Source organism: Lysinibacillus sp. AR18-8, assembly GCF_001705465.1.
Taxonomy (GTDB): Bacteria; Bacillota; Bacilli; order Bacillales_A; family Planococcaceae; genus Lysinibacillus; species Lysinibacillus capsici.
Window position 1 is genome coordinate 230,687 of sequence record NZ_MDGU01000004.1, and the last position, 57,671, is coordinate 288,357.

Below are 57,671 nucleotides of genomic sequence, written 5' to 3' on the forward strand. Positions count from 1 at the left end.
TAAACCGATAATAAAATTGTTTAATATTATTATAAAAATATAAGAGCCTTGCTACACTCTAGCGTGTAGTAAGGCTCTTTAAAGTTGTTTAATTCTTATTGAACTAAAGCACCCTGTTAGTTGAAGAACTAATTTTACGAAATAATTCCTTTATAATTGTTGTATAGTACTATATTATTCCGCATGTTCTTTCATTATTTTATCAAGTGCTTTAAGATAAGCATCTTTATTTTCCTTACTTAACTCATAAAGTGCATTATCCCAATTTTCCCCATCTACACCCGATAAATGTGGAGTACTTTTTAGTACAGCTTCTTGCATATTCGGTTTATCCTCTTTACTAGCGTCTTTAATAAGCTTTGTTGCTTTTCTTGCATCTGTAACCCCTACTTGTATGTCTTTGTGAATGTCTTTGTATTTAACAGGAACATTTATATATTCCATATTGTCTAAAATCTTATCCATCTTGATTGCTGTTTTTAAAATATCTTTTTCTTTTTCTTTGTCTTCCATAGCTTTCATCGAGTTTACTATGAATATCTTAAAAATATCACTCAAGCATTTGCCAACTACTCTAAGCAATCATGGAATATTGGCAAAATGGCTCAGATGAATAATCGTTTTTTAATTAGCCTGAGAAATAAGTTATTAAAATTAACACCCCAAGTAATGATTCAAAAACAAGCACAGCATGTCTATAATTTTGAAACCACAAAATAAACAAACTATAACGAAATTCTTAAAATCTGCACTTTCTTTGTGCAGATTTTTTCTTTTAACTAGTCAAATAGATAAAAAGTAATAGCTCTTAAAGTTTTTCTTATAATAATATCATCATCCTTTTTCATTTTAAGATATTTCTTTAAAAATCAAGCTACAGTAACATAGTTAGAATTTGTCAATAAAACTTAGATTTTTCAGAAATGTCTATAAATATTTTTTCAGTAAAATATAATCACCATCTCTGCTAAAATATGCTATTATACCTTTAGTATAATGTCCTATTTTTATCAAAGTAAAAATAGAGGAAATATGAACTACAAAAGGATGATGAATATGCAAAATATCCAACAATTATTCCAGAGCGAAGATGGAAATATCCAACAAAGAGAGAATTTTTTGTCCCTATTAGAGAAAATTGTTTCCTCATTAGATGAATTAAAGAACCCAAATAAGACAACTCTTGGTCCAATGAAAGAGCGATCTGCTAATTTTTATCAAGAGCTTATGCAAGAGCATCAAGTGCCAACAACTGGGATCGGACTAGATCAAGTTGTAAAAGAATTGACACATTTAATGCAAGGACACCCTTATCATACACGTAACTTTGTAACAAATGTTTTACCGATGGCAAGTATTCCTGGAGTGTTAGGACAGTTTACAAATGCGCTATTGAATGGCAATAATTTATGGGATGTTTATGGTCCTGCTGCTGCTGAGTGTGAGGTTAAAGTAGTAGCAATGATGTCTAAATTAGTAGGCTATGATTATACGAAAAGTTTTGGCTATACTACATGGGGTGGACAAGGTGCTGTTTTTAGTGGACTTCGTCTTGCCATTGCAAAACAATTCCCTCAAGCAAAAGAAGATGGTGTTCCTACTAATTTATATTGCTTTGCTTCAGAGAATGCCCATTACAGTCTTTTAAAATCAGTAGAAGCCGTGGGTATCGGCAGTAAACATTTAGTGCGTGTAAAAGCAGGTAAAGATCATTCGATGGATGTAGAAGACTTACGTGCACGTATGACAGACGTCATCGAAAATGGTGGTATTCCTGTCTATGTAGTAGCGACAACAGGTGCTACTGATCAATTTGGTATTGATGATGTCCAAGCTATCAAAGAAGTCACAACAACCCTTGAGAAGAAATACAACTTACAACCAGTACATATTCATGCTGATTCGGCTTTAGGTGGTTTTTATGCCTTCTTCAATGATTATGATTTTGATAAAAACCCACTCCAATTCGAGTCAGAGGTTTTACAAGGATTAGCACAAATCCATGAACGTATGCAACATCTAGCCATTGCGGATAGCCTATGCTTTGATTTCCAAAAGCTTGGCCAAACACCTTATTTAACTAGTCTATTCTTGATTAAGGAAGGTAAAAGTTTACAGCTACTAGATATTGAGGACTTTGATACGCCATATGTAGGCAATCGTGGTTATGGCTCTTATCATACTGGCTATACATTAGAATGCTCTCGTATGGGTAGCTCCATTGCAATTTTTGCTGCATTGCAGGCATTCGGTAAAGAAGGTTATCAACAATTATTAGCTAATTATGTACGTGTGAATTTAGCATTCCGTGCTCAATTAGCTGCGAAAACGCCAATGCTACAGGTGGTTAATGAATCCAATATTGGGCCAGTCACAGCGTTTCGTTTATATCCAGACGGCATGAATTGGCAAGCTGAACAAGCTGGTCACTATACACAAGACCAAATAGAACACATAAACGGTATCAATGCTTCATTCTTTGAAATTATTGGAGAAGGTCGAGACGAAGTATTCTTTGGTGACACAACGCGTGTTTGCACGGTTAGTACTAGTGATACAACACAACAAGTACCAGTTGCAGCGGCAAAATTTTTCTCTATCTCACCTTATACGGAGACAGAACATATCTCTAATATGATTCATTTCTTACAGCAAAAGCTTAAAGTACTGGAGGCGTCCCACATTGCGTATCGTCACTAAATTTAAGAGTTCTTTACTCTACAAATATATTGCCAGTTTCACCATTCCAATAGCGATTATTTCCTTGCTCTTTAGTATTGTGTTATTTGCCGTTTCTTACCGCATTATTGACAACTTTGTTATTAAACAATTTGAATCTACTTTAGAGATTACATCGACAACAATTTTTGAAGATATTGAGAAAAATGATGTAAAGGCAGCGGATAATGGTAGCCCTGACAAATACAAAAAGCTTTTAGATCAATTGAATGCAACGGTTAAAAAATATGATGTTGAAAACGCCTATATCCTTTCTAAAGCAAATGGTAAGGAACATATCGTCGCACTAAGTAATACCGACAATCATCAGCAAGATTATGTATTTAGTGAAGAAATGCATGAAGCCGTAGCTAGTGGTAACACACAAACAAGTGATATTTATAAGGATGAATATGGTATCCATAAATCCATTTTTATCCCATTTAAAGATACAGATATTATTTTCGGTTTAGATATGGATGCTTCCTTCATTTCTAAGCTTCAAACGGAAACACTTTGGATTTGTATTATTTTAACGATTGTATTTGTAATTTTTGGTATAATCGTTGCTTACTTTATTAGTGTAGGCATTACGAAGCCAATTAAAAAAATGACGCGTTATGTTGGTCAAGTTGCACGGGGAGATTTGGCTGTTGAACCTCTTCACATAAAAGGTGCCAATGAAATTGCCCAGCTTTCATCAGGTATTGAAAACATGACGGAAGATTTACGTTCGTTAATTAAACAAATCGCTCAAAATGCTGAACAAGTGGCCGCAATGTCGGAGGAATTAACAGCAAGCTCTGAACAGACAAGTGCATCCATTCAGCAAATAACCTCTTCTATGCAAGAGGTTGCAGCGGGTTCAGAAAAGCAAACTTCTTCGATTGAAGAAGTGGATAGTCATATTACAACCATCTCTAACAAAATGTCAGAGGTAGTGACAAGTGTAACCGATGTAACAGATAAGGCATTCCAAGCATCTGCTATATCAGAAAAAGGCAACACAACAATCCAAGATGCTACTGAAAAAATGGCCGTAACATCTCAGGCTATTCAAGAGTCAGCAGCTGTAGTAGAACGTTTAAGCACATACACAAATGAAATTGGGGATATTGTGACATTGATTACCCAAATTACAGATCAAACGAATTTACTTGCATTAAATGCTTCGATTGAGGCAGCGCGTGCAGGCGAACACGGTAAAGGCTTTGCAGTTGTAGCGGAGGAAGTCCGTAAATTAGCCGATCAATCTTTAGAGGCAACTAACAGTATTCGTACACGCATTGAAACGATTAAAGAAGAATCTGCACAAGCCGTCAAATCAATGGCTATCAGTAGCAGTAATCTTGCCGAAAGCTCAACAACATTCAATGCATCCGGAGAGGCATTTGCAGAAATTTATACCCAAGTCACTGCACTGACGAGAGAAATGGACCATGTCAATAACGTGATGTCCAATATCAATGAAGGTGTTAGCAGTATTGCTAGTTCTGTTGAACAAGTGGGGGTCGTAGCTGTTCAAGCTTCAGGCAATATTCAAAACGTAGCTGCTGCCTCTGAGGAGCAATCTGCAAGTATCGAAGAAATAACAGCTTCCTCAAATAACTTAGCTGAAATGGCTCAACAGCTCCGCAATATCATTCAAAAATTCCAGTTATAAAAATAACAAATCCGCTATGCACATTTTCGGCATAGCGGATTCTTCTTTCCATAAAAACTCTCCTACCAAAATGGTAAAAGTTTAGGCAATAATATTTTTCACAACTTTTGAAATAACGGCACCTTCAGCCTGACCTGTCAGCAATGGTTTTGCAATTTTCATGGCTTCTCCCATGTTCATTCCTTTTCCAACACCCGCTGCCACTAATTTCTCTGCAATTTCTTCTTCTGATAATTGCTTTGGTAAAAAGGATCTCAAAAGTGTCAATTTGGCTTCCTCTTTTTCAATCAGGTCTGCTCGCCCAGCCGTTTGTGCACCTTCTAAAGCCTGATTTGTTTGTTTGACCTCTCGATTAATAATAGCTATTTCTTCGTCAGCTGTTAAAGCCTCTCCCTTTTCTTTTTCAGCTGAATCTAATGCTGACTTTAAAAGAGATAATACACCCTTCGCTAACGTATCTTTTTCTCTCATTGCCGTTTTTAATTGTTCAAATACTTCTGTTTTTAACAATGATCTCACTCCTTCTAACCGTCTATATCAAAAAAATTATATCATAAAAATCATGAAGGATTATAGTTCGTTGCATCTGCTAACTTTACTTTATAGTGTAATATTCCCTTTAACTCACCTTCATAAGAAAAAATGCCTTGCTGAATTAATTGACGCAGACGATAGTCAATCCATTCAGCCTCTCTAAATTCTTCCATATTCCCCAGTACCTCTCCAATTAACCTAGCTGCAACTTCGTAATGAATTTCCTCTTGTTCTTCCTGTAAACGTTTAGCACAGGTAATGATCAAGTCATCCTCTCTATCCTCATTATTATTTCCCCAAAGTTCATGATATTTCCATGTATGTATGCAATCGTAATCATCCATTAACAGATTTAGCCCTTCTTTGCATAGGGAGTGCCTCAATGCTTCTTTTAATGGCCATCTTTGGAAATGTTCAAAAAAGTAAAGTAAATCCTCTGTGCTGACCTCTCCAGTCGATCTTGGATAATGATCCTCTGCTAACTGTGGTAAAGTATATAACTCATGAAATAACTGAAAAGTATCTAATACATAGATATCATTTGTTTTCTGTTCGAGCATCGCCAAGACGAGTCGAAGCCCTATTTGCTCATGAGCATTTTGACAAGTCCAAATCAGTATATCCTGATGAGGGGGGATATTTTTAATTTTCTCTATTGCTTCCTTCATCTCCCGCTCACATATGATCAATCCATCATCTTCTATTAGATAGCGCTGTTCCAACCATTGAAAACGAGCTTCAATTCCGTCCCTTGTATGTACATCTTTTAAAGGACCAACAGAAAAATTACCTGGCACAACAATAATCTCCTCGGACTTAGCATAGTCAGGATTACGAAAGGCTGCTTTCAAGCTCCCCCCAGGTGAATGACCGAATACAATATGCACTGTTTGTACCGTTGAAGCATCCCGCTCCTCAGCTTGCTGTAATAAAAACTGTAACATGCTATCTCTTGACTGTTCATTTATTAAAGTTAAAAGAAGCATCGACTTCGCATCAGCTTCACTCAATCGTTGTATTGACTGTTTTAGTTGGTTGATCTTCTCCATCATCTGTACTCCTTTATTTAAAAACACCTAACCTTATCATACCTCTTTATTACCTCAAATTACTAATTTAGTTAGTTTTAAAGATATGTTACTACTATTGCTAGTGAATTCTTTAATCTGGGCGGAGGCTCACTTCTTTTGAGCGACTTGCTCACTTTTTGGAGCAGGACAATGTATGAACTATATTCTCCAGAGCTAAAAACACTCATGTCCCTATAAAAAAACATACTACACGTAGTAGCTCAACTACGACGGTAGTATGTTATTTAATCAACATTCGTTAAAAATACTTTTCCTTTTTTAGTTCCCTCAACAGCATCGATTGCCTTATGGATATCCAATAATGGAAAACGAGCATGTACATTCATCATTTTTAAGGAGCCATCCTGTACAAGGTGTATAAGTTGTTGCATCGTTTGTTGCCATTTTTCAATTGACGTCTGACGTTGCCAATGGCGTAAATGAAACATCCTCGCTTGTACCTTTGCTTCCTTCACAATGTTTGTCCAATTTACCTGAATACCCGATAAAAGACCAATAGCTAAAAAAATACCCTCGGGCTTTACGCAGAAGGCAAGCTGATTGCCAGCCTCTCCACCAATCGAATCAATTGCTGCATCTGCTCCCCTACCATTTGTTAATGCCATAACGGTTTCGTAAAGTGGCATATGAGAGGTATCAATGACAAAAGCTGCACCAAGTTGCAGTAATTCTTCAGTATGCTGATTACTTCGTGTCACAGCAATAAGTTGATAGCCTAGCAATTTCGCAAGTTGAGCATAGAGATGTCCAATGGCAGAGCCACAAGCATTTACTAATAAGACATCGTTTGATTGTAAATTAAGTACCTCTGAGCATGTTACGAAGGCTGTAATTGGATTAATATACATTTGTGCTGCTGTAAAATCATCCATCGTGTCAGGAATAGTCACTGCAAAATCTGCTTGCGTTTTCACTACTTCCTGCCAAGTTCCCTCTCCCCGTAACGGTAATACGCGCTGACCAATAATCTTTGGTGAAACAAGCAGTCCAACAGCTTCTATTATTCCTACTCCCTCATAGCCAGGGATAGTTGGTAAAGTGATTCTATGAGCATATTTCCCCCATATTGGTATTAAATCTGAGGGATTAATCGGTCTGGCTAGCATGCGAACAAGAATTTCTTGACCTTGAGGAGGCTCGATTGTTTTATTCTCTAGCCTTACAACCTCTTGCGGATTTCCAAATTCATAAATTTTTAGGCATTTTGCTTTCAACGATCCTAGCTCCTTTATTCATTCTGTATAGAACAACATCATACCAGGAGCATCTATTTCACGTTCCTTAAATCCAAGCTTCTGATAGAAAGGTTGTTTACCTTTGGCACAAAATAATTGAACCCATTTTATATTTTCTTTCTGACATTGCTCTAAAAGAGCATCCATCACCATTGTGCCAACTCCTTTTCGTTGATAATCAGGATGCACCATCACATCACAGATAAATGTTTGATAGATACCATCAGAGATAATACGTCCATAGCCAATTAGATTGCCTTCATCATATATAGATGTACTGAACCAGCTATTACAAATAGCCTTGTATAATTGTTCATACGTATACTGCCCTTTTGCATTCCAGCCAGTTGTTTGGTGCAATGCTTTATACGAGTCTATCGTCGGATTTGTTTCTTTGATTATATACATATAACACCCTTCTTATTTTGAATAAATATACAAAATAACATATATTTAATCAACAATAAATTTATGATGTTAGAGTTGCAGAAGCTTTAATTGCCCTTCTTCATCCATATTTAATTGTAAAGCTTCGTCTATTTCAATACTAATCGGGCTGATAACTGCTTTCTTATCGGAAAAATACCACAGACGTCCACTCGGTCCTAATAGGATATTGGCTCCGTCTTCATAGTTTCCTAGAAAATTAAGGCCATCCAGTTGAATTTCCTTGTTTGCTATAGGGTTTATAGCATACTTCTTTAATTTTTCAGCAATTGTTTGAATGTCATCTGACGTTAAATTGATTTCTCCAATATGTAACACTTGCTCTACAGAAAAATTAACTTCAGCATGTTTCGGATTTATTTCCTGTCTTGCAATAAGCTCTACTATATTGCCTTCTGGATCGTAGAAATAGCATGCATATGCTTTTAAAAACTCAAAATAGACTTCATCCTGCCCCTCTGAATCCAGCAAGCCTACATGCTCTTCTGCCCAAATCTTTGCCTGTTGAAATAAGTTACTAGGAATATTTAATGCAAAATGATACTGCTTTGGCATTTTAGAAGGCATCTTTTCAAATGTCATCCTGCTTTCTCCCACGGCTATTGTAAAATAGTCAGCTGTTCTTTCTAACAAAGTAAAACCTAACAAATCAACATAAAATTGCTCCATTTTTTGCATATCATGAACATATAATTTTACCTTCGTAATCTTCATCTTTAAGCACCCCTTTACACTCCCTACTATACAAGTAGCTGATTAGAATGGCTTCATGCAAAAGAATGAAGTTTACTTTCGTATAGTTAGAGAAGCTCTCGATCTCCCCTGCTATTTGGCTGCGATATTACGAGGAATTCTACATCTTCTTGTGAATCGTTTCGCATTTGATGTGGTAAATTTGGAGGTACTTCAATTCCCTCATGTTGCTTTAACTCAATTCTTTGGTCATTCAGTTCTATTGTAGCTGTGCCTGAAAGAACAAAGAAAAACTGCTGTGCATGATGGTGATAATGATTTACCTCAGCTGTTTGAGCAGGCATCCGCTCATGTATCACACTAAGCTCCCTATTTTGTACAAGATGCCAGCCATCACACTGTGCTCCCCATTGATAATGTTGTGCTAATGCTTTGTTAATTTTCATCCTTACACTTCCTTCCCTGCTTTAGAGGAGGGATATCCATCATTCTTGTTAACTTCCCTCATCCAATAAATTCAGCTAAGCTAATTTTCCTTTTTTGAAAATCTGCACGGATAGCCTGTAACTCAGCTTCTAACTTTAAGGCACCTGCTTCAACTCCCCTATAAATTACTAGCGGGGGCTGTTCTAAAGCCTTTCTCGCTTGTGAATAATCATAAGATAATAATTTTTTTAGCAACAATAATGTCTTTAGTTTATCTTTTCCTTCCCCAGTAATAGTTAGTTCATAGTACGCTACAGAACTTTCTTCAGGCAACATTTCTTCTAAACTAGGTGGAATCAGTACACTTTCAAGGAACAAAATTAAATTGTCATAAGCCATTGAAAAATGCCAATTGCCTGTCCCATGGGGAGCGGTAAAAACAGCCGTATCACCTCTTGATAGATCCAGACAATAGGGATCGCCTTCATCTGTGGCAATGACTAAATAATCATGTGGCCAATCCTCAATCATCTCATCTGTCACTGGATTATAATTATAGCCCTCCTGCCCACGTATTAAATCTCTTGCGCCATAGATATTTAGATTAATATAATCACCTGTAGCCCATGTAACCCTTTCAACAACATAATGTCTCAAAAAATAAACATACTCTGCTGGCAATGACCACCCACCATCCACAAATTGGCTAATATCCTCTTCTGATTGATGATAAAAAACCATGGGATAGGCTGACTCCCGCTCCTGAAGCTCATCAATACAATCACGCATTTGCTGTAATATTGCATCGAGTTTCTTTTCTAAATCTTTCAATGGAATTCTCTCCTTTTGATGACCAAGTGTCTTTCTTGCATTTTAACATACCCCATCATTAACCAAATAAGGGGAACATGTTATAATCATTAAAATAGACTGGTAGTATGCATAACGTGAACAAAAATAACGGATGGGAGCGATCTGTCATGCAACATACGAATGAACAGATAATACAGCAAGCCAACACGGAATTTTTGAAAGCACTTCGCTATTTAGATTATGGCAAGGTAAAACAAGGGGAAGCATGTCTCAAACAAGCCACCCATTTGGCAAATCTGCTGAATGACCATATCACATTTATTCGTGCTGCCATTTGTTATGGAGAGTTGCTATGGCACGCTGAAAAATATGATGCCTCCGATCATTGGTTACAGCTGGCACTTGATCGATTGACCGCAGTACAGCAAGATATAAATGACTTACTAGATGTGGATGTGCAACGAGTTCGATCCCTACTAAACCACCAACGACATCCATTATAAGGAGCAAGCAATCATGCAATTACTTATTAGACGTCCAGAACAGTCGGACATCCAGGCGTTACACGAATTCTTTGATCTTGTCATTCGGGATACTTATAAAAAAGAAGGAATTGCCGAGCTAGTGGACGATCAACAGGATGAATGGGAAACGAAAAAACAGTATGTAGCAATGGACTTAGAAAGCCAGGGCAAAAAAAGATTTTTCTGGTTAGCTTTAAATGAAGAAACCAATGACATAATAGGCACTATCGAATGCGGTGCAGCCAACGAAATCATTCAACAAACAATCAAAGAGGAACTATTCAATTGTCTAGAAATCGGTACCGTTTTTGTTCATCCTAACTATCAAAATCGTGGGATCGGCACCATGCTACTACAGAAAATGCTCCTAACGTTAGAAAATCGAAGGGTTCCTAGTTTTTGTTTAGATAGTGGATATAAACAAGCGCAAATGATCTGGCAGAAGAAATTTGGACAGCCTGATTTTGTCCTTGAAAACTATTGGGGAGCAAATAGTCACCATATGATATGGAAACGAACACTACCTTTTCGAATATAGAAGTAAAAAATGCTCTATCAGATTACACAAGAACCTCTATGTAAAAAACAAATCTTTAGTCAATAACATGCTTTATGCATACAATATAAAACACTTTCCCAAATGATTTACAGGGTGTTATTAGGAATTACACATAAGGTTCGTGGTTTAGGGTATGACAAATTACAATGAATACTCAGTATGATTTCCACTTAGCTTTCAAGTGTTACCATCTGATGAAAATATCCTAATAAAAATTTACGGGACTCTCGATATGTGGGATAAGACTCTAAAAAAGACTTTGGATCAGTATGATGATTGGTAAGCAATAAAGAGATTATAAATGCTAATACTTATTATGTTTGGAGGGGAATGAAATGTTAAAATTCATTGATGATTTAGCGGGTGCGGTTTTCGATGTTTTTATGTTGTTTTGTTATTTCTTTGCAGGCGTAATAATTGTAGGAGTCCCCATTTTTTTATTAGCTAAGTTTTTCCTATTGTTTCACTAAATTTCAAACAGGTTGGTCGCACTATAAAAGGAATCACTATAAATAGTGATTCCTTTTATGACGAATACACTCAATATTAGGCTAAATATTTTGTTGCTAGTTCTCAGGTACTTATGGGCGAGACAATGCTATTATTTAATAAATTTATCATAGAACCGTTTGAGCATCGTTGCCATTTGTTGTCTTGTGAGTGTATCTGTAGGATTCATACACTTGCCATCGCCTCGTATAACTCCCTCTTCAATGGCCCACTCCCAATCTTCTTTATGTGCTGGTGATACCATAGCATTTGATTTTATCCCAACTAATAACTCTTTCATTTCAGTAAGTTCCTGTTTTAGTTGTTTGTTTTCTTTCTGTAATTCTTCATACTGAGACAATGATATTTCCTTCTTCTTATCAGTATCTGTGAACCAGGATAAAGACTTAGATCCATTTAATTGGTTTAAATCTACAGTTCCTTTAATACCTGCTACAATCCCTTTGTCTGTGTACTGCCATAAGTCACAAGCAAAGTTTGGCTTTAGTCCAGGTGAGCTAGAGCCACTATAGCGAGGAATCCATAGGAAATCATAATTTTTAACGGTATCCATCAGATAAGGTTTGTAAAAATGATGGCCTGTATATAGCCCGACTTTTACAGCCTTACTTTTTAAATAATCAATAAACACCTGTGTGCCTTGTACGATTTTTTGGACACTAGCACCAAAGCTTTCTTCGATATCTACAACATAAAATAGCGGATTATAGTTTTTTGCTCTGTTATAGAAGTCTTTTGCTTGTTCCAATGCCTCAGTACCATTTTTAAAGGTAACATAAATATAAACACCAAAAGGTACCTTGTACTTAATACATGCTTCTATATTTTGAACGTATTTACGGTCAATTGTGCTTGTACCATATTGTGTGCGGATGATAGCCAAATCAACATCTTTAACCGCTTCAGACCAATCAATATCTCCTTGATGATGTGAAATGTCTATGATATAACTCATACAATTTTCTCCTCCCTAAAAATAGTAAATAAATTATGAATAGCGACAAACCCATTGCTTCAAGCATTATTTAGAATCATTCATTAAATAAAGTTATGTAGATTATTTTAGTCCTTATAGATTCTTCATTTACCGATTTTTAGTGGTCAGATAATTAAAAAGACAGAGCACATTTCACATAGTCGAATTAACTCTAAAAAAATAGCGGCTTTATATCAAATATTTACTTTGTAATTAAGTGCTAATTCATCCCCAGGTAACCCTCTTATTCCCCAATTATGTTTAGGCGTTTCAAAAATTGTAATTTCAACATCTTGAGGTGAAATATTTAATTTGTTATTTATGCGTTCAAATAGTAGCTTTACTAATTGTTTTTTAGCTTGAATCGTTCTACCTTCAAACATACTAATTTCTATTATTGTATATGATTCAGTTCTTTCACTTGCAAAATAAAAATCCTCTTTGTCCATAGGAAAAAAGCGATGAAATTTCTTATCTAATGGATATTCAAGTGCGTCCACCATACAAGAATGGATAATATTCGATAATGTTTCCTTAATGGGATTTAACCTTCTCTTAACACCATAAATTTTAATTTGTCCCAACGACCTCTCACCTTTCTTGACTTACTAATCTAAACTCAACTACCAAATACTGTTCTATAACGATATTATAAAATTCTTCAACATGACCATCAAGCTAATTCTATGCTTGGTTTCATTTAAACAATCACCCAATTTATTCATGAAACAAATGTGAACTATTTAAACCAACAATTCCAAAATAATAACTCTACTTAACTGTGACCATAATTAACTGCAATACGCTGCAAGCTCAGGTAGAAACAGTTATCCAAATAGTACACATTCTGTTGTTCCAATCTGATAAAGAAATAGATATAAAATATATTATTGTTGATGACAAACTAACGTTTGAAGTTGTGGGTGCCTATATACCTTAAAGCTCCAGGAAATGAAAGAGAGAGTGAGAGAAGCTCAGGACATACTGTTGCTTCGTTAGTTTCTACACCACTACATTTAAATAAATGAAAAGGAAGAACCTTAAATTACTAAAAATTAACTACTCAATTTTAAATGAGCACCTCATCTTTACTATTCAATTTCAAAAATGACCCAAACTTTATATCTACCTTCAATACTATTTTCTGTATAAACTCTACACTCTTTTATAGAAGCTAATCTAAAAGCAAGCGAATAGGCTATTTTGTAATCTGGTGTATCATATCCGTTATAAATTCTTCCATATATTTCATTTGCAATTGAATCTGCCCAGGTGTCAGCTTCATATAGAGTATCGAAAAGTATTTCTTCTCTGTTCCATTTAATAGTCATTTCATAAACTCCTACGTAGTAATAGAAATAATCTAGATGAATGTATTGTTAGGAATTTGAATTCCATATTTCAAAGCAAGTAGCTACGGATCGTTTCGTAAAATCTTTAAATTGCACTTTGCAAATAATTTGATTTTTCCGAAAATTAAAGAGATTGCAATTACAAAGGGATATTAATATAAAATTATATGAAAGTACTATAAAATTATTTCTAATATTGAGAAAGGTGGAAGTAATATGATTTCAATATACAAATCATTCATATTAGCGGTGGTAATAGGGTTATACGTATATATAGCCAGTAAAAGTGAAAATAGCGTGCTTCTAAATTTTGTCATACTTTATATGATAATTTCAATAGTTTATTTATTATTTAGAAAGATTGAAAAAGAAAAAAGTAAGGAAAAATAACTTAATTAAAAGTAGGAGATTCGAGACCTTTGAAAAGATTCACTGTAAACTATCTGAAAAAAAAGCAGAGGATAGTAGCCAAAACAAAAAATGCCCAAGTATTCAATTAAAAACAAGTAACTGGGCATTATTATGACTAATTACTATGTTGTGTATGTATTATACCATTTTGAAGAGTTAAATAATGGTTTTTTTGGAATCAAAGGAAGCACCAAATTTTATTCCGAAGTTCCTCTTTTTTATATGCATTTATCATATTACCGATTACCTTTTCCAACACAATTTTCAATAAGCTCGCAGAAATGCTCATTATATTTTTCTATAGGTCATGTTTCTTCTCTCAACACGGTGACATGAAGGTGGAAGAAAACATTGAAGTCCCCCACAACAGAGTGGTCTTAATTGGCAGGTTTCTAAACATCATTTCCATGAATAATTCAAGATTTTTATCAAATTCTTTTATTAATTTATGACCTCTTTAAAGCCTATTCGATGTATGATAAGACGATAGCCAGAGTATCCTTCTTCGTCTAGAAACTCCTCAAATTCTCCATAGACAATTATAGGTGTATTGTTTTTATAAGCGTTCTGCATGTTTCTGATAATTTTTTCTTTCACGTCAGGGTTAGCGCTCTGAAAGTGACAATTTATAAGCTCAGAGTATTTACTTAGATAAAAAGATAGAGTGCCATCACTATGTTTTTCGAGTCCATCTGGAGGATTACCGGCTGTCCACAATAAAGTTTTACGCATTGCATAATAAGCTTTCTCCATTCCTAATTCTGTAAGCATGACATTAATATATGTATCTTGCTCCTCAAAAGTAGAGTCCAGCTCTAACGTATCAAGACGTATTTCTCCTACGTTGTCATAATTTTCAAAACTAGAATCTTCTCCGTCTAAAATGTCCGACTCTTTAAGTTCTACTACAGTTGATTGATTTTCTCCGATAGCAGTATGCTCAGGTGGTGGAATCATATAAACTGAGCCGCCCCGTTCCTCTATTCTTTCTTTCGCTGCCTCCAGGCTGTCCTCACTGAACATAGACTCTACTAGTTCTTGCGTATGAATTTCCTTTTCAACTTCGCCCATAGACTCTTCTTCTGTCTCTGAACTACACCCTGCAATAATTACAAATAAAAGTGCGACAATTGTTATAATAACGCTTTGTATTTTCATATTACATACTCCTCCCTCTAGTTCAATTTTGTTCGAACTCTTTTAATAATACCTCAAATAAAGTTTATTTGGATAACTATTTCCATTTATTATAAAAGCCAATTCTCCAAATTAGGTCTATTTATATTTTTTGGAAGACTATCACTTATATTTAATCAATTATAAAAAGGTACTGAACGTTTTTTATATGGGGTTTCTTTTATATGAAATGCATGATTAGACTTCATATTAGACCGCTCCCCAGCCTTGCTATAGGTTTGATGGGGAAAAATTTAAGACCACCCATTTTGGAGTGGTCTTTTATGGTGTATTTAATTAAAGCATTCCGTTAGTTGAATAAGTAAATCTGTTTTACGTAGGAATCCCAATCTTTATTATCAGTATTTATTTCAATTGTAGGTATGATTGAATTTTCAGCTTGACTCCTATACTCTTGTTGTTGGTCTAATAATAATTCACACGCTAATTTCATTTCTTGCATGGTTTTCCCTTCCCATTCATTGGGATTTCTACTACTTATTCTTTCCTCTAAATTCTCTGGTGATACAGTTAACAAAGTACATCTTGCTCCCATTCCAAGTAACTGGGCTTCTAATTCCTTAATGTCATCTGATATTGAATGAGAAAATGCTACTCGATGATTTAAATGAAACCTTTCCAAAATAAAGAATAAGCCTTTTGAACGTTGAGTTTGTCCAATTTCTCTTGACCAATTATTTAACATTTTCAACATCGTGACTCTTTCTCTTAAGACTTGTAAGTGTTCCTCTCGACTTAACGACTTTAATTCACCATTTACTTTGTGTAATACTTGCGAATAATGCTCACTGAGAACTATGACACTACGTTCGGCATCATCACTTGCGTGAAGTTGTTTCAACGCTTTTAAGACTGATGTTTTTCCAGCATTCGAATAGCCTTCTAAGATTATCCCTCTAAAATCACTCATTTTCTCCCCCTAATTAATGTAATCTCTATCTAAATAAGGACTGTAGAATTATTTACGGTTGTTAAACTAACCTGCTCCGTTTGCCATCCATGTAACACAAAATCAATACAACACCATAGAAAATGTAAGATTTTCACGTTCTTTCATTGGAGTTTAACAACACTTCTTTCTTTATGTATGACTCTCTGAAAAACAAAAATAACGGTAATGCCAGCGATAAACCAACTGTAAACAAAGTTAATAGACATATCCACTTTTCTTTAATGTTATACTTTCTTGACTCATTAAACATAAAGATTATAAAAACAAAGCATGAAATAAAAAAGTCAACAGCGAAGAAGGTCGATATCGAGTTTGCAAATAATAAATCTACTAATAACCCTAAATCAAATCCGTTTTTGTTCAAGAATTGCACCAAAAAATAATACGGGAATACTGTGCCGATAATCGCAAATAACAAGTACACTTTTCTCATTTAAATTAAACTTCCCCTCTTTATATGATTTTCACAAATAATATACTTCTTAATTAAACTCTTTCAGTTTAATCATACCTCATAAAAAATAATTTAAATATAAATATAAATATTTCCATTTACCATTCCAACCAATTGTCTTTTAACTATTCCTAAATGGTTAAATGATGCTGCTGAAAATGAAAATATAAATTTCTCTCAATTACTTCAGTTCGTCATAAAAGAACGCTTAGGAATCATTAGAAAAGAACAATAAACAAAAAAAGACCAGGTACTCACTTTCAAATGAGCGCCTGGTCTTTATTTTGGTAACTGATTAAAAATTATTCAACTTTTATATTAAAGGCTTTATTATGTTCTATTTGTTAAATATCCTACTACATTGATTTTTATTATAAACTCAAAAGCTATTTGCCTCTGATATTAGGGTCTCTACAAATTCGTTAATTTGCTCCATTTTCACTTTTAAACATAGTGCAGGCCCAGTTTCTGATGCACTATGATTATTTCTCTCCCCAGCATCTAACACAAAAATTAGTCTATAATAAGGTTCCCATTCGTCTCTTTCATGTTCAGGTACTTGAAGAAAACCATGTCCAGGGTAATAATAAGAACCAAATAGTGGGATATGATAAATACATAAACCAGGATCATGGGCCTCTAACATACTTAGATGTTTAGTATCAATTTGTCTTAGATCTTCTAATAATTTAAAAAAGTCTCTACTCATACAAACTATTTCAGAACTTATTTCAGGAAAACTATGACCTGATCGAAATAGAATATTAAATTTCACACTAGATTCATTAACTAAAACTAAATTTATTTCAACTTCACAATTAGGTTGATCACTATAATCTTTTAATAAAGCCATAATTTAAACCCCTTTACACTATTAGCAATAGTTATATTAACTAAATTACAACAATCCACAGTGACTATACCATGAATTGTTGTAATGTTATATATGAATTACCTTTATACTGGATCTCCCGTAGTGCTTTTTTTACTTAATATCTCCTTTGTACTGCCAATTGCTTTTTAACCGTTTCAATTTCTTTTCTTTTTGATTATATACTGTATCGATAACATCAGTATTTTTATTAAGTAGGACTGCATAATTTGATTCTATGTTTGTAAAAAAAAACCATTACCAATTAAGGTAACCGGCCCCTACTGTTAAGCGCTACTTTGTGCAATGATAATTTCTAATCCTTTTAAATCTCCATTTACACTGCGGGTTGCGTGTAGGAGGAGTTTGTGGACTTGAATGGAAACACATAAATTTTGAAGAAATGACATTGGAGGTTGAACAACAATTAGTTGGTATTAAAGTTGAAAATGGGAAAGCACAATGGCAACCTAGACCTCCAAAATCAAAGGCTGGTTATCGAACAATTCCATTTGGTAATATGCTCGCAGAAATGCTAAAACGTATTAAAAAAGCACAAATAGAAAATCGTTTAAAATATAGTAAGTTTTATCAAAAGGATTCTGAACATGATTATGTATGTAAAAAAAATGGCGAACATTGTACGCCAAGTATAATTAAATATAATACTAGAAAAATAAGCGAAAAGTTAAATATTAGTTTTAACTATCATTCCTTACGCCACACACATGCTACAACTTTAATCGAAAATGGTACATCTGTTAAAACAGTACAAAAAAGATTAGGACATAGTCGAGCTACTGTAACAGAAGATCGCTATGTCCACCTCACTGAGAAAATGGCTAGAGATGCTGCGAACATCTTTGACTCATTTGCTCAAGATATATAAGAAAAGAATTTCTAACTTATTTTTTTATGGTGGGGAATTGGTGGGAAACCCCACCAAATTGATATAAAATCAATTATTAAAAACCCCTATAAACCCTGTTATATCAATATTACTTCGAATCATCCATCTTCAGCACAGCCATGAATGCCTCTTGAGGGACTTCGACTGAGCCTACTTGTTTCATACGTTTTTTACCTTCTTTTTGTTTATCAAGAAGTTTTCGTTTACGGGAAATATCTCCACCATAACATTTCGCTAATACGTTTTTACGGATGGCTTTAATTGTTGAACGCGCCACGATTTTTTGTCCAACTGCTGCTTGAATTGGTACTTCAAATTGTTGGCGTGGGATTAATTCTTTTAATTTTTCTACGATGATTTTACCTCGATCGTAGGCAAAGTCACGGTGTACGATAAAGCTTAGGGCATCGACTTGCTCACCATTTAATAAAATATCCATTTTCACTAATTTCGATGGCTGGTAACCAATAAGTTCATAGTCGAATGATGCATAGCCCTTTGTATTTGATTTTAAATAGTCAAAGAAATCATAGACAATTTCTGATAATGGCATTTCATAAATAATACTTACACGCGATGTATCAATATAATCCATCGTCATGAAATTACCACGCTTCATTTGACAAAGTTCCATAACCGCTCCCACATAATCATTTGGTACCATGATTGTTGCTTTCACATATGGTTCCTCAACACGATCGATTTTTTGAGGGTCTGGCATAAAGGATGGATTATCGACTTTCAGCTCAGTACCATCTGTCATATGAACATTGTAAATTACGGAAGGTGCTGTTGTAATTAAGTCGATATTAAATTCACGCTCAATACGCTCCTGAATAATTTCCATATGTAGTAATCCTAAGAATCCACAGCGGAAACCAAAACCAAGTGCTTGCGATGTCTCTGGCTCATATTGTAGAGCAGAATCATTTAACTCTAGCTTTTCTAACGCTTCACGTAAATCGTTGTATTTGGCTGTATCAATTGGATACAAACCACAGTAGACCATTGGGTTCAAACGGCGATAACCAGCTAATGGCTCAGCTGCAGGACGATTTGCATAGGTTACAGTATCCCCTACACGTGTGTCCCCTACATTTTTGATAGATGCGGTTAAATAACCTACATCACCCACTGTTAACTCAGCCTGTGGCACAACTTTTGGTGTATGTACCCCAACTTCAATAACTTCGAATTCCGCACCTGTTGCCATCATACGAATTTTATCGCCAGGCTTGACAGTACCATTGATGACACGAATCGAAATGATAACACCTTTATAGGCATCATAAACAGAGTCAAAAATTAAAGCTTGTAGTGGTGCATCTGGATCACCAGTTGGCGCTGGTACCTTCTCTACGATTTGCTCTAGAATATCCTCGATACCAATACCTGCTTTCGCAGAAGCTAATACTGCTTCAGAGGCATCTAATCCAATAACATCTTCTACTTCTTGACGTACACGTTCAGGGTCAGCTGCAGGTAAATCAATTTTATTGATTACAGGTAAAATTTCTAAATCATTGTCTAGTGCTAAGTAAACATTTGCTAGTGTTTGTGCTTCAATACCTTGTGCTGCGTCCACAACTAATATGGCACCCTCACAAGCAGCTAAACTACGTGATACTTCATATGTGAAATCGACGTGTCCTGGTGTGTCGATTAAATGAAATGTATACACTTCGCCGTCTTTTGCTTCGTACTTTAATTGAACTGCATTTAACTTAATTGTAATGCCTCGCTCACGCTCTAAATCCATTGAGTCGAGGAGCTGTGCCTTCATCTCACGGGAAGTTAAAGATTTTGTTTGCTCTAAAATACGGTCAGCAAGCGTTGATTTCCCATGGTCAATATGTGCAATAATAGAGAAATTTCGTATATTCTCTTGTCGTTTTAAACGTGCTTCTCGGTTCATCTTTTCCACTCCTAATTAAACTATAATGAATTATACTATGAACATAACGCAAAGTACAACAGCAACTAGACTTGAAAGCCTATAATATCAATACTTTCAGTGTTTCATGTCGTTTTTAAATTTTACAGTATTAAGTATATAAATGCAGACAAATCAGCTATAGTAGTACTCGATGTGTAGCAGTGGAAATGAAAATGCGTCTACTCGACATGAGGAGAGATTCGATGGATGAATCTTCGCCTGATCAACCAAGAAAAGCACGCTATCTCCAAAAGATATCATCATCCATATTGCTAAAAAGCGTAAACACAATCCCATTTTTATAAACCTAAACTATGATTAGTAAAAGAAAGAATGGACATCGCACCATCTTCCACATAATGGAACAGATCAAATATCAAGCTTACCATACAGGAACAACTAATAGAATAAATATAGGTAGAGCAAATAGCTCCCTTTCTAAGATATAGAAAAAGTCAGCTACGCAGATAAAACTGTGTATACTGACCTTTTTTATTTTATTTATTTAAGGATTGTTGAATGAGCTTTGTTAAAACTTCTATCCCTTTTTTCTCTAAATGTACACCGTCAGGGGCAAAGTATTCAGGGTGATTGATTGCTGCTACATGCCAGTCAATTAGTGTTATTCGCTCATGTTCCTGTGCTTTTTGCAGTAAAGCTTCATTCACCTTTGCTTCCCAAGATCGCGGCACACGTGTATTCACTAAATAAATATCGGCATTTGAAAAAGCTTCAAGGAGTGCATCCATTTGGTCAGTCGTAAAATAACCATTTGTCCCCAATTGAAGAATGACTGCATGATTAGGTTGATTAAAACTTGCATAATTTGGTGCAAGTTTTACAGCTTGCGAAACTTGACGGCCTATTTTTCCATCGATTGTAATAGTCGGATACATATTATGTAAGCTCGGTGCAATATCAATCATTAGGGAGTCACCAATGGCTAGTATGCCACGATAAAACTCATCCTTTTCAGGCTCTATAATGGTGTTATTTTCTTCTTGCTTAGGTGTTTCTATCTTTTGAACATCCTCTACTCCCTCATCCTTACTTTGAGAAGGCTTGTCGGTAGAGGCTTCAGCTTGTTTGTCCTGCTTGTTCAGATTGGCTGTAGGCTCTTCGCCATTAATTTTTATCGTTGTTGGCAGCGTTTTAGATGAGTTTTGCTGACTTTCACCCACTACACCTGTCATGCCTGTGAAAAATACAAGCAGAAAAAGAGGAACCATAACCGTTGATATTTTTCGTGGAAAAGTAAGGCTTCCCCACTTGTTTTTATTACAAATCAGATATTTTTGACAATAAACTCGGAACCCTTCTTTCCGGATGGGCATCTCAATGAAGCGATAGGATAGCTCTGCAATCATCAGGATTAGTAAAAGCTGCAGGAATATTCGCCAATAGGAAGGATTACCAATTTCATGAATGGGTGTCCCTAAAACCATGACAGGATAATGCCATAGATAAATGCCGTAGGAACGAGAGCCTATCCAACATAATGGCTTCCATGCTAATATTTTTCCTAGTATGCTGACCGGATGAGAAATACATGCAATCAAAACGGCAGCATTCAAGCAAAATAAAAACATGCCTCCTCTATAAAGAAAGGATTGATATTCATCCACATACACTATGCTTACTAAAAAAATAGTAAGTGCAATGAAACTCATAATATTTAGTTTCTTCACATGGTTCGCTGATAATTTTTGAGAAGATAGTCGTTTCATTGGCCAAACAAGTGCTAGCCAACAGCCTATTAATAATTCAAAACAACGTGTGTCCGTTCCATAATAAACACGACTAGGATCAGCGCCTGGCTGATAGAGTAACGCCATTACGAATGCTGAACAAAGGGCACCACAAAAGATGATATTTGCTAGTTTATTTTGTTTTTTAACAACAAAAAGTCCAATCATTAAGAGCAATGGCCATATCAAGTAAAATTGTTCTTCAATAGCTAATGACCATAGGTTTTTTAAAGGTGATGGAGAACCGAAACTATCAAAATAAGAGAGTTTATGAAAAATGAACCACCAATTACTTGAATAAAAAATGGAGGACAATGCATCCCCGCGCAAAGTATGGAGAAGCTCTTTATGAAAGAGCATTGCCCAAACAAATGATGTAACAATCATAACGTAGGCAGCTGGTAGTAGCCTTCTAAATCGTCCCACCCAAAATTTCTTTAGGCTGACTGTTAATTGATTGCCCTTTAAAGGTAAGATGGTAGAGGTGATTAAATAGCCCGATAATACAAAGAAGATATCTACTCCTAAAAAGCCACCTCTAGCCCAACTGAAGTTAAAATGATAAGCAATAACTGCTAATACAGCCAATGCTCGAATCCCGTCTAGTCCAGGAATATAACGATGATTTAATGACTTGCCTGACATACTATTCCTTCCTTCAATAATCTCTCAATTTCGTTTCGGTATAATGTGTTGGTTTTTTCTAGCTGTACAAAGTAGAAGTCAATCTAAAAGCGCTGTCACAATCTGTAATAACCGCACACGGCTTTGGTTAAATGATGTTAGTTACATCCAAATGCTACAAGGAGTATCGCTTTTTGAAGGTATTCCCTTCTGCATCAAGATAAAACCTGTTGTCACGTAATAGAACCTTTTGGATTGATAACCATCCCCTCTCTATTATTTTTGCTTATTCACTTATATGTTTGACGATTGAAATACGATAAAAGTTTGAGAGAAAAATGAAACGTTATCATTTTTAGTCTTCTAAAAATTCATATGTATATTTGCTATAGAGGCATTCCCAAAAATGGTATATACTCCAAAAGTAAGTTTGCTTTATTTGCATATGCCTTCATTTAACGTTTTATCATGAAATTCGAGAGCCAACTTGAAAATTATAAGACAAGAATGGAGCAATGGAAAGACAATTAATGAGAATTATTTCTGGAAATTTTATTATCATACAATATTAAAAAAGTGAGCCCACAAGAGTCCCACTTTTTAATATGATTGGTCTATTTTGTTGAATCATTGACAAACGCTTTTGATATTGCCTTACCAATTACAGCAATCGTACGATTAACCTCTTCCTCAGTATTACCAATTCCACCAATCTCAATAATCATCATTTGCTTTGCTAAATCCTGATTATATCGCCCATCAACCCCATCACCACTTTTAGAAATAACCCCTTTAGAAATTTTTGGAACGATGGCATTTAGTGTGGATGATAAACTTTCAGCATAGGCTGTATTCCAGCGGTAATTAGCATGTTCTGCCCCAACAACAATAGCGATTTTCGCATAATTTTCCCCATTATATGAGATCGTTGTAAGATCATGTTTTAATGAGTCACGATGTAAATCAACTATTAAATCATAATTATTTGTTTCTAAATGCTTACTTAAATATGGCCTCATCACATTATAAGATTCATGATAGCCTTTACCTTCTTCTTGTAATTTCTTCATAATATCTACATCAAGAACATCCGTCTTTAAACCATTTACATTAAAATGATTCACAATCTTATCCTTCAGGCTCATAATATTGACCGTTTCATGAGAAGTCGCTACCTTACCACTCACTGCTTTCACCATAGGTTCATATGCTTCATGCGTATGGGTAAATAACACTAACACTTTAAATGGGTCCGGGTCTAGGGCTTGATCTGGTTCAGGTTCTTTCGTTTGTTCCAGTACACTTTGTTCAGCTAAATTGGTAGCAGCAAACACGACTTGCTTATCTTCTGATTGTTTGATCGGAGTCGATGCTTGCTTGTTGAACGGAAGTTGCCCAGCAATGACAGGTAATACGAAAAAGAACAATAATATACCAAATGACCATTGTAGTTTTTTTAGCAAAGTCACACCCTCCTCCCCATATCGTATGGAGGGGGGATGTTAATTAGAACGAAAATAAATTTCTTGTTTTACGCATAAATAAGCGTGTTTTAGAAGGACTACTCTAAGCGTTGTTTCTTCATTATTTTATAAATCACTTGCCCAATTCATTAGCATAGAAGCCACTAATTTTGCATAGCGATCAATCCAATAGTCTGCTTCTTTTGGTGTAACCATCAGTTGTGTGTGGGAGCCAGCGAAGGTTTCCTCAAACAGCTGCTGCCGCTCCTCCTTCGTCCATGTCGCCCATTCTCCAAATATAGGTTGTACTAATGTCATATCCAGTTCCTTGTTGATATCTGGTTGCCATGAGGATAATGAAAGCTTCGATGACGGTTTACTGCGTTCAGCCACACGAGCAGCTATCGAACGGAGCATAGTTTCTACCGCATCCGCAATTAATACAGGTGCATCTACTACAGTAGGGATCCCTATTGCTGTTACGGGAATGCCAAGCATCTCATAGGAAATCTCTTGCCGTTGATTGCCTACTCCTGAACCTGGATGTATGCCTGTATCTGTTAATTGAATCGTTTTACAGAGTCGATTACTCGCTCTTGTAGCAAGTGCATCTACTACAATGATTAATTTTGGTTGCAGACGTTCAGCAATAGCAGCCACAAACTCACCTGTTTCGTAGCCTGTTTGTCCTGTTACACCAGGAGCATACATGACAAATTTTTCATCAATGACATCTAAACTATGCAAATGGTCAATTAAATAGGGACCAATTGCATCGGGTGTAATAGTGCGATTTCCTAAACCGACTATTAAAATTTTATCGTCTTCTTGCCAAGAAAGTGCGTCATGCATTTTTTTGAAATTTACAAGCAATTCTTGTTCAAGTTGTGCAAAGCCTTCTTGATCTTCTAATGTTAGTGTCGGGACAGAGAGGGTAATATACTGCCCTTCTTTTTTACCAATTTGCTTTTCCCCTTCAGCATCTACAAGAACATCTGTAATTTTTACTCTACCAGCATTCCGATCTTCAATTTGAATGCCACTTGATTGTTCAAGCTTTTCTTTTTGCTCTTTGGTCTGATGGACAACTACCTCTTCTGATTCATCGATTAAATCTGTTCGTTGCCAATTAAAATTTTGCATACAGTTCACCTCAAGCTGTAGTTTGTTCAAACTGTCAAGTAAATATTCTTTGCATTTATCTATTGCAATTTGGCCAAGCGTTTGTTAAAATGATTTTTGTTGTATTGACACAAGAAATCAATGAGAAGATATCATCTCGTACCTAATTTAGGAGGTGAAATATATGCCAAACATTAAATCTGCGATTAAACGCGTAAAAGTTAACGAAAAAGCTAACATTGCTAATTCTCAAGCTAAATCTGCAATGCGTACTACAGTGAAAAAAGCTGAAAACGCTGTTGCTGCTAACGCTGAAAACAAACAAGAACTTTTACAAGCAGCTTTCAAATCTTTAGATAAAGCAGCTTCAAAAGGACTTATCCACAAAAACGCGGCGGCTCGTAAAAAGTCTCGCCTTGCTAAAAAAGCGTAATTGTTTAAAGGATCAGATACTCTATTAGGAGTAGCTGATCTTTTTAATTTTATAGAGAACATAAAAAGCTGTCCTTATTGGACAGCTTTCTTTGCCTATAGTTGGCGCAATAAAAATAGCTCTAGATAGCGCTCTCGATTTCCACCAGACGATTTTAGCTGTAAATCAACCTCTGCTAATTGATATAATGCCCGTAGCAAATTTTCTTCTGAAGGCCGATGCCGTTGCTCAATCATAAGTTTGACGCGATACGGATGAATTTTTAAATTTTTAGCGATTTGTTGAGGGTGATAACCTTTTTTCAATAAATAAAAAACATTTGACATGGTACGAACATTGGATGCTAGCAAGCCCACTAACATAATAGGTTCTTGTTTTTGTCGCAATAAATCATGATAGATAGACAAGGCTCCGACAGAGTCATTTGCCAAATATGCGTTAAGCATTTTAAAGGCATCTTGCTCTAATGTTTTTGCCACCAAATCCTCCACTAAAGAAGTTGTAATTTCGCCACCATCACCTAAATAAAGGGTTAGCTTGTCAATTTCCATCTGTAATTGTAGCATGTTGGCTCCGACCATCGTAACAAGCAATTCAATAGCATCTTGTGTAATGCTATTACCTTGTGTTTTGACAATGCCTTGAATCCATAAGGCTAAATCCTGCTCTTTTGGTGTTTCTGCTTGTACAAATAATGCATGCTCTTTCATCATTTTAGTCACTTTTTTGCGCTCATCCAATTTTTCATAAGGAGCAATAAAAACCGTTACGGAAAAATCAGAAGGATTCGACAACCATGTTTCCAATCGTTTCACATCATGATCGATTTTTTCCTTCCCTTTCTCGGTTGCTTTTAAAAACGAAGCATTTTTAGCAATAATAAGCTTACGTTCTGAGAAAAAAGGAATGGTATCTGCTTCATCCATGACTGCATCTACTGGTACTTCTTCTAAATCAAATGTGGACATCTCCAGATCTTCTTCTGGACCCAATGCCTCTTTTAAACGTTTAATGGTTTCATCTATAAAATAGCTTTCTTCACCAACAAGCAAATATACTGGTGCAAGCTCACCTTTTTTTATTGTATTCCAAACCGTTGAAATCATAATTTCCCCTCCATCTAGCAATACTATTAGTATACATGATTTCATAGTCCTTTGTGTCTTTGACCGAATTGTGTCGATTCCTTGCCAGACGGGGAAATCACCTTTTCGATATAGCTTTTATGACCATGTTGTCTTATAATAAATAACAGAATTGGAGGGATAACAATGAATCCATTTGAAGGAAAAAACATACAATGTCGACGTAACGATGCCATCGATTCTGGTGTTGGCTTCGGTGTATCATTTGGCGTTTTCACGCTTATGTTTATTATTGCAACTATAGTAGAATTTGTATCACAGTAATTGGACTTATGCAGGAGAAGGGCCTTGGTCATTGGACAAGGCCCTTTTCATTTACGCTAACGGACCAGCGATTATCACGAATACGTATTTCGATTGATCCATTCACCCCTGTTGTCCATGTCACTAAATCTCTACTGACAAAACGTTGTACTACTTCTTCATGTGGATGACCATAACGATTATGGAGACCTGCACTAAAAACCGTTAATTGGGGCTGTAGCAGCTCGACAAAAGCTTCTGTGCTTGATGTCTTACTCCCATGATGCCCTGCCTTCAGCAATGTGAGATTGGCCAATAAAGGTCCATAACGCTTGATCAGCTGTTGTTCGCCATATTGCTCCAAATCCCCTGTAAATAACGCTGTAAACGCCTTTTGCTGCATGTACAGGACAAGAGAATCATCATTTCCCTCATACAAGGCGTCATCAGGCCATAAGTAATAAAAATCTGTATCCCCTACATGCCACGAAGTCCCCTTCATTTTTTCTTTAATAGGAATATGTCGCTTATTTGCTTCTCGCAATAAATCATCCATTAAAGGCTCATTCAATGAACCAGGTGTAACGTGTATTTCCTTCATGTTAATCTCTTGTAAGACTTCCTCTGCTCCTTCAATATGATCTGCGTCTCCATGCGAAGCAATAAAAATATCGATAGTTCGTATTCCCTTGCCTTTTAAAAATGGGACGACAACTTGCTTCCCTACCTCATATGGACTATCTGCTTTCTTCCACGATTCCTGCTCAAAGCGCAATACTCCACCTGTATCTATAACATAGACAGCTCGTCTAAAAGGCAATTCAATGACAATACTATCTCCTTGCCCTACATTTAAGAAGGTAATCTTTGTTTCGTTATACAACATGGGTGCCAAATGAATCCAAATAACAGGGATGACAAGGATCAAAATAGCTTTCCTGAATCTTTTTATTTCCAAATAATAGAAGCTCACTAAAACACTTAACATCGCCACGCAGCTCAGCCAAATAGATGGTTTGCCTGGTGACCATAATTGCCAAGGAAGCTCTTGCATATAAAAGATTACTTCGGTCAGCCAATTACGCAGCGGTTCATAGCCAGCAAATAGGACATTAGCAAGTGGTAAAGAAAGATAAGATAGCACAAAGGCAATCATGTTAAAGGGTAATATAATAAAGGAAAACAGTGGAACAAAAACAATATTGACAAAAAACGAGGATAAAGATAATTCATAAAAATGATGGAGTAATAGTGGGTAAACGAGCAGTTGGCACACGAATGTGATAAAAAAAGAACGACCTAGCCAAGTTCTTGTCTGCTTAAAAATAATACCAGAATAAAGAAGACTAGCGGTTGCTAAATAGGATAGCTGGAAACCAATTTGGAAAATAACACCTGGCTCAAGCAAAACAAAGCCTATAAAGCTAATAGCTAATGCATCATCGATCGAAAGAACCCACTTAAAAAAGCGCAGTAACATCATCAATTCTACTACAGAAACAGCACGCCATACGGAAGGTGCTCCCCCTGCAATAACTCCATAAACCGGTAAGAGGATCAATAGCACGATAGTAGCCATTTCCTTGCGAACTCTTATTCTAAGTAATCCTTCAAAAAAGAGCCAAGACATCAGCGCGACATGTAGCCCAGAAATCGCAAATAAATGGGTAATACCAAGCTTTTGATAGGCACGCTGCAGTTCATCCTCCATCTGATCTTGCACCCCTATTAAAAGTGCTTGAGCCTCTGCTACAAGTGATTTTGGAAAAGTCCTCTCTATATGCTTTTTCATTTTGTGTCTTACTTCGGCAAGAATAGTGAAGATGGAGGTTCGTTTTCCTACATAATGCCAATTCGTGATTTCAACAACGCCTGTTGCTCCTTTGCTCGTTAAATAGTTTGACATGGAAAAGGCATAAGCATGTGCAGATGGAGAGGGAGTCACGAGTTCACCTTTTGCAGAATACGTCATTCCAGTTAATGAGTTATTTTCATAAAAATTTTTCTCTTGTTCCGAGGAAAAAGTATAAACTACGTAAAGTTTTTGGCCATTTGTTGTTGTAGCAAACCCACGGAGTTTTTGCCCGTTTATTTTATAGTCACTTGACCAAGTTATAGGGAAGGTTGACGGTAAAGGGGAAGGTTCCGTCAGATGATTGATAGAAAGGAAAAAATAAGTTAGTAGACCACTAGTTAGCACAAAAATTCCAAGAAAACGTGACTCACCTTTTATGGTGAGCCACAGGACTAGTAGCAGTAAAAAAATGAGTAGCCATACTGATTTGTATACTGCAATAGCAGCTATCAATACAGCAAGAGCTACCATAATCCATCTATGCTTTAAAGCTTGATGCCAAATAATGCACTCACCTTCTGTTCATATGGGAGCAATTTTTCAGCAGATACCCCACTCTCGCGAAGCTCGTGCAGCATTTCTGTATACAAAGCTAGTTTGTCATCTCGTAAAAAATCAATTTTACGTTCATCAAAGGGTACATGAACTACTTCCACTCCAGCTTTTGCAAATAACTCCTGTGCATATGGATTATTTTTATAATCTGTTGCGTAATACACACGTTCTATGCCAGCTTGAATGATAGATTTTGTACATGGTAAACATGGAAAATGTGTTACATACAAATCAGCACCTTTTGTCGGTGTTCCATATTTAGCACATTGCAGTAAGGCATTCATTTCAGCATGCACGGTACGGACGCAATGATTATCAACCACATAGCACCCTTTTTCGATACAATGCTCGTCCCCTGTAATGGAACCGTTATAACCACCTGCAATGATGCGTTTGTCCCGTACAACAGTTGCTCCTACAGCTAGTCTTGTACATGTACTACGTAATGCGAGTAAATGGCTTTGTGCCATAAAAAATTGATCCCAAGTAATTCGCTCCATATGACTACCTCCAAAAATTGTCTAACTAATTAACTTTCTCTTGCTTTTCTACTATAGTGTAGCCCTTTTAGAAAAGGGGCGTCAATATACCATCCTGTAAAAGCATTACTTTACAGTAATCGCATCCTTTAGCTTTTCAAATGTTTTATCACCAATACCACTAACATTTTTTAAGTCATCTATGGTTTGAAACTGCCCATTTTCCTCTCGATACGTAAGGATACTTTGTGCTTTAGAAGGACCGATTCCTGGCAATGTTGCTAACGTTGCTACATCAGCTTTATTGATATTAATCTTTTGCTCCTTATTAGTCTCAGTAGGTAACGTTAACAAAGAAGAGGCTCCTTCCTCTAGCTGTTCGCCCATGATAGGAATATAGATTACCATTTCATCCTGTACCTTTTGGGCATGATTGATAAATTGTGTGTCAGCATTCTCTGTATAGCCACCAGCAAGCTGTACAACATCTTTTATACGTTGGTCTTGCTCAAGTTCATAAACGCCTGGATACATTACAGCACCCTTTATTTCCACAAATACCTGCTGCATAACCGCTTCCTCAGCAGATTCACTCAAATTTTTTTCTTCAATAGGTTGGATTGTTTCGATGAGCTCTTCTTGGGGAGGTGAAGAGTCAGAACTCGAAAAATAGAAGTAACAAAGTCCACTGACGACTAGTATGCTGGGGAATAACATACTTTTTTTGTACTTTTGCCATAAAGATTGTAGCACAGTACCATCCTTTCCTTGCGAAAGGTCATCATATGGAGTTATATATATCTTACACTATGGATGGGTGGTTGAAAATGATAAAAAAACGTCAGAAGTTTCAATTTACCTGTTGAAGAGAGCTATCTTCTTAGTTATATCCAGTTTTATCCGACAATTTAGCCTCTTTATCCGCCTGTTCAAGTGTTCTATCCGCTACTTTAATCTTTCTATCCACTACTTTAGCTTTTCTATCCATCAAAAAAGCCACACTGCGTATTACACAGTGTAGCTCCCTTTTCTTTATTTCAGCGCACGAATAAAAATGCGTTCACTTTCCTCGTCAGGTGCCTCATCTGTAAAGTCTGCTGTAATTTCCACATGACTAAAACCGATGGCATGCAACCAAGCCATATACTGCTCGATAGTGTAAGTACGTTGCACGTGCTCCTCATCAAAGCGTTCATATAATTCACTTGCGTCATCTCGGACATAAAAGGTCATTTGATGAATAACCGAATGTTCAAAGTCGGCAGGCTCCGTATGCCATATATAACTGATGTCACCATCATCATACGTGAACGGACCATCTAAAAAAATCTCATTCATTTTAAATAACGAGTGAACATCAAAAAACAGCTGACCTCCATCACGCAACGCCGTATAGATACGTTCTAATGTCGTATAAACAGAGTGCTCCTCTACCACATAATTCAAGGAATCAATTGTGATTGTGACAACATCGATTTCCTCAAAGCCATCTAGTTCGACCATAGACATACAGTATAATGGTGCATGGTAGCCTGCACCAGCAAAGCGTTCTGCGCCAATGGACAGCATCTCTTCTGATAAATCGATTCCACTGACTTGATAACCAGACTTTGCAAATAACAAGCTAAGTACACCAGTGCCACAACCAATATCCAACAGTTTTGGGTACTGGCTGCTTGGTGCATGCTGTACAACCCAATCTACATAAAGATTGTAAGGAATATCCGTTTGCAGCTCATCATAGACATGAGCAAAGCGTTCGTAACTCACTTAGGCCTCTGGCATGTCTAGTTGCGGTGCATCGCCCCAAAGACGCTCTAAATTATAATAAGCACGCTCATCCTTATGGAATACATGTGCCACAACATCGCCTAGGTCAACTAGTACCCAACGAGCTCCATCAAATCCTTCGACACGGCGAATTTCATAGCCTTGTTGTTCAGCTACATCCTGTAATTCGCGTGCAATGGCTTGCACTTGGCGATCTGAATTACCATGAGCAATGATAAAATAATCTGCTAAAAGGGAAATTCCTTGCATATTTAAAACGACAATATCCTCACCATGTTTGTCGTCAATTGCTTTGTACGCTGCTTGTAATAAAGTTGAAGTCATCCTTCACTATCCTCTCTGTTCATCATATCGTTATAACATTCTATAGATAAAGGATAAATCGGCTGCTTTGTGTCAATTAAAAATGCCAAAGTATGGCGTACACATGCACTCATCGCCTTATCCAAATTTTTTTGTGCTTTTTTGCGCAGACGATCAACTCCATCAAATCGACGGTTCGGTTCAATCATATCTGCGACAAAAATAATTTTTTCTAAACGGCTCATATTAGCCCGCCCAGTTGTATGGAAACGAATAGCATTCAACAGCTCTTCGTCTGTGATACCAAACTCACTTTGTGCTATATATGCACCTACTGGACCATGTAGTAATTCACTACCCCATCCAATTAGTCTTTCATCTAATTTTTCATCACGAACGATATTTTCCATCCACTCAATATCAGCATATTTAGCAATATCATGGAGGATAGCTGCTGTTTCAGCTTTTTTTACGTCCTCGCCATATTTATGAGCTAGGTTGATGGCCGTTTCCATCACTCCGACTGTATGAATATAACGTTTTTCAGGCATTCTTGGCTTAATCTCCGCTAAATACTGTTCGCGTTCCATAAAGACCTTCCTCTCGTATGAACGTCTCTACAGCTTCTGGTAGTAGAAATGTCACCGTTCCTCCTGTAGCCAGGCGTTCACGAATCAGTGTGGACGATAAATCGATTTGAGGTATTTCCACCATACGTATAGGGTACTCTGTTGCCGCGGCTGTCCCTGGACGCTTTACTCCGACAAACTGAACAAGTTTCACTAAATCATCTATACAATGCCATGTATGTAGCGAATCAATCATATCGCCACCGATGATAAAGTAAAATTTCACATTGGGCTCTCTTCTACACAATGTAGAAAGTGTCTCATAGGAATAGGATACGCCACCCTTCTCAAGCTCATACGACTCTACTGAAAAATAAGGAAATGGACGAATCGCACGTTTTACCATTTCAAGTCGTTCAACATTACTAGCATCAAAACGTGCATGCTTATGTGGTGGGATGGCATTAGGCATAAAGCGGATTTCATCAAGTTCTAGCGCATGAAATACTTCATTTGCCATTAAAAGATGACCCAAATGTGGTGGGTTAAATGTACCTCCAAGTAAACCGACCCTTTTCATCGTCTCACCTTATTTCGTTACTTTTGGTAATACAATCTTTTTATGATTGCGTGACTCTTTATATAAAACAACTGTCAGACCGATTAATTGGACAAGCTCCGCATGAGCGCCTGTGGCTAATGCTTCTGCGACTTCATGTTTATCATCTTCACAGTTATCTAAAATACGTACTTTAATCAATTCACGTACTTCTAATGCCTCGCGAATTTGCTTTGTCATTTCATCATTAACGCCACCTTTTCCCACTTGGAAAATAGGTGTTAAATGGTGTGCTTCTGCACGTAAAAAACGTTTTTGTTTACCTGTTAACATAAAAATTAGTTTCCTCCTAATTGCGCCTTCAGTTGCGCAATCATTGAATTTGTATTTGGATAGTTTCCTAACCAGTGTTCAAAAGCGATGGCTCCTTGATGGACAAACATTCCTAAGCCAGTGACAATCGTTGCTCCTTTTTCTTCAGCCGCTTGTAAAAAAGGCGTCATTAATGGATTATACACAATATCCGCAACAATTGCTTCTTTCATCAGCCGATCTAATGAAAATGGCATTGAAAAATTGCCCGTGGAAAGGCCAGCTGATGTCATTTGCACAATAATGCTGAAATCAGCTAGCGTTTCTTCCGCTTGTTGTAATGAAATGGCACGCCCCATACCCATTTCATCAATAATCATTTGTGCATTCGTCACCGTACGATTGGCGATGGTTACATGACCATAGCCTTGTTGCTGCATAGCAAAGGCAATGCCTCGAGCAGCACCTCCAGCACCGACAAGTAATACAGGCTTGTCTTTATGAGAAACCCCAACGGCTTCTTCGAGTGATCGAACAAATCCAATACCATCTGTATTATAGCCTTTCAGCTTTCCTTCTGTTGTTCGTACGACTGTATTCACTGCGCCCATTTTTTGTGCCAGCTCATCTAGCTCGTCTAGATACGGAATGATTGCTGTTTTATGAGGAATGGTCACGTTCCAGCCACTTGCCCCTAATGTCTTCAAACCAGCAACAGCAGATTCTAATTGATCAGGCGTTACATGTAAAGGAATATATGTCGCATCAATTGACATGTCCTCAAACCAAGCATTGTGCATGGCAGGTGATTTTGAATGTTCAATTGGATCACCCATAACTGCAAACCATTTCTTCATTTTTAGTCCCTCTCTCTACTATGTCCTCCATTTAGATCAGCGAAGGACGAATTGAAACTTGTACACCTTTTGGTGCGTAAGCTGCTACTACTACATTCGCATGTTGAACGGTAATCCAGCCAAGCCCAGAAAATACTACATCTGTTTTCGCTTCTTTGATGGAAAATTCGTGACGAACCAATGGCGGTAACTGGTCGATAAAGTCCGCAGTTGGGGGTGCCAATAATTCTCCTTTATGCTCTTCATATAACGCATCTGCCTTCTCAAGCTTTGTACGATGAATTGGTAAATCATTTGCCACATGGATGGTAAAGGCAGAACGATCACCCTGAATAAAATCAAATCTTGCTAATGCACCTATAAATAGAGTTTGCCCAGCATTTTGTTGATAGACTTTCGGCTTAATTTCTTTTTTCGGCATAATATATTTTAATTCACTGGCATCAATATGATGAGCCATTTGATGATGATTAATAATACCTGGCGTATCATATAATGCACTACCATCATCCAATGGAATATCAATCATGTCTAAAGTAGTACCTGGGAAATGTGAGGTTGTAATCACTTCACCCTCACCTGTTGCCTGCTTAATAATTCGGTTAATGAACGTAGATTTCCCAACATTTGTACAGCCAACAACATATACATTTTGTCCTTTACGATATTCATCGATGGCTTCCATTGCTTCTGCCATCCCTTTGCCTTTATGGGCACTGACTAATAGGACATCGACAGGCTGTAGTCCAAGAGCCTTTGCTTCACGTTTCAGCCAGTTGATAACTTTTTTTGGCTTCACAGACTTTGGTAATAAATCAGCTTTGTTGGCAATCAATAGGACAGGATTCTTCCCTACAAAACGATGAAGCCCTGGTAGCCAACTTCCATTAAAATCAAATATATCAACAATTTTTACGATTAAGCCTTGCTGTGTGCCAAGACCATTTAAAATACGTAAAAAATCGTCATCTGTTAACGATACTGGTTGAATTTCATTGTAATTTTTCAAACGGAAGCAACGCTGGCAAATGACCACATCCTTTTCTAATGATGATGGGGGTGCATACCCAACTGCTGTTTTATCTTCTGTTTGAATTGTTGTACCACAGCCAATACAATTTGGCATTTCAATCATTCTTGTTCCTCCCAAGTTATAATTCCTTTTCGTTTCAAATCATTAAATACGCGACGTTCAATGAAACGATTCAATTTTGTTACAAGCCCATCTGATTGTGCAACAGGCTTCACGAGCACTGTGTGTAAGCCTAAGCGATTTGCGCCCATTACATCCGTAAGGAGTTGATCTCCTACCATTACTACTTCATTTGGACGTAAGCCTAGTTGAATCAGTGCATTATAAAAAGCATTACGAAGTGGCTTTTTCGCCTTGTGAATATAAGGGATACCTAACGGCTCAGCAAAATGCTTTACACGAGCTTCCTTGTTATTTGACGCAATAATAACACGAATACCTGATTCTTTCATAATGCGTAACCAAATGATTAGCTCTTCTGTTGCATCTGGACGATCCCATTCAACAAGCGTATTATCTAAATCCGTAATGATTCCTCTAATCCCTAATTCTTGTAACTTTTCCGGCGTAATTTCAAAAATATTCGTCACAAATTCGTTCGGTAATAAAAAATTATACAAAATAGCGACCCCTAATCTTAACGTATTATTCGACCATTATAGCATATTTGCAAAGGCTTCACCCATTCGAATTGGGCATCCTTTTACAACATTATCCGTAAATTTAATTGTATCCTTTTCAAACAGCATCACAACAGTGGAACCAAATGAGAAATAACCAACTTCCTGCCCTTTCTGCCATTTCGTTGTTGTATTGGTAAGTACAATGGAATTCACAAAGGTTGCACCTACTTTGATAAATGCAACATGCTGATTATTTGCTGCTTTCAGCTCAGTCACTAAACGATAATTATGAGAAATTGGTTTTTTACCGTATGTAAGACCTAACTGATTCACAGGATAAGATTTCTGACCAAGTGTATATTGTCGTAAGACTTCTCCATCTATCGGGCTATGGATACGATGGTAATCAGCAGGACTTAAATAAAAAACAATAAAATGTCCGTCTGCATATTGTGCAGCTCGTTCTGTATTGCCGAGTAAATCTTGTAATGCATAAGGCTTACCCTTCACAAGAAATGTCATATCCCATTCAATACGTCCAAAGGATTCCACTTTTGCGTCCACTGGGCTGGCATAGACAGTTGGATTTTTTTCAATAGGTCGAGCTTCTTCAATAAGTTCTCTTGTAAAAAAATCATGTAAACATGAAAATTGTTGTTGTTTTTTTGAAACTTCTTCAAGGTTAATATCGTATAACTTCATGTAGCTTGGTATTATACGTTTACTCCACTTCGCTTTTGCTATTGTCTGCAAAAGATGGGAAGATTGCTTACCATTCGTTAGTTCTATCAAGCGTTGATATAGTTTTTCTTTCATACAGTAAAACCCCTATCCATTAATTTAGACTGTCAATTTTTTCGCATTCGAAGTATAATGGTACAATATCTTAAGTGCAAAGGAGTGATCCCCCTTGTTTTTTTATCACAAGTTGGTGGATACCACGGTTAAGAAAATGAAATCGCACGCAGCTAACTTCATAACAATTAGTAATATGTCCTTTGGAGGCGCGGCTATTATGGCCACTCTACATGAATACTATAGCTATAGTGTCTTGTTTATCTTTATAGCAGCTCTTCTTGATCGCTACGATGGTAAGGTAGCGAGAGCGCTCGGACAAGTGTCAGAATTAGGTAAACAATTAGATTCTATGAGTGATATTATATCATTTGGTGTGGCGCCTGCATTATTAATGTATGAAGTTGTTCTAGTTGATTTTGGTTTTGTCGGCATGATGATGGCCGTATTATTTATCGTCTGTGGCGCGATGCGTTTAGCTCGCTTCAATATTAGCGAAGCGAACGGTTATTTCACAGGTTTACCAATTACAGCCGCAGGTACGTTCTTAACTTTAACGTATTTCGCAGCTTATACGTTCCATCCGGCATTTTATCTTTTCCTTTTCCCCATTTTAGCTTTACTCATGATTAGTACATTTACGTTAAAAAAAGTGTAACAGCACATTTGCTGTTGCACTTTTTTCATTTCCCACGGCTTTTAAACATATACTGTCGAAAAATGGGGAAAGGATGAAATCATTCAATGAGCGGAATTTTTACATCGATGTTGCAGTTATGGCTTGAAATCCCTGCGTTGCTTGGCTATTTAAAGGGGCAAACATTCCATAAACCCTTTTCAAAAGAAGAGGAAGCTGCTTGTATTGAACGATTTTTAGGTGGCGATGAGCAGGCGCGTCTTGATCTAATAGAACGTAATATGAGGCTTGTCGCACATGTCGTTAAAAAATTCCATCCAAAACATGAGCAACTCGATGATTATATTTCTATTGGAACAATTGGACTAATGAAAGCCGTTGAGAGCTATACCCCTGATAAAAAAACTAGACTTGCCACATATGCAGCTCGTTGCATTGAAAATGAGATTTTAATGCATCTACGCACCCAAAAGAAAGTGCAAAAAGACGTTTCGCTATTTGAGCCGATTGGAACTGATAAAGATGGGAACGCACTGCAAATTCGCGATTTACTTCAGTGTGATGAAGAAAGTGCCACAGAGAAGCTAGAGCATAAAGAGCATGTAGCACAACTATACCACTATTTGCATATGCTCGATGAACGTGAGCTCGAAATTGTGACACTCCGTTATGGCTTAAATCAACAGGATGCACTTACGCAAAAGGAAATTGCAGCACGCTTAAATATTTCACGTAGCTATGTATCTCGCATTGAAAAACGGGCACTTATTAAACTCTATCAACTATATAAACGAGACCAAAAAACTATTGAATAATATATTGTAAAATGGTTATGAAAAAAATTCAATCCTTCAATGGCAGAAGAATATGCCTATTTCATGGCATATAAAAAACTCCTTTGCGACATGACTATGTCGCAAAGGAGCTTTCCCGTCATACTAGTGTGCTGATTCAGAGAGTTCTGCTGAAATCAACGTACCTATTAAAGTTGTAATAATGACTACACCTGCTGTTAAAAATAACATCATGAATGCCTCCCATTCTATTATGAAGAGATTTATTAATGTCAGTGTAGCATTTGTTTTTTGTATCAACTGTGATTTTTCTCACAGAATAAACCACACATTTTGACCATTCTGTGTAGTTTATAGTGAGGAAATTGCTTTTAATACGACTTGTGTCGAATGTTTTGCAGCAACTGGTAAAAATTCATCAAAGCTAATATTCGATTCTTTACCTGCAATATCTGATAATGCACGAATGACTACAAAAGGTGTAGCAAATTGATAACAAACTTGTGCAACTGCAGCCGCTTCCATCTCTACAGCTTTCATTTGAGGGAAATGGTGACGAACAGCCTCTACACGTTCAGGATCATTCATAAAAGCATCCCCAGAGCAAATTAAACCAACGCCATACTGGTGCTCTCCAACTGCCTTTACAGCCTCCTCAGCTACCTTCATCAATTTCTCATCTGATTTATATGCTGCTGGCATACCAGCCATTTGTCCAATTTCATAGCCAAAGATTGTGACATCCACATCGTGGTGACGAACTTCATCAGAAATAACGACAGCGCCTACCTCAAGAGCTTCATCATATCCACCTGCAGAGCCTGTATTAATGACAACATCTGGTTTAAACTCATGTAAAAGAATTGTCGTAGACATAGCAGCATTTACTTTACCAATACCGCTTTTTAATAATACGACTTCCTTCCCTTCAAAAGTTCCTGTTGTATACTCACTACCTGCAATCGTTGTGCTATGTGCATCGTCTAATGCTGCTCTTAGAAGCTCCACTTCCTCTTCCATTGCGCCAATTACTGCAATTTTCATGTACTGTTACTTCCCTTCTTTTATCAACTCTATTAAAAATAATCAAAAGAGTGATTTTCGTCAATAGGCGCCTTCTAATGTATTTAGTTGCTCTAGCTTCACAGGCTTCCACCCTTCATTATCAACCCATTCCATGCTTACACGATACATTTGAGATTTATCATTGGTCGAAACAGTTGCAATGGATGAATTAGGACCACCATTATTTTGCATACGCCAGATGATCATATTGCTTTGGTCAATACCTGTCACAGTAGATACTGTTGCTACTTTCTCAGCCCAGTCTACAGACGTGTCGTCATATGAAGACACATGCTGACCTGTTTGAGTTGTAGGTGTTGGTTGCCAATTTTTATTCGTGATGACCTTCTCAACAATAGGATTATCTGATGCTGATTCTTCTGCTGTGCCTTGTTCTTCCTGGGATGTCTCAGGTTCTGATTCTTCTTCTGAAGGTTTATCTTCTTCTACAGCAAGATCTTCTTTTTCTTCATCCGTCGGTTCTTTTTCTACTTCTTTTTCATCATCACCGCTCTGTTCTTCTTGAACGGGTTCTTCTTTCACTGCTTGATCTGCATCATCTTGCCATTTAAACACATAGGTTGCTGTGATAATAATGAGTACAACCACAACACCAATTAGAACATTCAATAGTTTATCTAGCTTTTTATTACGAGATGGCTGCAAATGACGACCACTTCGAGTTTGTCGTTCACTCATAATGTCTCCCCCTCTCTAGGCAATATTCTATCAAGTTCGACAGCACTTGCAAAATAATTCTACTCACTATTTTACTACATAGTTTTCACGCTAAAAATGGTACAAGCAGTCAGCCAAAGGCTAACTGCTTGTACATAGTCATATTATTTAATTGAGACAATTTTCACTTTCATTTCGCCGCCAGGTGTTTGAACGACAACCTCTTCACCTTCAGCACGACCAAGTAGACCTTTTGCAATCGGTGATTCATTCGAAATACGGAATTCCATAGGATCTGCCTCAGCAGAACCAACAATTGTATAAGATTCTTCATCTGTTGATGGCTTACCATTGATGATTTCTACGAATGTAACCGTTTTCCCTAGTGATACTACACTGTTATCTGTCTCGTCTTCAGAAATAATCACTGCATTGCGAATCATTGATTTTAATGTTGAAATACGACCTTCTAAAAAGGCTTGTTCTTCTTTAGCAGAATCGTACTCAGCGTTTTCAGAAAGATCTCCAAAATCACGTGCTATTTTAATGCGTTCAACGATTTCTTTTCGTGTTTCAGTTTCTAATTTTACTAATTCTTCTTCTAATTTACGTTTTCCCTCAGCTGTCATAGGGTACTGTTTTTCATTTGCCAAAGTCCTTCACTCCTTGTTTCTTCAATATAAAAACATAAAACTCGACTAAATGCACGGAAGATGCATTTAATCGAATTTTATTATTTTTAAACGTTTTCAAATTACGCTTTGACCTAATAGTATGCATGCTTTTTCAAAATATGCATGTAAATATTGTCAATACCACTCTATCTTATTACAATACGTTGTCGGTTTCAAGAATAGTTTTAATTTTCGTTACCATTAAATCAATCGCCACCTCATTATCCCCACCTTCAGGAATAATGATATCAGCATAACGTTTTGTTGGTTCAATAAATAAATTATGCATCGGTCGAACCGCTGATAAATACTGCTCAATCACCGAATCCGTTGTACGTCCACGCTCTTTAATATCACGCATAATACGGCGAATAATACGTAAATCTGAATCTGTATCCACAAATAATTTAATATCCATTAAATCACGTAAATCAGCATCCTCAAGGACTAGAATACCTTCTAGTATAATAACATCTACTGGTTCAACATGTATAACTTCTTCTGCCCTTGTATGCTGGACGTAATCATACACAGGTTTTTCAATTGGTTGACGCACTAACAACTTTTTTATGTGCTCAATTAATAAATCATTATCGAAAGCTAACGGATGATCATAGTTAGTTCCTAAACGTTCTTCAAATGTTAAATGACTTTGATCCTTATAATAAAAATCTTGTTCAATTACCACAACAGAATGCTCACGGAAAACATCATAAATGGCGCGCGTCACACTCGTTTTTCCCGAGCATGAGCCACCTGCGATTCCGATGACAACAGGGCGCTTCACTGCCATTAGTTATTCTCCTTTCGCATCATGTTATGCGGCTTCAATGGTGTATCACATTTAAATTTTACAATTTGTAATGGATGACGAGCTGCATCTAGGCTATTGCCATCCTCGTCCCAAATTTCACCCATTGTTAAACGGAAATTCTCAATTTCAGGACCAAAGAATTCTACTTCGTCACCAGGTTTAAAATAATTACGCTGTTGCATTGTCACTATTTTTGTCTCTGGATCATGCTCTAAAATAAGTCCAGCAAATTCATAGGTTGTTTTACGACCATGCACACCAAACATCTGCTCCTCAAAGCCAGGTGCATCATGGAAGAATGCTTCAGCTGTATCACGGTTAGCACATTTGTCTAATTCCTCTAGCCATTCACGTTTAATTTTAAAGTTATCAGGATCTGCACAATAAGCATCAATCACTTTACGGTACACAGAAACAACTGTCGCTACATAGTGAATGGATTTCATACGACCTTCAACTTTTAACGAGTCGATACCTAGCTCAATCATATGAGGAATCGCTTCAATTAATTTTAAATCTTTTGGACTCATCGCAAATGGTGCATGACTCTCATCGAAAAGTGCTTTTTCTTCCCCATCTTCTAATTCATATAGATCGTAGTCCCAACGGCATGATTGGCAGCATCCCCCTCGGTTTGAGTCACGAGCCGTCATATGATTAGAAAGAACGCAACGACCAGAGTAGGCAATACACATTGCTCCATGAACAAAGGCCTCAATTTCAATGTCGACCTTTTCCTTCATCAGCTTCATTTCTTCTCCGCCCACTTCACGTGCTAATACAACACGATGTAAACCTTCTTCTTTCCAGTACTGCACGGCCTTCCAGTTGGACAATGATTGCTGAGTAGAAAGGTGAATTTCAAGCTTAGGTGCTGCTGTACGACATGTTTCAATAATGAGCGGGTCTGCTACAATAATACCAGTTACGCCCACTGATTCAATATCCTTTAAATAACGCTCTAAGCCATCCATATTTTCATTGTGGGCAAAAATATTTGTTGTTACATATATTTTCGCACCATATTGATTGGCAAATTCTACACCTTCACGCATCTCTTCAATTGAAAAGTTATCCGCATTCGATCGTAGACCAAACTCTCGCCCACCGATAAATACAGCATCTGCTCCGTAATGGACAGCTATTTTTAATTTCTCTAAGCTACCAGCTGGTGCAAGTAGCTCTGGTTTTTTTGTAATGACACGTTTACCGTTGACAATCTCACGGATTTTGTCATTTTGCTCTAACGCTAATGCCATGTTATTGTCCCCTCCTAGTAAACTGTTTCCTTGAAGATAAAGCCCGTATCTAATGGTCTAATAGCTGGTTGAATATCTTCAATTTTTGCTAATAAATCGTCTTTTATTTCTTCATATGCCTCTTCTGATTCGTCAAAATACGTATCGATCGCTTTTCGATAAGCTTCTGTTACCGCGACTACATAGTCTGGCGCTTGAAGTACACCTTCAATTTTCAGAGCATCGATGCCACCTTCAAATAATTCGCCTAGTTCATCAATAATACACATATCATTTGGACTGAAAATATGTGTACCATTTACATCTTCATATATTGGATATTTATTATTTCGTTCATCATCATGTAGGAACATATTACGATTTTCCTGGCGATTTTCAATAGCCATTACTTTATCTTGATATAAGAAATAATGGCCGAGTAATGGGCGTTTTGATTGGAACATACATGTCATGCCATGTACTTGTACTTCAATTTCCATTTCGGTATTTTCTTTAATTTCTAATACTTCATCAAGAGAAAGCTCACGCGCTAACACGGCACGCGTTGCACCACGTTTCCCCCAGTAATTAGCCGTAAACCAGTTTGTAGCTGTCGTTTCTGGATTCCAATGTAACGGAATCGTAACACCTTGCTCTCTGCGAATAATGAGAACCGCTGGATCACCGTAGATTAAACGGTCCACACCGATACGTTGCATTTCATTTAAATAATCAGCAAGTGCCTCTAGCTTCTCATTATGGAAAAGTGCATTGACTGCAACATATACCTTTTTACCCGCTTCATGAATAAGCTTTGTCGCTTCTTCTACTTCTTCAACGGAGAACTCTCCTGCTAGACGTAGACCAAATTGTTGTTCACCAATAACAAAAGCATCTGCTCCAGCGACTAAAAGTGCTTTTATATGTTCTAATGATTGTGGTGTCACAAGCAATTCTGGTTTTTTCATAGTAGTCACCTCTTCAAACATAGTAATAAACCATCACCGACTGGTAAAAAAGCACTTGTATAATCTGGGTGCTGCATAATCCAATCCGTGAAGTTTTTTAAATTGCGAATCATTGTTCGCTTACGACGTGGAACATCCTTCAACTCTAAATCAGACAAACCATGCATGTACATATTATCGATATACAATACCCCACCTGATTTTACTAAAGGTGCATATTTTTCAAAAAAGCGTTGGTATTGTCCCTTCGCAGCATCAATAAAGACCGCATCGAATGTTGTGTTAATGGCCTCGTCATCCACTTCTAAAGCGTCACCCTCAATGACCGTAATTCGATCGGATACAGTCGACCGTTTAATATAGGCTTTTGCCCTTGCTACACGATCTTGATCACGTTCAATTGTAACAATTTGGACATAAGGCAATGCCTCTGCCATACGAATAGCAGAGTAACCAATTGCTGTACCTATCTCTAAAATTTTTGACGGATTTTGAATACGCAACAGTTGATTTAATGCATCAATACCTGCCAGCTGCATGATCGGTACGTGATGCTCCTCCGCAAATGCTTCCATTTCTAAAAGCAATTCATTACGTGGCTGTATAAATGATTGTATATATGCATCTGATAATTCCATTGTTTCCACCCTCATTTAAAAGGCAACGAGCGTTTGCCGTTGTCTGTACTTCATCATTTATCAACAAAAAGAAAAAGACCAAACGTGATGTCTTGGTACTTTGCCATACAAAAATGAGCAATTGCTTCGATATGCTCAAACAATTGCCACCACGCATATTTGTCCCGCATAAATGAACGGATTGATCAAAAATCACACTTTATAATAGCATGAAAATAGAAGGAAAGCTATTTTTCTTTCCTTCTATCCATCTGTTTGCTATATGATTTTTGCTCTTCCTATACGTTTACTCTTCTTTTCGTAAATATTTTTCTACCTTCTGCAAATGCTCATCATAGGTTTTTGAGAAGTGGTTGACACCCTCTTTATCTGCTAGGAAGTAGAAATAATCTGTTTGACTTGGATTTAATGATGCCTCAATCGAAGTTTTACCTGCACCTGCTATTGGACCAGGTGGTAGACCTTTATTTTTGTAAGTGTTATAGGCATTATCCACTTCTAAATCTTCATATAGAACACGATCCTTGTGATCACCCAGTGCATAGAGCACGGTTGGGTCTGTTTGGAGTGGCATCCCTTCATTGATTCGATTATAGAAGACACTTGCAATAGTCTCTCGATCCGTTTGAGCAGTCGCTTCTTCTTCCAATAATGACGCAAATGTTAACAGCTGATGTACGGACATTTGTTTTTCAGCTAATACATCACTATAGTTCTTCACTACATTGTTCATGGCTGCTATCATCTCTTCTACAATCGCTTGTAAAGATGGTTTTTCTTCATAATAAGAATACGTAGCTGGATATAAATAGCCCTCTAAGTCATAGCGAATATTGTCAGCTAAAACAGCCTCTGTAACTAGCTCAGGATAATTAGCCATCATTTGCTGAACAAATGTGTCACTCGTCACAAGATCCATAAATTCTTTTTGTGTGTACGGTGTTTTCTTTTCAATCACTTTCCCAATTTGTTCAAGTGTTAAGCCTTCTGGGACTGTCATCGTAAAGACAGGCTTACGATATACCTTCCCTGTTTTCAAGCTTTCAATGAGTTCATCAAATGTCATTGCCTGTGTTAAATCATAATTTCCCGCTTGAAATTGTGATTCATTTTTAAATTTTGCATAGTATTTAAAAACACGTGCATCTTTTATGACACCTTTTTTCTCTAGTAGTGTTGAAATGGAGGACAAACTAGAGCCAATTGGTACTTCTACTGCAATTGTTTTCGTTGCATTAGGGTCTAATGGTTTTAAAGCACCTTTTACATAATTGTACCCAAATAAACCAACAACTCCAATTATTAGTACGAAAACAATGGCAATAATTGCGACGATTTTTCTCACCATTTTTACCTCAGATTTTCTTTCTTGCATTTTTGAAAACATTTCTTGTTTTTTTGAACCGTTATCCACGGGTTTCCCCCCTATCACTATTCAATATCATACTAGAAATCAACTTTCACGACAAACAGAAATCGACAATTCAGGAGAAATTACATATGTAAAAAATCTGCCAACAACTTTCGTTAGCAGATTTTTGAGCATTCTAGAAATAGTTTATCCTATAAAGTGTTTAATACTTCTTCTACAAATTCCCATTCTTCATCTGACTCAATCGGGTATAACTCTTCAATCTGGCCTTCATTTCCAGCTATATATTGGGCTGCAAAAATATCACGCTCATCAATCGGTTCATCTGTTGCTGGCACATATAATACATACGATTTACCGAATTGCTCAGATGAAAATGTATGAATGACTTCGCACACTTGATCTTTTCCTTCTTCGTCTGTCACAGTAATTAGCTGTGGTTCTTCTTCAAATTCATCAAGTAATGTTAACACCACTTCATTAATCATTTCCCATTCGGCATCTGTTTCAACAGGCTGTAAATTTGTCATCTCACCTGTATTGTCATCATAATCAAAAGTCATCGCGGAAATGTCTCCTGGAATTTCTTGACCGGTTTCATCTAGAAGGGAAAATAACACATAGGACTTGTCCTCCGCATCAAAGGTAAAGACCACACGACACTGCTGTTCCTTACCATCTTTCCCAATGATCATAAATTCTTGCGTTTCTTCATTCATTCTGTTTCCTCCTTTATGACAATTTGATGTCATTTATTAAATCGTTTTTTTGAGGTTAGACACTTTAGAATAGCTTCTCCTATTTTGAGCAAGTTTTCCCTGCATTTCTTCTCTACCTTTGAGCAGGTTCTCGATGTTTGGAGTGGGGCTTGGAGCGGTTACACTCTATTTCTAAGCGAATCCACAAACTTTATGAACGTTTCCCTACAATTGTGGATCAAATTCACACATCTACAATGCATTCATTCTTCAATTTAACAATCCTTCTACATTAGAAAAGCTTCAATAAAAAAGGAACAAGGACTGCAAGCTGCGATCCTTGTTCCAAGCTTTGAGTTAGAAGATTAGTCTTCGTTTTCATCCTCTAAAGCGTTTAAAACGTCCTCTACCATATCCCACTCTGCTTCAGTTTCGATTGGTGTTAATTCACCATCTTCACCATTTTCAGATGGTACAAATGAAGATACAAAGATTTCAACTGAGCCATCTTCATCTTCCTCTGCGCCTACCATTGAGTAAAACACATATGATTTGCCAAACTCTGGAGATTCATGAACGTGAATCACTTCACAAAGCTGCTCGTTTCCGTTTTCGTCAATCACTGTAATGTGTTGAACATGTAGTTCTTCTTCATGGTTATGCTCGTGTGCCATGCATAGTCACCTCATCAATTAATTTTTGCTATCTAAGTAGCCTTGTAAAATCATCACAGCTGCCATTTTATCAATGACCTGCTTGCGCTTTTTGCGACTCACGTCCGCTTCGATCAGCATACGTTCAGCAGCCATCGTCGTTAAACGTTCATCCCATAATTTGACCGGTAGTGAGAAATGCTCTTCTAATAGCTTTTTATAGTTCTCAGAAGCCTCTCCACGCGGTCCAACCGTATTATTCATGTTTTTTGGAAAACCTACAACAAATTCTGTTATAGTATATTCCTTTACTAGCTCAGCGATACGGTCAATACCGAACTCACCATTAGCTTCATCAATTTTTACGGTTTCAATACCTTGGGCGGTCCAACCAAGTGCATCACTTACAGCAACACCCACAGTTTTTGACCCAACGTCTAATCCCATAATTCTCATTTCTAGTCCTCGTTATTCTTTTTGATATAAAATTTAACAAGCTCCTCTAGAATTTCGTCACGCTCAAGCTTGCGAATTAAATTACGAGCATCCTGATGGCGAGGAATATACGCCGGATCACCAGAAAGTAAGTAACCAACAATCTGATTGATAGGGTTATATCCCTTTTCCTCTAATGAAGAATGAACTTTCAACATTACCTGCTTGACTTCCTGTTCCATTGATTCTTCTGGAAAATTAAATTTCATCGTTTGATCAAATGAACTCATGACCAGCACCTCGCTTTCAGAAATAAGGAGATGTGCAAACAAGCTCATCTCCAATTTCTCTTTATTATAACATGTTTTGGTGAATTAATTAAATGGATTTAACATAATCATACACAGAAAGTAGTGCTTCATCAAGTTTTGATGCATCTTTTGCACCTGCCATCGCCATATCTGGACGACCGCCACCTTTACCACCACATGCTTCCGCAACCATTTTCACAATATTCCCTGCATGGTAATTGCCACCAACTAATTCTTTTGAAACACCAGCACATAACATAACTTTTTCACCATCAACTGCTCCAAGAACAATGACTGCTTTTGGCATTTTTGCTTTCAGGTCATCCATCATTTGACGGAGTTGATTGTTATCCTTCGCTTCCACTTTTGTAGATAGCACTGTCACATCTCCAATTGTTTGAGCGGCATCAACAACTGCCCCTGCCTGTGCATTGGCGATTTTTTGAGATAATACTGCGTTTTCACGTTGTAATTCTTTATAGTCTGCTTGTAATGCCTGTACTTTTGTGACAATATCTTTAGCATTTGCTTTTAATAATGCTGCTGCATCATTTAATAATGCTTCTTCTTCTTTTACTGCTTCATAAGCAACTTTTCCTGTAACAGCTTCAATACGACGAGTACCTGCACCGATACCACCCTCTGAAACAATTTTAAAGAAGCCAATTTCAGAAGAGCGTTTAACATGGATACCACCACATAGCTCAATCGAATAATCTCCGATGGATACTACACGTACAACATCTCCATATTTTTCACCGAATAATGCCATAGCACCCATTGCTTTTGCTTCATCAATACCTTTTTCTTCAATAACGACCTCTATATCATCCCACACTTTTTCATTTACAATACGTTCAATTTGCTGTAATTCTTCTTTTGTAACTTGACCAAAGTGAGAGAAATCAAAACGTAAACGATCAGGTCCTACATATGATCCAGCTTGGTTCACATGATCACCTAGCACATCTTTTAATGCACGTTGCATAATATGTGTTGCCGTATGGTTTTTAATGATTAAATTGCGGTCATCACGATTGACCACTGCTTGCACTGCATCTTCCACATGCATTTCTCCAGATTCAACTACTACTGTATGAAGCGGTTGACCATTCGGTGCTTTTTGAACATCTTTTACAACAGCCGTAAAGCTATCATTTGAAATAGTACCACTATCAGCAATTTGACCACCCATTTCAGCGTAGAATGGTGTCTTCGCTAAAATAACCAATGCTTCCTGACCTTCCGAAGCGACTTTCGCAACTTGACCATTGACGATCATTGCAGCGATTTCAGTATTAACACTTAACGTATCATAGCCAACAAATTCACTTGCAACCGTTAAGTTTGCTAATACTTCATTCTGTACTTGCATCGAATCAACATCTTGTCGTGCAGCACGCGCGCGTTCACGTTGCTCTTCCATCGCTGCCTCAAAACCTTCATGATCTACTTTCATGCCTACTTCCTCTGCATATTCTTCCGTTAGCTCGATTGGGAAACCATAAGTATCATATAAACGGAAAGCATCTGCTCCTGGGATGTAATCATGACCAGCTGCTTTTTGAGATTCCACTACTTCATTAAAGATAGCTAAACCACCATCTAATGTTTCATGGAAACGAATTTCTTCATTTTTAATGACACGTTGAATAAATTCGCATTTCTCTGTAACTTCTGGATAGAAGTCTTCCATAATTTTACCCACAGTTGGTACAAGTTCAAACATAAATGGTTTTTCAATACCAATTTGTTTAGCATAGCGAACGGCACGACGTAGTAAGCGACGTAATACATAGCCACGGCCTTCATTTGAAGGCAGGGCACCATCGCCTATAGCAAATGCTACTGTACGGATATGGTCTGCAATCACTTTAAATGGTGTATTAATATCTTCATCTGAGCCAAAGATTTCATTTAAGTCTACTTCGCCAGGTCGTTTATATTTACGATTGGCAAACTCCTCAATTTTTTCAATAATTGGCATAAATAAATCAGTATCAAAGTTTGTTGGTACATTTTGCACGACGGACACAATACGCTCTAAGCCCATACCTGTATCAATATTTTGCTTTGGTAGTGGCGTGTAAGTGCCATCAGGATTATGGTTAAATTGAGAGAACACAAGGTTCCAAATTTCTAGGTAACGCTCATTTTCTCCTCCTGGATACATTTCAGGGTCATTTTCATCTGAGCCGTATTCTACGCCGCGATCATAAAAAATCTCTGAGTTCGGACCAGATGGGCCTTCTCCTATATCCCAGAAGTTCCCTTCTAAACGAATTAAACGTTCTTCTGGAATACCAATTTCCTGATGCCAAACATCATATGCTTCCTGGTCTTCTGGGTGAATCGTGATGGATAATAACGCTGGATCAAAGCCCATCCATTTTTTATCTGTTAAAAACTCCCAAGCATAATGAATTGCTTCTTTTTTAAAGTAGTCACCAATAGAGAAGTTTCCTAACATTTCAAAGAATGTATGGTGTCGAGCTGTTTTCCCAACGTTTTCAATATCGTTGGTACGAATCGATTTTTGTGCATTTGTAATACGTGGATTATCAGGGATAATACGGCCATCAAAATATGGTTTCAAAGTTGCAACACCTGAGTTGATCCAAAGAAGTGATGGATCATTTATTGGCACAAGTGGTGCAGATGGCTCATGATGATGCCCCTTTTCTTTAAAAAATTCCAAATACATACGGCGAATATCTACTGCTTTCATTGGATAAATTCCTCCTATTTTATATTGTAAAATCACGATACGAATCCTGCGATTTACCGAAGAAAATAAAAAAAGCCCTCATCCCCAAAAAGGGACGAGGACTTGTCATTAGTCTCGCGGTACCACCCTAGTTGTAAGTAAAAACCTTACTTACCTCTTTAGCACTTGTAACGTCAGTGAACGGCAGGGATTAGCTGCACTCTGGAGTAGCTTTCGGCATTTGCTGTTGTGAGGATTTTTTCAGCCTAGAAATCCCTTTCTTGTGCACACACAAATACGTACTTTTTCCATCATCGTTTTTACTTTTTCTATCGAAAATTATAAAAAAAATCTATTGCGCTGTCAATTAGTACTAGTCTGACTAACACTAACTAAGCAATCATTTTTTTGAAATATATCCACATACCCCATGTAAAGATAACTAAGAAGGCGCTAATTGCTATAGTTGTATAAGGGGTATCTTGATAAGGTAAAGGTACATTCATTCCAAAAAAACTAGTAATTACTGATAGTGGTAACATAATTGTCGAAATGACCGTTAATAAATTCAGCTTCTCAATGGATTTCCCACTGATAATTGAAAAATACGTATCAAGCGTGCTGTTCACTAAATCGCGATATGTCTCTGTGGAGTCGACAATACGCTCTAGATGGTCATTCAAATCTTTATAGAATGGAATATTTTCTTCTTGAATATCAAATTTCCACTGGCCATTGATTGTAGAAAAAATTCTTCTTTGTGGCATAATGGCCTGACGAATTAAAATAATTGTCCGCTTCAATGCAAGAAATTCCTCTGTCACCACTTTTGGTTGATAATCATAAATTTCTTCTTCTAGTTCATCTATACGTGCGCGAATTCGTTCTAATACTGGGAAGTATTCGTCTGTAATACCGTCAATAATTGTATGCAATAAAAAATCAGTACCCTTTTCCAAAAATCTTGGGCTATTGACACAAACATTTTCCATTTTTCCTAGCCATTGCAACTTTTGTTTATGCACAGTCACAATATAGTTTGGTCCCATAAAAATATTTAACTCAACGGTTGTAATTTCATTGTTACTTTTCTCATTATAAATTGGTGCATGGAGCACAAAAAATTTATAATCACCATAACTATCCATTTTTGGACGTGAGCCTTCATGTAAGCAATCTTCAACTGCTAGTGGATGAAAGCCAAATACATCAGCTATATTATTCAATTCATTATAACTATAGGCATATAAATCTACCCATAATAAATCTTCGTTATGAATAGGGAGTTGTAAATCAATCATATTGAAATCATGTTGGACTGTCTTGCTGCTGCTATTATAATAGTGGATTTTAATCATTGCATTTCACCTCGTGTTTGTTATTGAGGGAAACAAAAGGTCATCCTTAATCACCCTTTGTCTGCATCGGTGATCAGAAATCGATGACTTTTTATGTGTTTCCGTTTGCCTAAATGATACTTATTCGGTTCAGGACTACTATCCATTTCTCATCACCTTCCTTCCATAACAAAAACACGCCTTCTACGAATGAAGGCGTGTTGAATACACATATCAAAAAATAGCAATAAAATACATTGCATGCTTGTTACCTTCAAACGTTGAGTTTTAGCACTATGCGGCATAGGAATATGTCCAGCTACGTTAAAAAACACCTTATTTCGATGATTTCTGTTGACCCATTGGCGTCTCTCGACATTTTTGGGTAGTAGCGTATCTCCAGCATAGGAGCCTCACCTAACGAAGGGAGTCTTATTTTTTTATTCCTGTAAATGATAACGGATAGTTTCACAACTGTCAAACTTTCTATCAATCATTTTTCAAAAAGTCTTCCACTCTTTGCACTAAATGCTCTCGTTGATAAGATTGATAGAGCAGGCTAGATAAACGTACAGGATCACCAAAGAAAAAGCGTTCATACAATGTCTGTCTTGTGCCAAAACTACTCATCGTTAAGTCCCAAGCTAAACGGAATTTCTTTACTCGCTCTTCCCCTTTGTCTTGAAATGATTGCAGATAATGATCAAGATCCCCATCATCCGTTGCAAAAGCTTTTGCACTCGGTATGGACATTAATCCACTTGCTCCCAGTTGCTGTATGATATCTGTAAAGGTAGGATATACTTTCGGGAAGATATGAATAGCGACCTGTAATGTGGATTGGTCTGGTCTGATAAAGCCAAAGGAATCCCTTTGTGCCTCAATTTCTGATTTTAATTGCAATGCTTTCATCGTTTCTAATGCTACGATGACATCTACCACTTTTTGATGGACATGTTGGTAATCCCCAATATTTATGGAATCCACAATCATTTGTACAACCCCTAGGATGAATTCCGTCTTAGCAATTTGACGTGACAGCACATGATGCAAAGTATACGCTTGGAAGCCACTAACATTCATAAATTGATTGGCCACTTCAACATTTTCGTAATAAAATACCCGTTCCCACGGGACAACTACATCATCAAACACAACGATTGCATCCATTTCTTCAAAACGTGCACTTAACGGATAATCAAAGGTAGAATCTCCGCCTACAAATGATTGCCGACATAAAAACTTTAAGCCTTTCGTGTTACTTGGAATAGAAAACCCGAAACCTTTTCCTTCATCATAGCCATTTGTTGATAAAACAAGAAGCTCATCTGTTATGCCACCCTGTGTCGCTAGTAATCTTGCCCCTTTAATGACTAAGCCCTCACTTGTTTTCCCAATGATTTTAGCTGCAATGGTTACTTCTTCATCCTCATAGTAAAAGCGCTTGCGATTTACCTGTGGTTCGATAAAGGTATGTGTTATCGTAATATCATTCTCGCGAGCATACTCATAGAACTTTAGCAAATGCTCTGGGAAACAATTTGGCTTCTCTTTTAAAAAATCTGACGCTGATGCAAGGGCCATTAATGTTGTATTCATATAATCAGGGCTTCTTCCCATAAAGCCTTGAGAAGATAATGCCCATTCCCTTGCCGCTTGGCGCCTCTTCACAAGATCTTCTGGCGTCAATACTTGAAGAAATGACATGCCAACTTTCTGTTTACTAGTTGGCGATTCATAGGTCATTTTTTCAAGAAGTGCCTCTTGATGTTGTAAATCAAAAAGTTTCGCTTGACTCTGGATAATTCCTTTAAAGGCAGGATGTTCTGACACCTTTCCTGTCACGACTTTCCCATCTATCGAAATATACGTTTTTAAAGCATCAATTCGTTCAATATACTGTTGCCCTGTCATTATTGGCATGCTGTCACCCCTATACATTCCCTATGTTTTTGTACTCATCTAGTATATGAAATGTCCAAATATTAGGTGACGATACATCAATTAGAAAAACCCGATTAGACAGTCTAATCGGGAATATATATTTTAGTCATCCAAAAAATCATATGGAGAGACATCATTCATACCAATCATTGGATGAATATAAGGGGCTGTTTCTACTGTTAGCTTTTGTTCAACGGAAACAGGCTCCTGCATCCCTTCATTATCTACTGGCACTGCCTCGACTTCCACAAGTTCTTCCTCAATTTCCATTGGGTTAAGTCTTGCACGTAAAGAGGTGAAACGCTGAAGGTCATCTGTACGTTGTAAACCATCCGCAAGCACATCTGGTTCACCACATAAAATCAAAAAGTTTTTAGCACGTGTAATACCTGTGTATAAAAGATTACGCCGTAACATTTTGGAATACCCTCTAACCACTGGCATAATGACCGTTTGAAACTCAGAGCCCTGTGATTTATGGATGGAGCAACAATAAGCTAGTGTCAATTGATTGAGGTCGCTTCGTTGATAGGTCACTTCAATGCCATCAAAGGATACGATCAGTAAATCTTGTTTTTCGATCGTCTCTTTCGCCTTAATAATACTAATGACCTCACCCATATCTCCATTAAAGACATTGCTTTCAGGTTGATTGACAAGCTGAAGAACTTTATCCTTTATTCGATAGGTGACATCCCCAAAGACTAGCTCTTTTCGTGTGCCAGTATCATTTGGGTTAATAAGCTCTTGAATCATTTTATTTAAATTATCTATACCAGCTGGTCCTTTGTACATGGGCGCCAACACTTGAATATTACGGATTTCCTGGCCCTTTGCGACAGCACTTTTGACAACTTGAGTTACAACGTTGGCAACTTGGTCTGCTGAAGCCTTAATAAACGAACGATCAGAGGTTTTAGCTGTTAACTCTTGTGGAATCGTTCCTTTTTTTATTTGATGCGCAAGTTCAATAATCGTTGAGCCTTCTGCTTGTCGATAAACATCTGTTAGCTCGACAGTTGGTAGCTGCTTGGATGCTAATAAATCCTTTAACACCTGTCCTGGACCTACTGGTGGAAGCTGATCCTGATCTCCAACAAAGACAACTTGAACATCTTCATGTAAAGCTTTTAATAATTGATGGGCAAGCCATGTATCAACCATTGACATTTCATCCACGATAATCAGCTTACCTGTTACTTCCCGCTCTGTTTCTTCCTCTTTTTCTTGCCCTGTAAAACCGAGCAGTCGATGGATGGTCATCGCAGGAAGCTCTGTTGATTCGGCTAATCGTTTAGCAGCACGTCCAGTCGGCGCACAAAGAATAATCGGAAAAGGCTCCTCTTTTTGAGCATACTCTTTTGGATTTAAGGATAGCCCATGAAGCTTTGCATAAACTTCTACGACTCCCCGTACAACAGTGGTTTTCCCCGTACCAGGACCACCCGTTAAAATCATAACAGCTGAATTTAAAGCCTGTTCGATGGCATTCGCTTGTGTTTCTGCATAGGTAACATTGAGTAGCTCCTCTGTTTCTCCAATGGCTTTTCGAATTTCATCTTTACTAAAATGTTCAGCCTTATTATTCCGCTCGATAAGCGATAAGATTTTCGATGCAATCCCTACCTCCGAAAAATAGAGAGATGGCAAATATAACCTTGTCTCTTCACCACAAATTTTGCCTTCTTCACGGAGTCCGATACAGGCTTGAGATATATCCTCGAATGGTATCTCCTGTCGTTGGCTTTGTTCAAGCATTTCCTTAACGAGCGGTAAAACCTGTTCTGCATCTAGATAAACATGTCCATCCGATAAAGCTGCTGTATTTAAAATATGTAAAATCGCTGCTTTGACACGATCAGGATGTTTACCAGTTATACCTAATTTCGCACCTAGCTCGTCGGCTCGAAAGAAACCCACCCCTTCCACATCTTCAATCAAGCGGTATGGATTTTCTGTCAGTAATTCAATGGCTTCTGTTCGATAGGTTTGATAAATCTTCATCCCAAGCTGTGGACCAAATCCCCACTCATTCAATTGAATCATGACCCGCTCTAAGCCTAAGTTTTGCTCAATAGTGCGGTGAATGACTTCTTTTTTTTCAGCGGATAGACGCGGAACAGCATCGAGGGCACTAGGATCTTCTAAAATAACACGGAGTGCATTAGCACCTAGTTTTTCAACAATCGTTTCAGCTGTTTTTTTCCCGATCCCTACGAAGAGGTCACTAGATAAATAATGAATAATTCCTTGCTCAGTTGCAGGTACCTCTTTTGTAAATGTCTCAATTTGAAATTGAGCACCGTATTTAGGATGCTGTTTTAAAATACCAGTAAATCGATATTGTTCATCCATTTGTAGTGGGGGAAAATAACCAACAACAATAATCTCTTTATCTTCATATTGCAAATTCGTCTCTTGAATTTTCACACGTACAATCGAATACATATTTTGCGCATTATGAAAGATAGAGACGATCGGACGTCCGAGTATAAAAAATTTATTGAGTTCAAATAAATCTAAATGATCTGTCATGTTCGGTCCGTCCTTTCTTATAGTTTTCAATCTTTTTATTTTACCATAGCCACATGAAAATATCGCAGACAAAAATATATCCACTTTGTTATTATTAAATTATTTTGACAAATGACAATTCTCTGCCTTTATCCTCCGTTCCATGCTATGATTAATATGAATTAGTTGCACGGAAGGATTGTGAAATTATTGGAATTTAGACCTTGCATCGATTTACACGATGGCAAAGTAAAGCAAATTGTAGGTAGCACTTTGGGATATACAAATCAAGCAGTTGTAGAAAACTTTATTTCTCAACATGACGCTAGCCACTATGCACAAATGTTTGCCCAAGATCGTTTAACAGGTGGACACGTTATTATGCTAGGCTCTGGTAATGAAGAAGCTGCCCTATCCGCTTTAACAGCCTATCCTCAAGGCTTGCAAATAGGTGGTGGCATTACGGCTGACAATGCTCAAAAGTATATAGACGCAGGTGCTTCGCATGTCATTGTCACATCCTATATTTTTCATGATGGTCAGCTCGATTTAGCGCGTTTAAAGCGCTTAAATCAATTAATTGGTAAAGAACACCTTGTCATTGATCTCAGTTGTAAGATGCGTGACGGAAAGTGGTTTGTCATGACAGATAAATGGACTACATTTAGTCATTTCGAAGTCAATGCTGCGTCGATTGCCTATATTGAAGACTTTTGTGATGAGCTGTTAATACATGCTGTCGATGTTGAAGGAAAAAAGGGTGGTATGCAGGAAAGCTTGGTACAGGATTTAGCTGCCTGGACATCTATTCCAACTACCTATGCAGGTGGCGTTCGTTCAATCGAAGACTTAGAAAAATTTAATCAATTAGCCCACGGAAAACTTCATGTAACCATTGGAAGTGCGCTATCCATTTTTGGTGGCGATTTACTTTATACAGATGTAGTCGAATATTGTAAAAAAGGCGGGATCTTGTGAAGCTCATTTATAAAGATTATGTTTTTCCATTTCAAGAAACTAATTTAGAGAGAATCATAGATGGTAAGTATTTTAAAGTGAATAAAAAAGATCATTCTCTTGCGATTCATGTACAACTTGACAACGAACAAATGTTATTGGAATTTTCAAAATCACTAAAGGCAACATGTGGGTTCTTACGCGATCAAGAAACAGAGCCTTATATTGGAACCTATATTGATTTACAAATTTTCGTTGATGAGTTTAATAAGCGCTATAACTTAAATGCTGAAATTATTAGTTAAAACAAGGGGACAAATGGTTCCCTTTGTTTAACCTCAAACCCTCGTCTGCATTTCTTCCTTGCCCCTATTTCTGAAACCTTTTCATTGTCATGTGAGTTATATATTGTATAGCATAAACCACAGGGGGCTTCCATGACTAAACTACATATTT

At 37.1% G+C, this 57,671-nt stretch carries 60 protein-coding genes, 2 pseudogenes, 1 riboswitch and 1 other annotated feature; of the genes and pseudogenes, 13 read left to right on the forward strand and 49 right to left on the reverse strand.

The window, feature by feature from the left end; all coding sequences use genetic code 11:
- Nucleotides 1-174 precede the first annotated feature (174 nt).
- Nucleotides 175-510: pseudogene (locus BFM98_RS02595) on the reverse strand (hypothetical protein); the annotation flags it as partial.
- A gap of 546 nt (nt 511-1,056) precedes the next feature.
- Between BFM98_RS02595 and BFM98_RS02600 the strand changes: the two are divergent.
- Nucleotides 1,057-2,700 (forward strand): pyridoxal phosphate-dependent decarboxylase family protein, encoded by a 1,644-nt coding sequence (locus BFM98_RS02600; RefSeq protein ID WP_066036454.1) that lies wholly within the window; start codon nt 1,057-1,059, stop codon nt 2,698-2,700.
- On the forward strand, nt 2,684-4,381 hold the full coding sequence (locus BFM98_RS02605) for a methyl-accepting chemotaxis protein (protein ID WP_066036455.1): 1,698 nt from the start codon (nt 2,684-2,686) through the stop codon (nt 4,379-4,381). Before BFM98_RS02600 ends, BFM98_RS02605 begins: the two co-directional genes overlap by 17 nt.
- Before the next feature lie 81 nt (nt 4,382-4,462).
- On the opposite strand, the gene BFM98_RS02610 is transcribed toward BFM98_RS02605, so the two are convergent.
- From BFM98_RS02610 to BFM98_RS02640, 7 genes are all read right to left on the reverse strand, one after another.
- Nucleotides 4,463-4,891: a GatB/YqeY domain-containing protein gene (locus BFM98_RS02610; RefSeq protein ID WP_048392170.1), complete on the reverse strand. Its 429-nt coding sequence runs from the start codon at nt 4,889-4,891 to the stop codon at nt 4,463-4,465.
- A gap of 50 nt (nt 4,892-4,941) precedes the next feature.
- Nucleotides 4,942-5,964: a DUF1835 domain-containing protein gene (locus BFM98_RS02615; RefSeq protein WP_066036456.1), complete on the reverse strand. Its 1,023-nt coding sequence runs from the start codon at nt 5,962-5,964 to the stop codon at nt 4,942-4,944.
- A 266-nt stretch (nt 5,965-6,230) separates the two neighbouring features.
- Nucleotides 6,231-7,220, reverse strand: coding sequence for a zinc-dependent alcohol dehydrogenase family protein (locus tag BFM98_RS02620; RefSeq protein ID WP_066036457.1), 990 nt, complete (start codon nt 7,218-7,220; stop codon nt 6,231-6,233).
- 18 nt (nt 7,221-7,238) lie between these two features.
- The gene (locus tag BFM98_RS02625; protein ID WP_036076278.1) at nt 7,239-7,649 is read right to left on the reverse strand and encodes a GNAT family N-acetyltransferase; all 411 of its coding nucleotides are present in this window, start codon (nt 7,647-7,649) and stop codon (nt 7,239-7,241) included.
- 69 nt (nt 7,650-7,718) lie between these two features.
- The gene (locus BFM98_RS02630) at nt 7,719-8,402 is read right to left on the reverse strand and encodes a VOC family protein (protein WP_036076277.1); all 684 of its coding nucleotides are present in this window, start codon (nt 8,400-8,402) and stop codon (nt 7,719-7,721) included.
- 86 nt (nt 8,403-8,488) lie between these two features.
- Nucleotides 8,489-8,827 (reverse strand): cupin domain-containing protein, encoded by a 339-nt coding sequence (locus tag BFM98_RS02635; RefSeq protein ID WP_054550083.1) that lies wholly within the window; start codon nt 8,825-8,827, stop codon nt 8,489-8,491.
- 58 nt (nt 8,828-8,885) lie between these two features.
- The gene (locus BFM98_RS02640) at nt 8,886-9,638 is read right to left on the reverse strand and encodes an SMI1/KNR4 family protein (RefSeq protein ID WP_066036458.1); all 753 of its coding nucleotides are present in this window, start codon (nt 9,636-9,638) and stop codon (nt 8,886-8,888) included.
- A 149-nt stretch (nt 9,639-9,787) separates the two neighbouring features.
- On the opposite strand from BFM98_RS02640, the gene BFM98_RS02645 reads away from it, so the two are divergent.
- From BFM98_RS02645 to BFM98_RS24380, 3 genes are all read left to right on the forward strand, one after another.
- Nucleotides 9,788-10,123 carry a hypothetical protein gene (locus BFM98_RS02645; RefSeq protein WP_066036459.1) on the forward strand — a complete coding sequence of 112 codons (336 nt, stop codon included), beginning with the start codon at nt 9,788-9,790 and terminating at the stop codon, nt 10,121-10,123.
- Nucleotides 10,124-10,136: 13 nt separating this feature from the next.
- A complete protein-coding gene (locus BFM98_RS02650) occupies nt 10,137-10,682 on the forward strand; it encodes a GNAT family N-acetyltransferase (protein WP_066036460.1) in 546 nt (181 codons plus the stop codon).
- Nucleotides 10,683-11,038: 356 nt separating this feature from the next.
- Entirely contained in the window at nt 11,039-11,173 is a 135-nt protein-coding gene (locus BFM98_RS24380) for a hypothetical protein (RefSeq protein WP_004226973.1), read from the forward strand.
- 131 nt (nt 11,174-11,304) lie between these two features.
- Here BFM98_RS24380 and BFM98_RS02655 read toward each other — a convergent pair whose 3' ends face one another.
- The 6 genes from BFM98_RS02655 to BFM98_RS23265 all read right to left on the reverse strand — a co-directional run bounded on the left by BFM98_RS02655 (nt 11,305) and on the right by BFM98_RS23265 (nt 16,534).
- On the reverse strand, nt 11,305-12,168 hold the full coding sequence (locus BFM98_RS02655) for a GH25 family lysozyme (protein ID WP_066036461.1): 864 nt from the start codon (nt 12,166-12,168) through the stop codon (nt 11,305-11,307).
- A 215-nt stretch (nt 12,169-12,383) separates the two neighbouring features.
- Entirely contained in the window at nt 12,384-12,773 is a 390-nt protein-coding gene (locus tag BFM98_RS02660; protein WP_066036462.1) for a tautomerase family protein, read from the reverse strand.
- A gap of 507 nt (nt 12,774-13,280) precedes the next feature.
- Nucleotides 13,281-13,520, reverse strand: a complete 240-nt coding sequence (locus BFM98_RS02665; RefSeq protein WP_036076270.1) for a hypothetical protein — start codon at nt 13,518-13,520, stop codon at nt 13,281-13,283.
- Nucleotides 13,521-14,393: 873 nt separating this feature from the next.
- Nucleotides 14,394-15,110 (reverse strand): hypothetical protein, encoded by a 717-nt coding sequence (locus tag BFM98_RS02670; protein WP_048392161.1) that lies wholly within the window; start codon nt 15,108-15,110, stop codon nt 14,394-14,396.
- 328 nt (nt 15,111-15,438) lie between these two features.
- Nucleotides 15,439-16,059: an AAA family ATPase gene (locus tag BFM98_RS02675; protein WP_066036463.1), complete on the reverse strand. Its 621-nt coding sequence runs from the start codon at nt 16,057-16,059 to the stop codon at nt 15,439-15,441.
- A gap of 133 nt (nt 16,060-16,192) precedes the next feature.
- A complete protein-coding gene (locus BFM98_RS23265; protein ID WP_081011009.1) occupies nt 16,193-16,534 on the reverse strand; it encodes a DUF2834 domain-containing protein in 342 nt (113 codons plus the stop codon).
- A gap of 142 nt (nt 16,535-16,676) precedes the next feature.
- Between BFM98_RS23265 and BFM98_RS24205 the strand changes: the two are divergent.
- Nucleotides 16,677-16,790: pseudogene (locus tag BFM98_RS24205) on the forward strand (type II toxin-antitoxin system HicB family antitoxin); the annotation flags it as partial.
- A 144-nt stretch (nt 16,791-16,934) separates the two neighbouring features.
- On the opposite strand, the gene BFM98_RS02685 reads toward BFM98_RS24205, so the two are convergent.
- Nucleotides 16,935-17,408 (reverse strand): hypothetical protein, encoded by a 474-nt coding sequence (locus BFM98_RS02685; protein ID WP_066036464.1) that lies wholly within the window; start codon nt 17,406-17,408, stop codon nt 16,935-16,937.
- 337 nt (nt 17,409-17,745) lie between these two features.
- Between BFM98_RS02685 and BFM98_RS02690 the strand changes: the two genes are divergently transcribed.
- Nucleotides 17,746-18,315, forward strand: a complete 570-nt coding sequence (locus BFM98_RS02690) for a site-specific integrase (protein WP_083225216.1) — start codon at nt 17,746-17,748, stop codon at nt 18,313-18,315.
- A 109-nt stretch (nt 18,316-18,424) separates the two neighbouring features.
- Here the strand turns inward: BFM98_RS02690 and lepA are convergent, their stop codons facing one another.
- The 4 genes from lepA to gpr form a co-directional block, all read right to left on the reverse strand.
- Nucleotides 18,425-20,251, reverse strand: a complete 1,827-nt coding sequence (gene lepA / locus BFM98_RS02695) for a translation elongation factor 4 (protein ID WP_004226914.1) — start codon at nt 20,249-20,251, stop codon at nt 18,425-18,427.
- A 518-nt stretch (nt 20,252-20,769) separates the two neighbouring features.
- Nucleotides 20,770-22,665, reverse strand: a complete 1,896-nt coding sequence (locus BFM98_RS02700; RefSeq protein ID WP_066036466.1) for an acyltransferase family protein — start codon at nt 22,663-22,665, stop codon at nt 20,770-20,772.
- A 593-nt stretch (nt 22,666-23,258) separates the two neighbouring features.
- Complete coding sequence (gene spoIIP / locus BFM98_RS02705) at nt 23,259-24,113, reverse strand: stage II sporulation protein P (protein WP_225340378.1); 855 nt, start codon at nt 24,111-24,113, stop codon at nt 23,259-23,261.
- A 120-nt stretch (nt 24,114-24,233) separates the two neighbouring features.
- The gene (gpr, locus tag BFM98_RS02710; RefSeq protein WP_066036467.1) at nt 24,234-25,250 is read right to left on the reverse strand and encodes a GPR endopeptidase; all 1,017 of its coding nucleotides are present in this window, start codon (nt 25,248-25,250) and stop codon (nt 24,234-24,236) included.
- Between the two features lie 163 nt (nt 25,251-25,413).
- Here gpr and rpsT point away from each other — a divergent pair, with 163 nt between their 5' ends.
- Nucleotides 25,414-25,662, forward strand: coding sequence for a 30S ribosomal protein S20 (rpsT, locus tag BFM98_RS02715; RefSeq protein ID WP_004226906.1), 249 nt, complete (start codon nt 25,414-25,416; stop codon nt 25,660-25,662).
- Between the two features lie 95 nt (nt 25,663-25,757).
- Here rpsT and holA read toward each other — a convergent pair whose 3' ends face one another.
- A complete protein-coding gene (gene holA, locus BFM98_RS02720) occupies nt 25,758-26,768 on the reverse strand; it encodes a DNA polymerase III subunit delta (RefSeq protein WP_066036468.1) in 1,011 nt (336 codons plus the stop codon).
- A 165-nt stretch (nt 26,769-26,933) separates the two neighbouring features.
- On the opposite strand from holA, the gene BFM98_RS23275 reads away from it, so the two are divergent.
- A complete protein-coding gene (locus tag BFM98_RS23275) occupies nt 26,934-27,071 on the forward strand; it encodes a YqzM family protein (RefSeq protein ID WP_004226902.1) in 138 nt (45 codons plus the stop codon).
- 28 nt (nt 27,072-27,099) lie between these two features.
- On the opposite strand, the gene BFM98_RS02725 is transcribed toward BFM98_RS23275, so the two are convergent.
- From BFM98_RS02725 to BFM98_RS02780, 12 genes are all read right to left on the reverse strand, one after another.
- Nucleotides 27,100-29,376, reverse strand: coding sequence for a DNA internalization-related competence protein ComEC/Rec2 (locus tag BFM98_RS02725; protein WP_066036469.1), 2,277 nt, complete (start codon nt 29,374-29,376; stop codon nt 27,100-27,102).
- Between the two features lie 14 nt (nt 29,377-29,390).
- Nucleotides 29,391-29,960 (reverse strand): ComE operon protein 2, encoded by a 570-nt coding sequence (locus tag BFM98_RS02730; RefSeq protein WP_004226897.1) that lies wholly within the window; start codon nt 29,958-29,960, stop codon nt 29,391-29,393.
- A 105-nt stretch (nt 29,961-30,065) separates the two neighbouring features.
- Nucleotides 30,066-30,692 carry a helix-hairpin-helix domain-containing protein gene (locus BFM98_RS02735; protein ID WP_066036470.1) on the reverse strand — a complete coding sequence of 209 codons (627 nt, stop codon included), beginning with the start codon at nt 30,690-30,692 and terminating at the stop codon, nt 30,066-30,068.
- A gap of 279 nt (nt 30,693-30,971) precedes the next feature.
- Complete coding sequence (locus BFM98_RS02740) at nt 30,972-31,709, reverse strand: class I SAM-dependent DNA methyltransferase (protein ID WP_066036471.1); 738 nt, start codon at nt 31,707-31,709, stop codon at nt 30,972-30,974.
- Nucleotides 31,710-32,054 (reverse strand): ribosome silencing factor, encoded by a 345-nt coding sequence (gene rsfS, locus BFM98_RS02745; RefSeq protein ID WP_004226890.1) that lies wholly within the window; start codon nt 32,052-32,054, stop codon nt 31,710-31,712.
- On the reverse strand, nt 32,051-32,623 hold the full coding sequence (gene yqeK, locus BFM98_RS02750) for a bis(5'-nucleosyl)-tetraphosphatase (symmetrical) YqeK (RefSeq protein WP_066036472.1): 573 nt from the start codon (nt 32,621-32,623) through the stop codon (nt 32,051-32,053). The genes rsfS and yqeK overlap by 4 nt, the downstream gene beginning before the upstream one ends.
- Nucleotides 32,592-33,182 (reverse strand): nicotinate-nucleotide adenylyltransferase, encoded by a 591-nt coding sequence (locus BFM98_RS02755; RefSeq protein WP_066036473.1) that lies wholly within the window; start codon nt 33,180-33,182, stop codon nt 32,592-32,594. Before BFM98_RS02755 ends, yqeK begins: the two co-directional genes overlap by 32 nt.
- 9 nt (nt 33,183-33,191) lie before the next feature.
- Entirely contained in the window at nt 33,192-33,494 is a 303-nt protein-coding gene (yhbY, locus tag BFM98_RS02760) for a ribosome assembly RNA-binding protein YhbY (protein WP_066036474.1), read from the reverse strand.
- Between the two features lie 5 nt (nt 33,495-33,499).
- Nucleotides 33,500-34,330: a shikimate dehydrogenase gene (gene aroE / locus BFM98_RS02765; RefSeq protein WP_066036475.1), complete on the reverse strand. Its 831-nt coding sequence runs from the start codon at nt 34,328-34,330 to the stop codon at nt 33,500-33,502.
- Nucleotides 34,331-34,361: 31 nt separating this feature from the next.
- Nucleotides 34,362-35,465, reverse strand: coding sequence for a ribosome biogenesis GTPase YqeH (gene yqeH, locus BFM98_RS02770; protein WP_054550069.1), 1,104 nt, complete (start codon nt 35,463-35,465; stop codon nt 34,362-34,364).
- Nucleotides 35,462-35,983 carry a YqeG family HAD IIIA-type phosphatase gene (locus BFM98_RS02775; RefSeq protein WP_016994153.1) on the reverse strand — a complete coding sequence of 174 codons (522 nt, stop codon included), beginning with the start codon at nt 35,981-35,983 and terminating at the stop codon, nt 35,462-35,464. The genes yqeH and BFM98_RS02775 overlap by 4 nt, the downstream gene beginning before the upstream one ends.
- Nucleotides 35,984-36,019: 36 nt before the next feature.
- Nucleotides 36,020-36,802 (reverse strand): phosphatidylserine decarboxylase, encoded by a 783-nt coding sequence (locus BFM98_RS02780; protein ID WP_066036476.1) that lies wholly within the window; start codon nt 36,800-36,802, stop codon nt 36,020-36,022.
- A 136-nt stretch (nt 36,803-36,938) separates the two neighbouring features.
- Between BFM98_RS02780 and pssA the strand changes: the two genes are divergently transcribed.
- Together pssA and sigK are read left to right on the forward strand one after the other, a co-directional pair.
- Nucleotides 36,939-37,439 (forward strand): CDP-diacylglycerol--serine O-phosphatidyltransferase, encoded by a 501-nt coding sequence (gene pssA / locus BFM98_RS02785; RefSeq protein ID WP_048392670.1) that lies wholly within the window; start codon nt 36,939-36,941, stop codon nt 37,437-37,439.
- Nucleotides 37,440-37,525: 86 nt separating this feature from the next.
- On the forward strand, nt 37,526-38,233 hold the full coding sequence (sigK, locus tag BFM98_RS02790; protein ID WP_004226867.1) for an RNA polymerase sporulation sigma factor SigK: 708 nt from the start codon (nt 37,526-37,528) through the stop codon (nt 38,231-38,233).
- 123 nt (nt 38,234-38,356) lie between these two features.
- Here sigK and BFM98_RS02795 read toward each other — a convergent pair whose 3' ends face one another.
- The 17 genes from BFM98_RS02795 to recD2 form a co-directional block, all read right to left on the reverse strand.
- A complete protein-coding gene (locus BFM98_RS02795; protein ID WP_026023469.1) occupies nt 38,357-38,512 on the reverse strand; it encodes a hypothetical protein in 156 nt (51 codons plus the stop codon).
- 51 nt (nt 38,513-38,563) lie between these two features.
- Nucleotides 38,564-39,256 carry a 5'-methylthioadenosine/S-adenosylhomocysteine nucleosidase gene (gene mtnN, locus BFM98_RS02800; RefSeq protein ID WP_054550067.1) on the reverse strand — a complete coding sequence of 231 codons (693 nt, stop codon included), beginning with the start codon at nt 39,254-39,256 and terminating at the stop codon, nt 38,564-38,566.
- 60 nt (nt 39,257-39,316) lie between these two features.
- The gene (locus BFM98_RS02805) at nt 39,317-39,976 is read right to left on the reverse strand and encodes a YrrS family protein (protein WP_048392147.1); all 660 of its coding nucleotides are present in this window, start codon (nt 39,974-39,976) and stop codon (nt 39,317-39,319) included.
- A 143-nt stretch (nt 39,977-40,119) separates the two neighbouring features.
- Nucleotides 40,120-40,608: a transcription elongation factor GreA gene (gene greA, locus BFM98_RS02810; RefSeq protein ID WP_016994160.1), complete on the reverse strand. Its 489-nt coding sequence runs from the start codon at nt 40,606-40,608 to the stop codon at nt 40,120-40,122.
- Nucleotides 40,609-40,783: 175 nt separating this feature from the next.
- Nucleotides 40,784-41,422: a uridine kinase gene (udk, locus tag BFM98_RS02815; protein WP_004226858.1), complete on the reverse strand. Its 639-nt coding sequence runs from the start codon at nt 41,420-41,422 to the stop codon at nt 40,784-40,786.
- Nucleotides 41,422-42,702, reverse strand: coding sequence for a peptidase U32 family protein (locus tag BFM98_RS02820; protein ID WP_054550066.1), 1,281 nt, complete (start codon nt 42,700-42,702; stop codon nt 41,422-41,424). The genes udk and BFM98_RS02820 overlap by 1 nt, the downstream gene beginning before the upstream one ends.
- A 14-nt stretch (nt 42,703-42,716) precedes the next feature.
- Nucleotides 42,717-43,649: a peptidase U32 family protein gene (locus tag BFM98_RS02825; protein WP_066036477.1), complete on the reverse strand. Its 933-nt coding sequence runs from the start codon at nt 43,647-43,649 to the stop codon at nt 42,717-42,719.
- 5 nt (nt 43,650-43,654) lie between these two features.
- Nucleotides 43,655-44,287 (reverse strand): O-methyltransferase, encoded by a 633-nt coding sequence (locus BFM98_RS02830; protein WP_054550064.1) that lies wholly within the window; start codon nt 44,285-44,287, stop codon nt 43,655-43,657.
- A gap of 286 nt (nt 44,288-44,573) precedes the next feature.
- Complete coding sequence (mltG, locus tag BFM98_RS02835; protein WP_048392143.1) at nt 44,574-45,701, reverse strand: endolytic transglycosylase MltG; 1,128 nt, start codon at nt 45,699-45,701, stop codon at nt 44,574-44,576.
- 149 nt (nt 45,702-45,850) lie between these two features.
- Nucleotides 45,851-46,378 carry a DUF1292 domain-containing protein gene (locus BFM98_RS02840; protein WP_066036478.1) on the reverse strand — a complete coding sequence of 176 codons (528 nt, stop codon included), beginning with the start codon at nt 46,376-46,378 and terminating at the stop codon, nt 45,851-45,853.
- 344 nt (nt 46,379-46,722) lie between these two features.
- Nucleotides 46,723-47,031 (reverse strand): DUF1292 domain-containing protein, encoded by a 309-nt coding sequence (locus BFM98_RS02845; RefSeq protein WP_004226842.1) that lies wholly within the window; start codon nt 47,029-47,031, stop codon nt 46,723-46,725.
- 18 nt (nt 47,032-47,049) lie between these two features.
- Nucleotides 47,050-47,466, reverse strand: a complete 417-nt coding sequence (ruvX, locus tag BFM98_RS02850) for a Holliday junction resolvase RuvX (RefSeq protein ID WP_004226840.1) — start codon at nt 47,464-47,466, stop codon at nt 47,050-47,052.
- 2 nt (nt 47,467-47,468) lie between these two features.
- On the reverse strand, nt 47,469-47,735 hold the full coding sequence (locus BFM98_RS02855) for an IreB family regulatory phosphoprotein (protein ID WP_004226839.1): 267 nt from the start codon (nt 47,733-47,735) through the stop codon (nt 47,469-47,471).
- 88 nt (nt 47,736-47,823) lie between these two features.
- On the reverse strand, nt 47,824-50,484 hold the full coding sequence (alaS, locus tag BFM98_RS02860; protein WP_066036479.1) for an alanine--tRNA ligase: 2,661 nt from the start codon (nt 50,482-50,484) through the stop codon (nt 47,824-47,826).
- 87 nt (nt 50,485-50,571) lie between these two features.
- Nucleotides 50,572-50,787: a binding site (T-box leader), on the reverse strand.
- A 68-nt stretch (nt 50,788-50,855) separates the two neighbouring features.
- Nucleotides 50,856-51,821, reverse strand: coding sequence for a magnesium/cobalt transporter CorA (gene corA, locus BFM98_RS02865; protein WP_066036480.1), 966 nt, complete (start codon nt 51,819-51,821; stop codon nt 50,856-50,858).
- A 245-nt stretch (nt 51,822-52,066) separates the two neighbouring features.
- Nucleotides 52,067-52,232, reverse strand: a riboswitch (M-box (ykoK) riboswitch).
- Between the two features lie 57 nt (nt 52,233-52,289).
- Nucleotides 52,290-53,723: a 4-hydroxyphenylacetate 3-monooxygenase, oxygenase component gene (hpaB, locus tag BFM98_RS02870; protein WP_066036481.1), complete on the reverse strand. Its 1,434-nt coding sequence runs from the start codon at nt 53,721-53,723 to the stop codon at nt 52,290-52,292.
- 123 nt (nt 53,724-53,846) lie between these two features.
- On the reverse strand, nt 53,847-56,279 hold the full coding sequence (gene recD2, locus BFM98_RS02875) for an SF1B family DNA helicase RecD2 (protein ID WP_066036482.1): 2,433 nt from the start codon (nt 56,277-56,279) through the stop codon (nt 53,847-53,849).
- Between the two features lie 189 nt (nt 56,280-56,468).
- Here recD2 and hisA point away from each other — a divergent pair, with 189 nt between their 5' ends.
- Together hisA and BFM98_RS02885 are read left to right on the forward strand one after the other, a co-directional pair.
- The gene (gene hisA / locus BFM98_RS02880) at nt 56,469-57,236 is read left to right on the forward strand and encodes a phosphoribosylformimino-5-aminoimidazole carboxamide ribotide isomerase (RefSeq protein ID WP_054550059.1); all 768 of its coding nucleotides are present in this window, start codon (nt 56,469-56,471) and stop codon (nt 57,234-57,236) included.
- Nucleotides 57,233-57,520 (forward strand): hypothetical protein, encoded by a 288-nt coding sequence (locus tag BFM98_RS02885; protein WP_048392136.1) that lies wholly within the window; start codon nt 57,233-57,235, stop codon nt 57,518-57,520. Before hisA ends, BFM98_RS02885 begins: the two co-directional genes overlap by 4 nt.
- The last annotated feature ends 151 nt before the right edge of the window (nt 57,521-57,671 follow it).

Excerpts from the sequence above, each read along its gene's own strand:
- BFM98_RS02600 (WP_066036454.1), top strand. The coding sequence starts at position 1,057 with ATGCAAAATATCCAACAATTATTCCAGAGCGAAGATGGAAATATCCAA.
- BFM98_RS02615 (WP_066036456.1), bottom strand. The coding sequence starts at position 5,964 with ATGGAGAAGATCAACCAACTAAAACAGTCAATACAACGATTGAGTGAA.
- BFM98_RS02625 (WP_036076278.1), bottom strand. The coding sequence starts at position 7,649 with ATGTATATAATCAAAGAAACAAATCCGACGATAGACTCGTATAAAGCA.
- BFM98_RS02630 (WP_036076277.1), bottom strand. The coding sequence starts at position 8,402 with ATGAAGATTACGAAGGTAAAATTATATGTTCATGATATGCAAAAAATG.
- BFM98_RS02635 (WP_054550083.1), bottom strand. The coding sequence starts at position 8,827 with ATGAAAATTAACAAAGCATTAGCACAACATTATCAATGGGGAGCACAG.
- BFM98_RS02645 (WP_066036459.1), top strand. The coding sequence starts at position 9,788 with ATGCAACATACGAATGAACAGATAATACAGCAAGCCAACACGGAATTT.
- BFM98_RS02650 (WP_066036460.1), top strand. The coding sequence starts at position 10,137 with ATGCAATTACTTATTAGACGTCCAGAACAGTCGGACATCCAGGCGTTA.
- BFM98_RS24380 (WP_004226973.1), top strand. The coding sequence starts at position 11,039 with ATGTTAAAATTCATTGATGATTTAGCGGGTGCGGTTTTCGATGTTTTT.
- BFM98_RS02655 (WP_066036461.1), bottom strand. The coding sequence starts at position 12,168 with ATGAGTTATATCATAGACATTTCACATCATCAAGGAGATATTGATTGG.
- BFM98_RS02665 (WP_036076270.1), bottom strand. The coding sequence starts at position 13,520 with ATGACTATTAAATGGAACAGAGAAGAAATACTTTTCGATACTCTATAT.
- BFM98_RS02670 (WP_048392161.1), bottom strand. The coding sequence starts at position 15,110 with ATGAAAATACAAAGCGTTATTATAACAATTGTCGCACTTTTATTTGTA.
- BFM98_RS02675 (WP_066036463.1), bottom strand. The coding sequence starts at position 16,059 with ATGAGTGATTTTAGAGGGATAATCTTAGAAGGCTATTCGAATGCTGGA.
- BFM98_RS23265 (WP_081011009.1), bottom strand. The coding sequence starts at position 16,534 with ATGAGAAAAGTGTACTTGTTATTTGCGATTATCGGCACAGTATTCCCG.
- BFM98_RS02685 (WP_066036464.1), bottom strand. The coding sequence starts at position 17,408 with ATGGCTTTATTAAAAGATTATAGTGATCAACCTAATTGTGAAGTTGAA.
- lepA (WP_004226914.1), bottom strand. The coding sequence starts at position 20,251 with ATGAACCGAGAAGCACGTTTAAAACGACAAGAGAATATACGAAATTTC.
- BFM98_RS02700 (WP_066036466.1), bottom strand. The coding sequence starts at position 22,665 with ATGTCAGGCAAGTCATTAAATCATCGTTATATTCCTGGACTAGACGGG.
- gpr (WP_066036467.1), bottom strand. The coding sequence starts at position 25,250 with ATGCAAAATTTTAATTGGCAACGAACAGATTTAATCGATGAATCAGAA.
- rpsT (WP_004226906.1), top strand. The coding sequence starts at position 25,414 with ATGCCAAACATTAAATCTGCGATTAAACGCGTAAAAGTTAACGAAAAA.
- holA (WP_066036468.1), bottom strand. The coding sequence starts at position 26,768 with ATGATTTCAACGGTTTGGAATACAATAAAAAAAGGTGAGCTTGCACCA.
- BFM98_RS23275 (WP_004226902.1), top strand. The coding sequence starts at position 26,934 with ATGAATCCATTTGAAGGAAAAAACATACAATGTCGACGTAACGATGCC.
- BFM98_RS02725 (WP_066036469.1), bottom strand. The coding sequence starts at position 29,376 with ATGGTAGCTCTTGCTGTATTGATAGCTGCTATTGCAGTATACAAATCA.
- BFM98_RS02730 (WP_004226897.1), bottom strand. The coding sequence starts at position 29,960 with ATGGAGCGAATTACTTGGGATCAATTTTTTATGGCACAAAGCCATTTA.
- rsfS (WP_004226890.1), bottom strand. The coding sequence starts at position 32,054 with ATGACTTCAACTTTATTACAAGCAGCGTACAAAGCAATTGACGACAAA.
- yqeK (WP_066036472.1), bottom strand. The coding sequence starts at position 32,623 with ATGGAACGCGAACAGTATTTAGCGGAGATTAAGCCAAGAATGCCTGAA.
- BFM98_RS02755 (WP_066036473.1), bottom strand. The coding sequence starts at position 33,182 with ATGAAAAGGGTCGGTTTACTTGGAGGTACATTTAACCCACCACATTTG.
- yhbY (WP_066036474.1), bottom strand. The coding sequence starts at position 33,494 with ATGTTAACAGGTAAACAAAAACGTTTTTTACGTGCAGAAGCACACCAT.
- aroE (WP_066036475.1), bottom strand. The coding sequence starts at position 34,330 with ATGAAGAAATGGTTTGCAGTTATGGGTGATCCAATTGAACATTCAAAA.
- yqeH (WP_054550069.1), bottom strand. The coding sequence starts at position 35,465 with ATGATTGAAATGCCAAATTGTATTGGCTGTGGTACAACAATTCAAACA.
- BFM98_RS02780 (WP_066036476.1), bottom strand. The coding sequence starts at position 36,802 with ATGAAAGAAAAACTATATCAACGCTTGATAGAACTAACGAATGGTAAG.
- pssA (WP_048392670.1), top strand. The coding sequence starts at position 36,939 with ATGAAATCGCACGCAGCTAACTTCATAACAATTAGTAATATGTCCTTT.
- sigK (WP_004226867.1), top strand. The coding sequence starts at position 37,526 with ATGAGCGGAATTTTTACATCGATGTTGCAGTTATGGCTTGAAATCCCT.
- mtnN (WP_054550067.1), bottom strand. The coding sequence starts at position 39,256 with ATGAAAATTGCAGTAATTGGCGCAATGGAAGAGGAAGTGGAGCTTCTA.
- BFM98_RS02805 (WP_048392147.1), bottom strand. The coding sequence starts at position 39,976 with ATGAGTGAACGACAAACTCGAAGTGGTCGTCATTTGCAGCCATCTCGT.
- udk (WP_004226858.1), bottom strand. The coding sequence starts at position 41,422 with ATGGCAGTGAAGCGCCCTGTTGTCATCGGAATCGCAGGTGGCTCATGC.
- BFM98_RS02820 (WP_054550066.1), bottom strand. The coding sequence starts at position 42,702 with ATGGCATTAGCGTTAGAGCAAAATGACAAAATCCGTGAGATTGTCAAC.
- BFM98_RS02825 (WP_066036477.1), bottom strand. The coding sequence starts at position 43,649 with ATGAAAAAACCAGAATTGCTTGTGACACCACAATCATTAGAACATATA.
- BFM98_RS02830 (WP_054550064.1), bottom strand. The coding sequence starts at position 44,287 with ATGGAATTATCAGATGCATATATACAATCATTTATACAGCCACGTAAT.
- BFM98_RS02840 (WP_066036478.1), bottom strand. The coding sequence starts at position 46,378 with ATGAATGAAGAAACGCAAGAATTTATGATCATTGGGAAAGATGGTAAG.
- BFM98_RS02845 (WP_004226842.1), bottom strand. The coding sequence starts at position 47,031 with ATGGCACACGAGCATAACCATGAAGAAGAACTACATGTTCAACACATT.
- ruvX (WP_004226840.1), bottom strand. The coding sequence starts at position 47,466 with ATGAGAATTATGGGATTAGACGTTGGGTCAAAAACTGTGGGTGTTGCT.
- BFM98_RS02855 (WP_004226839.1), bottom strand. The coding sequence starts at position 47,735 with ATGAGTTCATTTGATCAAACGATGAAATTTAATTTTCCAGAAGAATCA.
- alaS (WP_066036479.1), bottom strand. The coding sequence starts at position 50,484 with ATGAAAGCAGTAGATATTCGCCGTATGTATTTGGAATTTTTTAAAGAA.
- corA (WP_066036480.1), bottom strand. The coding sequence starts at position 51,821 with ATGATTAAAATCCACTATTATAATAGCAGCAGCAAGACAGTCCAACAT.
- hpaB (WP_066036481.1), bottom strand. The coding sequence starts at position 53,723 with ATGCCAATAATGACAGGGCAACAGTATATTGAACGAATTGATGCTTTA.
- recD2 (WP_066036482.1), bottom strand. The coding sequence starts at position 56,279 with ATGACAGATCATTTAGATTTATTTGAACTCAATAAATTTTTTATACTC.